General features: G+C 59.9%; 53 protein-coding genes and 3 tRNA genes (2 of these 56 cut by a window edge). 16 read left to right on the forward strand and 40 right to left on the reverse strand.

The genetic code is table 11. The annotated features are described in order from the left end of the window. From KF814_12875 to typA, 3 genes are all read right to left on the reverse strand, one after another. Window positions 1-139 carry the 5' end (the start) of a peroxiredoxin gene (locus KF814_12875; protein ID MBX3237038.1) on the reverse strand. It extends 332 nt beyond the left edge of the window, so 139 of the gene's 471 nt are visible here — the first part of the coding sequence; its start codon is at window positions 137-139; its stop codon lies off the left edge, out of view. Window positions 140-302: 163 nt separating this feature from the next. After that, window positions 303-1049, reverse strand: a complete 747-nt coding sequence (locus KF814_12880; GenBank protein MBX3237039.1) for a hypothetical protein — start codon at window positions 1047-1049, stop codon at window positions 303-305. Between the two features lie 38 nt (window positions 1050-1087). Next, window positions 1088-2974 carry a translational GTPase TypA gene (typA, locus tag KF814_12885; GenBank protein ID MBX3237040.1) on the reverse strand — a complete coding sequence of 629 codons (1887 nt, stop codon included), beginning with the start codon at window positions 2972-2974 and terminating at the stop codon, window positions 1088-1090. 228 nt (window positions 2975-3202) lie between these two features. Here typA and KF814_12890 point away from each other — a divergent pair, with 228 nt between their 5' ends. Next, complete coding sequence (locus tag KF814_12890) at window positions 3203-5590, forward strand: PBP1A family penicillin-binding protein (protein MBX3237041.1); 2388 nt, start codon at window positions 3203-3205, stop codon at window positions 5588-5590. A gap of 45 nt (window positions 5591-5635) precedes the next feature. Here the strand turns inward: KF814_12890 and iscX are convergent, their stop codons facing one another. The 7 genes from iscX to KF814_12925 form a co-directional block, all read right to left on the reverse strand. Continuing rightward, a complete protein-coding gene (gene iscX, locus KF814_12895) occupies window positions 5636-5848 on the reverse strand; it encodes a Fe-S cluster assembly protein IscX (GenBank protein MBX3237042.1) in 213 nt (70 codons plus the stop codon). 21 nt (window positions 5849-5869) lie between these two features. Next, window positions 5870-7690: a molecular chaperone DnaK gene (dnaK, locus tag KF814_12900; GenBank protein MBX3237043.1), complete on the reverse strand. Its 1821-nt coding sequence runs from the start codon at window positions 7688-7690 to the stop codon at window positions 5870-5872. 63 nt (window positions 7691-7753) lie between these two features. After that, a complete protein-coding gene (gene hscB, locus KF814_12905) occupies window positions 7754-8470 on the reverse strand; it encodes a Fe-S protein assembly co-chaperone HscB (GenBank protein MBX3237044.1) in 717 nt (238 codons plus the stop codon). Between the two features lie 92 nt (window positions 8471-8562). Beyond that, window positions 8563-8922: an iron-sulfur cluster assembly accessory protein gene (locus KF814_12910; protein MBX3237045.1), complete on the reverse strand. Its 360-nt coding sequence runs from the start codon at window positions 8920-8922 to the stop codon at window positions 8563-8565. A 29-nt stretch (window positions 8923-8951) separates the two neighbouring features. Continuing rightward, window positions 8952-9362 (reverse strand): Fe-S cluster assembly scaffold IscU, encoded by a 411-nt coding sequence (iscU, locus tag KF814_12915; GenBank protein MBX3237046.1) that lies wholly within the window; start codon window positions 9360-9362, stop codon window positions 8952-8954. A gap of 89 nt (window positions 9363-9451) precedes the next feature. Continuing rightward, complete coding sequence (locus tag KF814_12920; GenBank protein ID MBX3237047.1) at window positions 9452-10669, reverse strand: IscS subfamily cysteine desulfurase; 1218 nt, start codon at window positions 10667-10669, stop codon at window positions 9452-9454. Beyond that, window positions 10666-11145: an Rrf2 family transcriptional regulator gene (locus tag KF814_12925; GenBank protein ID MBX3237048.1), complete on the reverse strand. Its 480-nt coding sequence runs from the start codon at window positions 11143-11145 to the stop codon at window positions 10666-10668. Before KF814_12925 ends, KF814_12920 begins: the two co-directional genes overlap by 4 nt. A gap of 189 nt (window positions 11146-11334) precedes the next feature. Here KF814_12925 and KF814_12930 point away from each other — a divergent pair, with 189 nt between their 5' ends. After that, window positions 11335-11751 carry a 2Fe-2S iron-sulfur cluster binding domain-containing protein gene (locus tag KF814_12930; GenBank protein ID MBX3237049.1) on the forward strand — a complete coding sequence of 139 codons (417 nt, stop codon included), beginning with the start codon at window positions 11335-11337 and terminating at the stop codon, window positions 11749-11751. Between the two features lie 6 nt (window positions 11752-11757). Here KF814_12930 and KF814_12935 read toward each other — a convergent pair whose 3' ends face one another. Further along, window positions 11758-12456 carry a hypothetical protein gene (locus KF814_12935; GenBank protein MBX3237050.1) on the reverse strand — a complete coding sequence of 233 codons (699 nt, stop codon included), beginning with the start codon at window positions 12454-12456 and terminating at the stop codon, window positions 11758-11760. 137 nt (window positions 12457-12593) lie between these two features. Between KF814_12935 and gltX the strand changes: the two genes are divergently transcribed. The 3 genes from gltX (at window position 12594) to KF814_12950 (ending at window position 14282) form a co-directional block, all read left to right on the forward strand. Further along, window positions 12594-14009, forward strand: coding sequence for a glutamate--tRNA ligase (gene gltX, locus KF814_12940; GenBank protein ID MBX3237051.1), 1416 nt, complete (start codon window positions 12594-12596; stop codon window positions 14007-14009). A 68-nt stretch (window positions 14010-14077) separates the two neighbouring features. After that, window positions 14078-14151: transfer RNA gene (locus tag KF814_12945), tRNA-Gln, on the forward strand. A gap of 57 nt (window positions 14152-14208) precedes the next feature. Continuing rightward, window positions 14209-14282: transfer RNA gene (locus KF814_12950), tRNA-Gln, on the forward strand. Window positions 14283-14312: 30 nt separating this feature from the next. Here the strand turns inward: KF814_12950 and KF814_12955 are convergent. The 3 genes from KF814_12955 to KF814_12965 form a co-directional block, all read right to left on the reverse strand. Continuing rightward, window positions 14313-16148 (reverse strand): ABC-F family ATP-binding cassette domain-containing protein, encoded by a 1836-nt coding sequence (locus KF814_12955; protein ID MBX3237052.1) that lies wholly within the window; start codon window positions 16146-16148, stop codon window positions 14313-14315. Window positions 16149-16296: 148 nt separating this feature from the next. Beyond that, window positions 16297-16632 carry a hypothetical protein gene (locus tag KF814_12960; protein MBX3237053.1) on the reverse strand — a complete coding sequence of 112 codons (336 nt, stop codon included), beginning with the start codon at window positions 16630-16632 and terminating at the stop codon, window positions 16297-16299. Between the two features lie 145 nt (window positions 16633-16777). Further along, window positions 16778-18481, reverse strand: coding sequence for a glutamine--tRNA ligase/YqeY domain fusion protein (locus tag KF814_12965; protein MBX3237054.1), 1704 nt, complete (start codon window positions 18479-18481; stop codon window positions 16778-16780). 188 nt (window positions 18482-18669) lie between these two features. On the opposite strand from KF814_12965, the gene KF814_12970 reads away from it, so the two are divergent. After that, window positions 18670-19836, forward strand: coding sequence for a hypothetical protein (locus KF814_12970; protein ID MBX3237055.1), 1167 nt, complete (start codon window positions 18670-18672; stop codon window positions 19834-19836). A gap of 161 nt (window positions 19837-19997) precedes the next feature. Here the strand turns inward: KF814_12970 and KF814_12975 are convergent, their stop codons facing one another. Further along, window positions 19998-20522, reverse strand: a complete 525-nt coding sequence (locus tag KF814_12975; protein MBX3237056.1) for a hypothetical protein — start codon at window positions 20520-20522, stop codon at window positions 19998-20000. A gap of 107 nt (window positions 20523-20629) precedes the next feature. After that, a complete protein-coding gene (locus tag KF814_12980; protein MBX3237057.1) occupies window positions 20630-21070 on the reverse strand; it encodes a hypothetical protein in 441 nt (146 codons plus the stop codon). 131 nt (window positions 21071-21201) lie between these two features. Here KF814_12980 and KF814_12985 point away from each other — a divergent pair. Beyond that, window positions 21202-21279: transfer RNA gene (locus KF814_12985), tRNA-Glu, on the forward strand. Here the strand turns inward: KF814_12985 and KF814_12990 are convergent. Continuing rightward, entirely contained in the window at window positions 21239-22429 is a 1191-nt protein-coding gene (locus KF814_12990; protein ID MBX3237058.1) for a tyrosine-type recombinase/integrase, read from the reverse strand. The genes KF814_12985 and KF814_12990 overlap by 41 nt on opposite strands. Further along, window positions 22426-23514 (reverse strand): replication initiation factor domain-containing protein, encoded by a 1089-nt coding sequence (locus KF814_12995; protein MBX3237059.1) that lies wholly within the window; start codon window positions 23512-23514, stop codon window positions 22426-22428. The genes KF814_12990 and KF814_12995 overlap by 4 nt, the downstream gene beginning before the upstream one ends. Window positions 23515-24130: 616 nt before the next feature. Between KF814_12995 and KF814_13000 the strand changes: the two genes are divergently transcribed. From KF814_13000 to KF814_13020, 5 genes are all read left to right on the forward strand, one after another. Continuing rightward, window positions 24131-28246, forward strand: coding sequence for an RHS repeat protein (locus KF814_13000; protein ID MBX3237060.1), 4116 nt, complete (start codon window positions 24131-24133; stop codon window positions 28244-28246). A gap of 7 nt (window positions 28247-28253) precedes the next feature. Further along, entirely contained in the window at window positions 28254-28607 is a 354-nt protein-coding gene (locus tag KF814_13005; GenBank protein ID MBX3237061.1) for a hypothetical protein, read from the forward strand. A gap of 165 nt (window positions 28608-28772) precedes the next feature. Further along, the gene (locus KF814_13010; GenBank protein ID MBX3237062.1) at window positions 28773-29714 is read left to right on the forward strand and encodes an IPT/TIG domain-containing protein; all 942 of its coding nucleotides are present in this window, start codon (window positions 28773-28775) and stop codon (window positions 29712-29714) included. A 14-nt stretch (window positions 29715-29728) separates the two neighbouring features. Then, window positions 29729-30925 carry a hypothetical protein gene (locus tag KF814_13015; protein ID MBX3237063.1) on the forward strand — a complete coding sequence of 399 codons (1197 nt, stop codon included), beginning with the start codon at window positions 29729-29731 and terminating at the stop codon, window positions 30923-30925. A gap of 33 nt (window positions 30926-30958) precedes the next feature. Next, on the forward strand, window positions 30959-32203 hold the full coding sequence (locus KF814_13020; GenBank protein MBX3237064.1) for a hypothetical protein: 1245 nt from the start codon (window positions 30959-30961) through the stop codon (window positions 32201-32203). A 188-nt stretch (window positions 32204-32391) separates the two neighbouring features. Here the strand turns inward: KF814_13020 and KF814_13025 are convergent, their stop codons facing one another. The 5 genes from KF814_13025 to KF814_13045 all read right to left on the reverse strand — a co-directional run bounded on the left by KF814_13025 (window position 32392) and on the right by KF814_13045 (window position 35383). Further along, window positions 32392-32733, reverse strand: a complete 342-nt coding sequence (locus KF814_13025; GenBank protein MBX3237065.1) for a hypothetical protein — start codon at window positions 32731-32733, stop codon at window positions 32392-32394. Window positions 32734-32738: 5 nt separating this feature from the next. Further along, window positions 32739-33107: a hypothetical protein gene (locus KF814_13030; GenBank protein MBX3237066.1), complete on the reverse strand. Its 369-nt coding sequence runs from the start codon at window positions 33105-33107 to the stop codon at window positions 32739-32741. 13 nt (window positions 33108-33120) lie between these two features. Further along, on the reverse strand, window positions 33121-33426 hold the full coding sequence (locus tag KF814_13035) for a non-heme iron oxygenase ferredoxin subunit (GenBank protein ID MBX3237067.1): 306 nt from the start codon (window positions 33424-33426) through the stop codon (window positions 33121-33123). Between the two features lie 44 nt (window positions 33427-33470). Beyond that, complete coding sequence (locus KF814_13040) at window positions 33471-34358, reverse strand: Mrp/NBP35 family ATP-binding protein (protein MBX3237068.1); 888 nt, start codon at window positions 34356-34358, stop codon at window positions 33471-33473. 152 nt (window positions 34359-34510) lie between these two features. Further along, window positions 34511-35383 (reverse strand): fatty acid desaturase, encoded by an 873-nt coding sequence (locus KF814_13045; GenBank protein ID MBX3237069.1) that lies wholly within the window; start codon window positions 35381-35383, stop codon window positions 34511-34513. Between the two features lie 168 nt (window positions 35384-35551). Here KF814_13045 and KF814_13050 point away from each other — a divergent pair, with 168 nt between their 5' ends. Then, window positions 35552-38521: a proline dehydrogenase family protein gene (locus tag KF814_13050; GenBank protein ID MBX3237070.1), complete on the forward strand. Its 2970-nt coding sequence runs from the start codon at window positions 35552-35554 to the stop codon at window positions 38519-38521. On the opposite strand, the gene KF814_13055 is transcribed toward KF814_13050, so the two are convergent. Then, on the reverse strand, window positions 38411-39310 hold the full coding sequence (locus KF814_13055; GenBank protein MBX3237071.1) for a hypothetical protein: 900 nt from the start codon (window positions 39308-39310) through the stop codon (window positions 38411-38413). The genes KF814_13050 and KF814_13055 overlap by 111 nt on opposite strands. A 116-nt stretch (window positions 39311-39426) precedes the next feature. On the opposite strand from KF814_13055, the gene KF814_13060 reads away from it, so the two are divergent. Both KF814_13060 and bioD read left to right on the forward strand, forming a co-directional pair. Further along, window positions 39427-40179 (forward strand): SDR family oxidoreductase, encoded by a 753-nt coding sequence (locus KF814_13060; protein MBX3237072.1) that lies wholly within the window; start codon window positions 39427-39429, stop codon window positions 40177-40179. Continuing rightward, window positions 40180-40920 carry a dethiobiotin synthase gene (gene bioD / locus KF814_13065; GenBank protein MBX3237073.1) on the forward strand — a complete coding sequence of 247 codons (741 nt, stop codon included), beginning with the start codon at window positions 40180-40182 and terminating at the stop codon, window positions 40918-40920. Here bioD and thiE read toward each other — a convergent pair. The 14 genes from thiE to KF814_13135 form a co-directional block, all read right to left on the reverse strand. Beyond that, a complete protein-coding gene (thiE, locus tag KF814_13070) occupies window positions 40904-41497 on the reverse strand; it encodes a thiamine phosphate synthase (protein MBX3237074.1) in 594 nt (197 codons plus the stop codon). The genes bioD and thiE overlap by 17 nt on opposite strands. 71 nt (window positions 41498-41568) lie before the next feature. Further along, entirely contained in the window at window positions 41569-42918 is a 1350-nt protein-coding gene (accC, locus tag KF814_13075) for an acetyl-CoA carboxylase biotin carboxylase subunit (protein ID MBX3237075.1), read from the reverse strand. Between the two features lie 72 nt (window positions 42919-42990). Continuing rightward, complete coding sequence (gene accB / locus KF814_13080) at window positions 42991-43467, reverse strand: acetyl-CoA carboxylase biotin carboxyl carrier protein (GenBank protein ID MBX3237076.1); 477 nt, start codon at window positions 43465-43467, stop codon at window positions 42991-42993. 98 nt (window positions 43468-43565) lie between these two features. After that, entirely contained in the window at window positions 43566-44126 is a 561-nt protein-coding gene (gene efp, locus KF814_13085; GenBank protein MBX3237077.1) for an elongation factor P, read from the reverse strand. A gap of 33 nt (window positions 44127-44159) precedes the next feature. Then, window positions 44160-44651: a type II 3-dehydroquinate dehydratase gene (aroQ, locus tag KF814_13090; protein ID MBX3237078.1), complete on the reverse strand. Its 492-nt coding sequence runs from the start codon at window positions 44649-44651 to the stop codon at window positions 44160-44162. A 127-nt stretch (window positions 44652-44778) separates the two neighbouring features. After that, on the reverse strand, window positions 44779-45486 hold the full coding sequence (locus tag KF814_13095) for a tetratricopeptide repeat protein (protein ID MBX3237079.1): 708 nt from the start codon (window positions 45484-45486) through the stop codon (window positions 44779-44781). A gap of 3 nt (window positions 45487-45489) precedes the next feature. Next, the gene (coaBC, locus tag KF814_13100) at window positions 45490-46749 is read right to left on the reverse strand and encodes a bifunctional phosphopantothenoylcysteine decarboxylase/phosphopantothenate--cysteine ligase CoaBC (GenBank protein MBX3237080.1); all 1260 of its coding nucleotides are present in this window, start codon (window positions 46747-46749) and stop codon (window positions 45490-45492) included. A gap of 9 nt (window positions 46750-46758) precedes the next feature. Beyond that, window positions 46759-47121: a DNA-directed RNA polymerase subunit omega gene (locus KF814_13105; protein ID MBX3237081.1), complete on the reverse strand. Its 363-nt coding sequence runs from the start codon at window positions 47119-47121 to the stop codon at window positions 46759-46761. After that, window positions 47114-47821, reverse strand: a complete 708-nt coding sequence (gene gmk / locus KF814_13110) for a guanylate kinase (protein ID MBX3237082.1) — start codon at window positions 47819-47821, stop codon at window positions 47114-47116. Before gmk ends, KF814_13105 begins: the two co-directional genes overlap by 8 nt. A gap of 30 nt (window positions 47822-47851) precedes the next feature. Further along, a complete protein-coding gene (locus KF814_13115; GenBank protein MBX3237083.1) occupies window positions 47852-48718 on the reverse strand; it encodes a YicC family protein in 867 nt (288 codons plus the stop codon). An 8-nt stretch (window positions 48719-48726) separates the two neighbouring features. Beyond that, on the reverse strand, window positions 48727-49398 hold the full coding sequence (gene nth, locus KF814_13120) for an endonuclease III (GenBank protein MBX3237084.1): 672 nt from the start codon (window positions 49396-49398) through the stop codon (window positions 48727-48729). A 31-nt stretch (window positions 49399-49429) separates the two neighbouring features. Beyond that, window positions 49430-51055, reverse strand: coding sequence for a GTPase HflX (hflX, locus tag KF814_13125; protein MBX3237085.1), 1626 nt, complete (start codon window positions 51053-51055; stop codon window positions 49430-49432). Window positions 51056-51177: 122 nt separating this feature from the next. Next, window positions 51178-52221 carry a tRNA (adenosine(37)-N6)-threonylcarbamoyltransferase complex transferase subunit TsaD gene (tsaD, locus tag KF814_13130; GenBank protein ID MBX3237086.1) on the reverse strand — a complete coding sequence of 348 codons (1044 nt, stop codon included), beginning with the start codon at window positions 52219-52221 and terminating at the stop codon, window positions 51178-51180. Window positions 52222-52347: 126 nt separating this feature from the next. Then, window positions 52348-54777, reverse strand: coding sequence for an ATP-dependent Clp protease ATP-binding subunit (locus KF814_13135; protein ID MBX3237087.1), 2430 nt, complete (start codon window positions 54775-54777; stop codon window positions 52348-52350). Between the two features lie 267 nt (window positions 54778-55044). On the opposite strand from KF814_13135, the gene KF814_13140 reads away from it, so the two are divergent. After that, a complete protein-coding gene (locus KF814_13140) occupies window positions 55045-55905 on the forward strand; it encodes an NAD(+)/NADH kinase (protein ID MBX3237088.1) in 861 nt (286 codons plus the stop codon). A 14-nt stretch (window positions 55906-55919) separates the two neighbouring features. On the opposite strand, the gene KF814_13145 is transcribed toward KF814_13140, so the two are convergent. Both KF814_13145 and KF814_13150 read right to left on the reverse strand, forming a co-directional pair. Beyond that, entirely contained in the window at window positions 55920-57275 is a 1356-nt protein-coding gene (locus KF814_13145; GenBank protein ID MBX3237089.1) for an FAD-dependent oxidoreductase, read from the reverse strand. Between the two features lie 243 nt (window positions 57276-57518). Beyond that, window positions 57519-57671, reverse strand: partial view of a class II fumarate hydratase gene (locus KF814_13150; GenBank protein ID MBX3237090.1) — the 3' portion only. 1314 nt of this gene lie beyond the right edge of the window; only the last 153 of its 1467 coding nucleotides appear in the window; the start codon falls outside the window, past its right edge; the stop codon is at window positions 57519-57521.

Consider the following 57671-nt stretch of genomic DNA (forward strand, 5'->3'; position numbering starts at 1 on the left):
AGTCGAGCGGATAGAAGCAGAGCACGACGTTCTTCTTGCCCTTGAACTCGCTCAGCTTCACGTCTTTCTGATCCTGATCTTTTAACGTAAAATCCGGCGCGGCATCGCCGACTTTAATTTCTGCAGCCACATCACCCATCGGAATCCTCCCTGCTAGGTTAGGTCACTAAGAGGTACGCGGAGTACCAAGCGAGTCTCGTGGTATCACGCCCGGAAAAACCTTGTCAACGGGGCCAGAAGACCTAGCGCGATATCGAAAAATTCTGTAACTGGCTGGAAAGACGGGGAGAAACGGAGAGCGTTCAGGTCGCGATCTGACGGAAGCTGGTCATTCGGCCGGTCGGCGCAGCAGTGCGGTGTTTGACGAAACGAACCGTCTGGGCCAGGGTCGGCAAATCGAGGGCGTTGCCGACTTTTGGGTTCTGCCCCGACCGCAAGACCCCATTGCTGGTCTCCGTGAGTAACTCGATGGCATCCAAGGCAGGCAGCCCGCGTGGACGGAGCAGTTCAATCTCATCCAGGCCGAATTTGCTCATGCCCAAGGTGTAGAACCACTCAAACGCCGGGTCTTCCGCCTCGGTGTGGTGCACGGAGACGTGGTCCTGTCCTTGAAAGGCCGTCAGCGGCCGATCGCTCCAGTCAGAGGGATTGAGGTACTGTTGTGCAACGACGTCGAATGCCGTGCCCTGCGTCAGCAGCGTCATTCCGCGTGCGACTCGTGCGGCGAACAGCACGGTGTCGAGGACCATGCCGGGCGTCGTTCCGGCCGGTGAGACGACCGTGAGCGCCTCGTGATCCCAGGTCAGCACCTCCTGCCACCTCGCGGCCTCCGATTCGGGCATGCGCATGAGTAATCGGGCGTGCCAGGGCCCATGGCTGAGCGCGGAGCTGTTGCCCGGCTCGCCGGGGGCCGCGTTCAGCGGGCCCCCGTATTCCAAGTCGTACCAGATTTTCAGCTCATCGAGCGACGGGGCGGAGTAGCGGTAGCCGATCAGGTAAAGCGGTGGTTTCGATGGGGAAGGTTTCGGCGCTTTCTTCCGAATCTTCATGTCGGCCGCCCACAGGCGGGTGCACTGCAATCCTGCGGCTACTTGCCGCTCTTTTTGGCTTTCCGGCGATCTTCCGGGTTCAACATCCGCTTCCGCAAACGGAGGTTCTTCGGCGTGACTTCGACGAGTTCGTCTTGACCGATGTATTCCATGGCAAATTCGAGCGTCATTTCGCGCGGGGGTGTGAGCACCAGCGCTTCGTCGGAGCCGGCCGCGCGCATGTTGGTGAGCTGCTTCTGTTTGCAGACGTTGACGTCCAGGTCTTCGTCGCGGCTGTTTTGCCCCACGACCATGCCCTGATAGACCTCCACGCCCGGGCCGATAAATAACTCGCCACGCTCCTGCGTCATGAACAGCGCATAGGCGGTGCTGGTTCCGGCTTCGAAGGCCACCAACGACCCGTGCGGAGCGACGAGCAAGGCTTTTTCGTCCGCTGCCGCATAACCTGAAAACACGTGGTGCAGAATCACGGTGCCGCGAGTCTTGGCCAACAGGATGTTCTTCAAGCCGATGATGCCGCGGGTGGGGATATGGTACTCGATGTGCATTTCGCTGGCGCTGCCTTCCGAATGCGCCAGCTTCATGTGTCGCAGTTCGCCCCGGCGCTTGCCGATTTCTTCGATGACCGGTCCCTGGTATTCCGACGGGACTTGGACGGTGAGTTCCTCATACGGCTCGGTGACGGTGTCGCCGTCCCGATGGAGAATAACTTCCGGTTGCGAAATTTGCAGTTCGTAGCCCTCGCGACGCATCTGTTCGATGAGGACTCCGAGATGGAGTTCGCCCCGGCCCGCCACGAGGAAGCGATCCGCACTGTCGGTCTCCTGCACGCGAAGCGAGACGTTGGTCTCGAGTTCCTTGAAGAGCCGCTCGCGAAGGTGGCGCGACGTGAGATATTTCCCTTCGCGTCCGGCAAAGGGGCTGTTATTCACCGAAAACGTCATCTGAACGGTCGGTTCGTCGATGGTCACGCGCGGGAGTCCTGATGGGCTGGCTGCGTCCGCGATCGTATCGCCGATATTGACCTCGTCGAGCCCGGCGACGGCCACGATCTCGCCGGCCTCCGCCTCTTCCACGTCCGTGCGATCAAGCCCGGAGAAAACCGACAGGTCGGAAACGCGCCCCTGGACGAGTCCGCCGTCCTTCACGATGGTGACGACCTGCTGGCGACGAGAGAGTGAGCCAGACTGGATCTTGCCGATGCCCATTTTCCCCTTATAAGAGTCGTAGGCCAAGGCCAGCACGAGCATTTGCAGGGGGGCCTCCCGGCTGATGGCGGGAGCGGGAATCTTGTCGAGAATCGTATCGAGCAGCGGCGTGATTTCGGTGCCGGGTTTGTTGATGTCGAGCGTGGCGATGCCCTTGATGGCTGCCGCGTAGACGATGGGAAAATCCAATTGCTCGTCGGTCGCGCCGAGGTGGACGAACAGATCGAACGTCCGGTTCACCACGTCGTCGATGACGGCATCGGGGCGGTCGATCTTGTTGATGACCACGATGGCCTTATGGCCCAGCGCCAGGGCCTTTCTCAGCACGAAGGTCGTTTGGGGCATGGGCCCCTCTTTGGCGTCCACGAGCAGCAGCACGCCGTCGACCATGCGGAGCGTTCGCTCGACTTCGCCGCCGAAGTCGGCGTGACCCGGCGTGTCGACGATGTTGATCTTCACATCCTTATAGGTGACGCTCGCGTTCTTGGCGCGGATGGTGATGCCGCGTTCCCGCTCCTGGTCCATGGAGTCCATGATACGCTCGCCCATGTCTTCGATCTTGCGATGGACGCGGGTCTGGCGCAGCAGGGCATCGACGAGGGTGGTTTTCCCATGGTCGACGTGCGCGATGATGGCGATGTTGCGAATGTCGGTCCGACGCCCTTGCGGAGCGCGCAGACCATGAGCGGTTGTCGACGTACTGTTCTCCTGTCCCATGGTATTCCAGTGCTGTGAACGTGGCAAAAAAAAGACGCCTTCGTAGGAAGGCGTCATGGCACTGCAGTATACCTGAATGTCCGCATGTCCCACAAGTCGACGCGCAATTTCGCGACGGCCTGTAACTCATTGATGAAATGGAAGCTTGCTTGAGTTTATCGCACATGCATTGTATGGTGTACGAGACGCTGTTCGATATCTTCCCCCCGAGTATCATTATCCGACTGCATGCCCGAACTGGATCACCTACTCGATAAGCCGGAGAAGCCGCGCCGGCGATGGCGCTGGTGGAAAATCACCCTGATCGTCGCGGTGTTGGGCCTCCTTCTGGGGGGCGGCGGCACGGCCGGCGTGCTCTACTACTTCTCCCAAGACTTGCCCTCGCTCGAGCCTTTGCAGAACTATCAGCCGAGCCTCGTGACCCGGGTCTATTCCGATGACCGGCAGATCATCGGCCAGTTTTTCATCGAACGCCGGTTTCTGAAACCTCTTCCCGAAATTCCCAAGAGCCTCACACAGGCGGTCATTGCGACCGAGGACACCCGGTTCTTTGAACATCCCGGTTTGGATATCGTGGGTATCCTGCGTGCGGCTGTGACGAATCTTCGGCATGGAGGGAAAAAGGTCGAGGGCGCCAGCACGATTACCCAACAGCTTGCGCGCTCATTGTTTCTGTCTGCCGATCGGACGTTCGACCGAAAGCTACGGGAATTGATCCTGGCCTATAAGATGGAGTTGGTGCTCTCGAAGGAGCAGATTCTCGAGATGTACCTCAACCAGATTTATTTCGGTCAGGGCGCCTATGGAGTGGCGGCGGCTGCGCAATCCTACTTCGGCAAAGACTTGGGCAATCTCACGCTGGCCGAATCCGCGTTTCTCGCCGGGCTTCCGAAGTCGCCGAGCCACTATTCTCCGTTCAAGGCCTATGACCGAGCGAAGAAGCGGCAGGAGCACGTGCTGGCCCGTATGGAGGACGCCGGTTTCATCAGCCCCGCTGACCGTGAACAGGCTGTTGCGGAGAAGTTGAACTTCCGTCGTCCCGGCAGCGAACACCTCGGCCCCTATTTCGTCGAATATATCCGCCAGCTCCTGGTCGCCAAGTTCGGCGAGACGATGGTGTACAAGGGTGGGCTGGAAGTGTTCACGACGCTCAACGTCGAGATGCAGAAGGCCGCCGAGGCCTCGGTGTTACAGGGGTTGCGGGAGTTGGACAAGCGGCAAGGTTGGCGCGGTCCGGTCCGCACGGTCGATCTCACCACGCTGGAAACGCCGTCGCCCGATCCCACGCTCAAGTTGAAAGAAGGCGACATGATGGAAGGCGTCGTCCTCAAACTCGCCAAGGACCACGTACTGGTGCAGATCGGCGCAATGACGGGTCGGCTGGCGTACGAGGATTTTGCCTGGGTGACGAAGCGCCTTAAAGGGAAGGATCCAACCAAGGACGCCGTCCCGGTCAAGAACGTCAAACAGTTGCTGACCCCGGGCGACGTGATCGAAGTCGCGATCAAGAAGCTCGACAAGGATACCATCCATTTGCGGCTCGAACAGACGCCGGTGGTCGAAGGTGCGATGGTTGCGATCGACCCCAAGACCGGTGCGATCCGTGCAATGGTCGGTGGGTATGATTTTGCGAGAAGCGAATACAACCGTGCGGTCTTGGCCCATCGGCAGCCGGGGTCGTCGTTCAAGCCGATTATCTACGCGACGGCGATGAACCAAGGGATGAGCCCTGCCACGGTGGTGCTCGATGCGCCGGTGGTCTACGAACAGGAAGAAGAGGACAAGACCTGGAAGCCCGAAAACTATGGCCGGCGGTTTCACGGGATGGTGAGTCTGCGAGAGGCCTTGATCCACTCGCACAACCTGGCCACGGTGCGGCTCCTGGACAAGGTAGGTATTCGCAACGTCATCGACTTCGCCCGTACAGTCGGAATCACGAGTCCGTTGGCAGCCGACCTGTCGCTGGCCTTGGGCTCATCCAGTGTCGGGATGCTGGAGTTGGTGTCGGTCTACGGAGTTTTCGCCAATCAAGGGATGCGGGTGGAGCCCTATGCGATCGCCAGCGTTCAAGACAACAGCGCGCGCACGCTCGATCAGGCGGTGATTCAACCGAGGCAGGTTGTTTCCAAGGAAACGGCCTATTTGATCACGAATATGATGGAAGACGTAATTCAGCGTGGAACGGGGATTGCCGCGAAGGCCGTAATCGATCGGCCGGTCGCGGGAAAAACGGGTACCACGAACGATTACACGGATGCTTGGTTCATTGGGTCGACGCCGAACCTTGCAGCGGGCACCTGGGTGGGATTCGACGATCGTCGCCCCCTGGGCGAAACCGAGTCGGGCGCGCATGCGGCTCTGCCGATTTGGATCGGTTTCATGCGCGAGGCCTTGAAGCAGCTTCCCGTCGTGCCGTTCGAGATTCCCGATGGCGTGATGTTCGTGAAGGTCGATCCTTCCACTGCGCTGCTGAGCGATCAGGACGAACAGCAGGGCACGGTCGAACTGTTCACCAAAGGCACCGAACCCACCAAGAGCGTCGGCCCCAAACTGGACCCCACCGATTTTTATAAGCTGGACCAGATCCCAGACAGCAGTGCGTCGTCAAACCCGTAGGTGATTTCAAGATTACGTAAACGATGAGTGGTGGGGCGTGCGGCCTTAGGAGCGCGAGTCCTGATACTCTTCGTGCCAAGCCATCTGGATCGACTCGAGGATCTTTTCGTTCGACTTCTTCGGGTCGTCCTTGAAATCGGGGAGTGCGATGATCCAGGCGTGCAGATCGGTGAACCGGACCGTGAGTGGGTCCGTCTCGGGGTGGGCTTCTACGAGCTGAATCGCGATATCCTCGGCATCATTCCATTTCAAATTCATGGTGGTACCCGTCTCCTGTTCCTAGGTCACTTCCGTGACTCTCTTGCCCTGTAGCCCCCGCTTTAAGGACTCATCCAACATTTTCACCGACAGGGGCTTGGCCGTGTCTTCCAATGCCGCCATGCAGGCGCGAATCGCCTTGGGGTCCGAGCCGTCCTTTGCTGCCGTGAGAGCCGACAGTGCCTCACGAATAGCGGCGAGTTCACTGGCGGCAACCAGGTGGCTCGCCTCAGCCAGGGATTTTTCCGTGGTGGTGATCAGTGCTCCCGCGTCGAGTCTGGTCTCGATCAACTTCCTGGCGCTCACGTCTTCACTCGCGAACTTGAATGAATCTTCGATCATCCGTTCTACTTCTTGATCGGACAATCCATAGGACGGCTTCACATCGACGGACTGGCTCTGGCCCGTGCGCATATCCTTTGCCGTCACGTTCAAGATGCCATTGGCATCGATGAGGAACGTCACCTCGATGCGGGGCACTCCCGCTGGGAGCGGCGGAACCTTCAGCCGGAACTTTGCCAGGCTTCGGTTGTCCTGCGCCAATTCGCGCTCGCCTTGGAGAATATGGATGTCGACGCCGGTCTGGCCGTCCACATAGGTTGTGAACAACTCCTTCGCGCTGGCCGGGATGGTAGTGTTGCGTCGAATCAGGCTGCTCATGACCCCGCCCATGGTTTCAATGCCCAGTGACAATGGGGTCACGTCGAGCAGCAGCATATCCGTCGTGCCGCCGCTCAAAATATCGGCCTGTACCGCGGCGCCGAGCGCGACCACTTCGTCGGGATTCAATTCGCAGTGCGGGGGTTTGCCGAAGAGTTCTTCTACGCGGCGTCGGACAAGGGGCATGCGAGTGGATCCGCCGACCAAGACCACCTCGTCGATGTCGGTCGGCTTGAGGCCCGCGTCCTTCAACGCTAAGCGGCAGGGAGCCAATGTCCGCTCGATGATATCGAGAGTCAGCGACTCGAGTTGCTCCCGCGTGAGTTCTCGCGTGAAGCGTCCTTTGCCGTCCGGAAGGTCGACGACGATGTCAGTCTTGAACTCGTCGGAAAGGAGGATCTTTGCCCGTTCTGCCTCGAGGCGCACAGCCTGCATGTGGTCAGGGTGCGCATTGAGATCGATGGAGCGGGACCGGCGGATTTCATCCACGATCAGGTTACCGAGCCGGTGGTCTAAATCGTCGCCGCCTAGGTGGGTATCCCCGTTGGTGGCGAGTACCTCGAAAATTCCGTTCTTTAACTTCAGGATGGAGATATCGAATGTGCCCCCGCCGAAGTCGTAGACCGCGATGGTCCCCTGCGTTTTTTCCTGGAGGCCATACGCCAACGACGCGGCGGTCGGCTCGTTGATGATACGCAGGACTTCCAGCCCGGCGATCATGCCGGCATCTTTCGTGGCTTGCCGCTGGCTGTCGTTGAAATAGGCCGGGACGGTAATGACGGCTTTCGTGATGCTTTCACCCAGATGTGCTTCCGCGCGCAGTTTCAGTTCCTTGAGGATCATCGCCGAAATCTGCGGGGGCGAATACGTCTTCTCGGCCAGCTTGATCCGGATGACCCCGTTCTGTTCCGTCAGCGCATATGGGAAGTATGCCAGTTCTCCCTGCACATCCTGCAGTCCCTTTCCCATGAACCGTTTCACGGAATACACGGTGCGTTCGGGGTTTCGCGTCAGGTGATCTTTGGCTGGATCTCCGACGATGAGTCCGTTGTCCGTCATTGCCACGACGGAAGGTACCATCGTCCGGCCGTTTCGGCCGGCGATAACGCATGGCCTGCCGTCCTTCATGTAGGCGACGAGGGAATTGGTGGTGCCAAGATCGATGCCGACGATTCTAGCCATGTTGTGACGCTGAAAGAGCCCTCCTGTTTCGTTCGTGGTCGGGTCCCGTGACCAGTCGATTGGTCAGCTGATCGTCGCGACGAGATCGTTGACGATGTTTTTGACGTACGTGCGATTGGAGAGAATTTCCCGCATTTGCTTCAAGAGCCGGTCGCGTGTTTCTCGAGCCTGGCTTGTGGCCTCGCCACGGTCTTGAAGTGTGTCCCAATCGCCGAAGAGCCGTAGCAGCTGCGTTTCCATGTCCTGTTTGCGTTGTTCGAGCGCCTGCTGTTCGGTCTGGAGTTTTGCCTGGAGCTGGCGGCCTGACTCAGACCCTCGGTCGGATGCTCGGTATTCCTCGAGCGTGTCCTGCAGCTCGAGGATCTCTTCGAACAGGTCGGCGGGCGGGGTATTGCGAATCTCTTTCACCGCACCGGCTTCGAGATCCAAGAGATATTCGGCGCGTTGAATCGGATCGCGAAGCGTCCGGTAGGCGGTATTGAGCATCGCTGCGTTGCCCAGGCTAATATCCTGTTCGGTTGCGCTCTTGTTTTGATAGAAATCCGGATGGAAGGCGCGGCTGAGCTCGTAAAACTTGGCCTCCAGTTTGCTCGGATCGATCGTGAGTCGCCTGGGAATACCGAAGCAGCTGAAATAATCGGTGTCTTTCGAAACCGGCTGCACTTTGACGCAGCGGTCGCAAAAATACTCCCCCGTCATTTCCGACTGACAATGCCAGCACATGCTGCGTGCCATCTGCAGTTCTGTGCGGCCGCTTGGGCTGCTATGGGTATGTTCCACGGGATCTCCTAAACACGAGGGGCATGGCCGCGATAGCACCATGCCCACGTTGCTGTCACCAAGAATCCGACGTTACCGAGGAATCCGGCCATCTAGGCCGAAAATGATTCACCGCACCCACAGGTCTTGGAGGCATTAGGATTCACAAACTTGAACTGTCCCCCCATAAGGCCTTCCTTCTGAAAATCGAGCTGTGTCCCCTGCAGGTAGATGGCGCTTTTGGCATCGACGATGACCTTGATGCCCTCGAATTCGTACACTGCGTCGTACTGGCCGATCTTTTCGTCGAAGTTGATGGTGTAGCTCAAACCGGAACATCCGCCGCCCTTCACTCCGAGGCGCAGCCCTCCTTCCGTCATGCCCTGCAGATCGATCAGGCGTTTGACTTCCTTGATGGCTGCAGGTGTCAAGGTGACGGAGGGAGTTGAGGTCGAGGTCTCGGGAGTATCCATGCTTGCGACTCCTTTGTTGCGGATCCTGGTTACTTGTTCTGGCCTTCGGTCGCAGGGACCTGGTCTTCGCTCTTTTTCTTGTAGTCGGCCAAAGCCGCCTTGATGGCATCTTCCGCCAGCACGGAGCAGTGGATCTTGACCGGAGGCAGATTCAACTCCTGCACGATGTCCGTGTTCTTGATCTTGCCCGCCTCCTCGATCGTTTTGCCCTTCAGCCATTCCGTAGCGAGGCTCGAACTCGCGATCGCCGAGCCACACCCGAAGGTCTTGAACTTGGCATCCACGATCGTGTCGTTCTGCACCTTGATCTGCAGCTTCATGACGTCGCCGCATTCCGGCGCGCCCACCATCCCGGTGCCGACGCCTTCTTCATCTTTCTTGAAGCTGCCCATGTTTCTGGGATTGTTGAAGTGATCGACAACTTTATCGCTGTAGGCCATACAAACCTCCTTGATATTCCATCATGCGCGACGCGCCGTTCGCCGGGTGTGAACGCGCATTCGCGAGAAAGTGATCATCCTTCACGCTGTCAGTGTGCCGCCCATTGCACCGTCTTGAGATCGATGCCTTCCTTTGCCATTTCGTACAACGGAGACATCTCACGAAGCTTGGTGACGGTTTCGATAATCCTCTTGGCCGCGTAGTCAACCTCTTCATCCGTTGTGAAGCGGCCCAGCCCGAACCGAATCGAGGAGTGCGCCAGTTCCGTTCCGACACCGAGTGCACGCAAAACGTAAGAAGGTTCGAGGGTGGCGGAGGTGCAGGCCGATCCGGACGAGAGCGCAATTTCTTTGCAACCCATCAACAACGATTCCCCCTCCACATAGGCGAAGGACAGATTCAGGTTGTTTGGGAGTCGCTCGGTCGGGTGACCGTTGAGATAGACGTCCTCCAGCGCGGTCGTGATGGTTTTGTGAAGTCGGTCACGCATGGTCGTGAGCCGAGCCGCCTCGGCTGCCATTTCCTGTTCGCAGAGTTCGCAGGCCTTACCGAAGCCGACGATCAACGGCACCGCCAACGTACCCGAGCGCATCCCCCGCTCGTGGCCTCCGCCGTCCATCTGGGCGGCGATACGCACGCGCGGATTCTTCTTGCGCACATATAAGGCGCCGACGCCCTTCGGGCCATAGATTTTGTGGGCCGTGAATGACATCAGGTCGATGCCCATCTCCTGAACATTGACCGGCACCTTGCCGACGCCTTGAGTCGCGTCACAATGGAACAGAATGCCCTTCTCCTTGGCGATCTTCCCGATCTCCTTCACCGGATTCAGGGTGCCGATCTCGTTGTTGGCGAACATGATCGAGATGAGGATGGTCTTGTCGGTGATGGCGTTCCGGACGTCCTCTGGGTTCACCATGCCGAACTTGTCGACCGGGAGATAGGTCACCTTGAGGCCGCGTTTGGCTTCCAGCCCCTTCGCGGTATCGAGGACGGCCCGATGTTCGGTGGACGACGTGATGATGTGATCGCCTTTCTCGTGGTACATCTCCACGACGCCCTTGATCGCAAGGTTATCGGATTCCGTCGCTCCGCTGGTGAACACAATTTCCTTTGGGTCGGCGTGGATCAACTTGGCGATCTGTTTCCGAGCATTCTCGACGCCCTCTTCCGCCTGCCATCCGAACGCATGGTTGCGGCTTGCCGCGTTTCCAAATTTTTCGGTGAAGTAGGGGAGCATGGCTTCCAGCACCCGAGGGTCCATCGGCGTCGTGGAATGGTTGTCCAAGTAGATCGGGAACTTCATCGCTCGACTCCTTCTTGTTCCGTAGTCATAGATTGAATGGTAATGAGAGGGGTTCCTCCCATCATATCCTGCAAGGTCATGCTATTGAGCAATTGGTAGATACTGCTTTGAATCTTCAGCAACGGTGTGCGGATGTTACAGTGCTCCCGCTGCATGCAGGGATCACCGTCCTTTTCATGCGAACAGTCCATCATGCCGAGGGGACCCTCAAGGCTCTCAAGCACCTGGGCGATCGTAATCTCCCGCGGGCTCTTACCCAAAAGGTAACCACCCTTTGGTCCGTTGTGGCTTTCAATGATGCCGCTTTTCGCCAACGTTTGGAGTACCTTTGCCAAGAGCTCGGCCGGAATATGATATTCTTCTGCGATCTCCTTGGTGTTCACCACACGTGCGCGGCTCACATCATCAAACTGGTGTAAGGCGATGTGCTGGAGTGCCATGAGGCCGTAATCTGCTTTTTTGGAAAGTTTAAGCATATGGCTATTGCCGATTTGTTAGATCGGAGACTATAATGATCTCCGATCAAATGAGTCGTATAAAAGTTAGCACGTGATCTTCGAGGCTGTCAATAGGAGCTCCTTCTAAATGGTAGTCTGGAAGTGACAAGCATGTGAAGCAACATTCATTAGAATTTTTGAACACTTAAACGTTGTTTGAGGTGTGTGATGGGCGGCACGAATCCATATATTCAGAAGGCTGAAGCAGAGTTACCGAGCAAGGCCTACACGATCACATTCATTCATCCAGACAAGTCCGAGGAGAAGGTGGTCGTGCAGCCGGACAAGATTCCCTATGGCCCCACCGGCTTGCCGGGCAGCATTCTGGATATCGCAATGGGCAACGGCATCGATTTAGAGCATGTCTGTGGCGGCGTCTGCGCCTGTTCCACCTGTCATGTGATCGTGCGCAAGGGGCTGGAAACCTGCAATGAAGGGACGGACGACGAGTTCGATCAGTTGGAAGAAGCGCCGGTAACGACGTTGCAGTCGAGGTTGGGGTGCCAGTGTGTGCCCAACGGTACGGTAGATGTGGTGGTAGAGATTCCGGCCCTCAACAAGAATCTCGTGAAGGAATCTCACTAGCCTGCGTTAGTCGTAGGTTTCGAGCTTCACTTCCTTCCTGTCGAATCCCAGCTCCAAGAATAACTCCCGCAACGGGTGGGCAAAGGCTCTGATACCGGCGATCATGGGCACGCAAGCCCGGTCGCCGTTCACCAGCTGCCGGACTTTCGCCAGCGTGCCGTCGAGAGTACCAGCGGGTTCGTTCACGACGGCCTCATAGGTGAAATTTGGATTCGTCTTGGCCAACGCCGTGAACTCTTCATGGTAGAGATGCTCGTCTGGGCTTGGTGCGTGGGCGATCAGGGTCGTTCGTGGCAGGTTCTGTCGATCGGCCATTGCCCGGATCATGCAGCGTAGCGGGACCAGTCCCGAGTAGCGTCCCAGGAGCAGCAGCCGCTTCCCCTGTAATTCCGGCAGCACGAATCGACCGTAGGGGCCTGAAAAGGGGAATCGAGCACCCGGTTGCAGGCCACACAAATAGGTTGAGGCCAGTCCATCCGGTACATGGTCGAACACGAGGCAGAGATCACCATTGTCGGACGGTGGAGCCGCCAGCGAATAGGCGCGATTGAGTGGCGGCCGGTCCCCGATGGGCAGCTGCAGGGAGATCCACTGTCCCGGCTGAAAACTCAGGGGGCGCTCAATCGGACGAAGGATCAATTGCCTCGTATGCGTAGTCAGGGTGGTGACGGAGCGGATTTCGGCCAGTTGAGCTTGTTCAGACATGCCTCGTTCATAGCAAAAACCGATGGAGAATGGAAAGCGCCGATTCTGTACATCACCAGGGGGCCATGTTATAGATACCGCCCCCGTCCTCGCACCGCGAGAGACATCCTTATGATCCGGAAAGGTAGACGACGAACATGAGTCAGGTTCGGGTTCGATTCGCTCCGAGTCCGACAGGGTTTCTGCACATCGGCGGGGTCCGTACTGCGCTGTTCAATTGGCTTTATGCAAAACAGCAGAACGGTGTGTTTGTGCTTCGGATTGAGGATACCGATCAAAGTCGCTCCACCGACGAGTCGATTCAAGCAATCATTCAGGGGATGCAGTGGGTCGGGCTTGACTGGGATGAAGGGCCTTTCCGCCAGACGGAGCGCATGGAGCTCTATCGCGCTCACGCGTTGCGCCTGCTGGAGCAGGGGAGGGCTTATTGGTGCGTATGCAAAGCCGAGGAGTTGGAAGCGCGCCGGAAGGAAGCAGAAGCTAAGGGGCTGTCGCCGCGCTATGACGGCCGTTGCCGCAACCTCGGCCTGACCTCGCCTCCCGGGGATGCTGCGCTGCGCTTCAAGGCGCCTCAGGAAGGCCAGATCGTCATCGAGGATCTGATTAAAGGGCGGGTCGTCTTCGACAACCAGGTGCTCGATGATCTCATCATTCTACGGTCCAACGGCTATCCGACGTACAATTTCTCGGTTGTCGTGGACGATGCTTTAATGGGAATCACCCACGTCGTGCGCGGAGATGATCACCTCACGAACACGCCGCGGCAGGTCCCCATATTTGAAGCCCTCGGGTTTCCGTTGCCTCGGTTCGGTCACCTGCCGATGATTCTCGGATCCGACAAGACCCGCCTCTCCAAACGACATGGGGCGACCTCGATCATGGCCTACAAGGATATGGGCTATCTCCCGGATGCCATGGTGAATTATCTGGTTCGTTTGGGCTGGTCCCACGGCGACCAAGAAGTATTTTCGCGCCAGGAGCTGATCGAGAAATTTTCCTGGAAGAGTGTGCAGACCTCACCGGCCGTTTTCAATCCAGACAAACTGCTCTGGCTCAACGCCGAATATATCAAGACCAGTCATCCCGGCCAGATTGCCGAAGCCTTGCGGCCGCTGCTGGAGGCGGCCGGACTGGGTGATCACCTGAAAGGCGTTTCCACGGAGTGGCTCGGGCAGCTCGTAGTGTTGGTCCGCGAACGGACGAAGACATTGGTGGAAATGGTGCAGTGGGTGACACCCTACTTCGGCGAAGCCGTCGTCTTTGAAGAAGAGGCTGCCAAGAAGTTCCTCTCTGCGGCTATCGCGCCGGTTTTAACCAAGCTGACGGACCGGTTCGAATCACTGCCGACCTTTGATAAGCCGACGTGGGAGGCCACCTTTAAGCAATTCGTCGAGGCGGAAGGCCTGAAAATGGGCCAAATTGCCCAGCCGGTCCGCGTGGCCCTGACCGGCCGCACGGCGAGTCCAGGACTCTTCGAGGTAATGGAGGTGCTGGGGCGGGAACGTACCCTTGGACGGCTTCGCCGGGGCATCGAGCGGGCAGCCGGAACCTAACGATGTTGTGCGAGAATCGGCGTCGATCTTGACTGAACGGAAGCCCTTATATTACTGTGAGGGCCGGTTGGGGGATCGTCTAGCGGTAGGACGTCAGTCTCTGGATCTGACTACCTAGGTTCGATTCCTAGTCCCCCAGCCAAAATTTCCCCAACACCCTGCGATCCGAAACTGCGTCTGGATTGGTTCCGTACCGCGCTGGGGGATCGTCTAGCGGTAGGACGCCGGCCTTTGGAGCCGGCTACCTAGGTTCGATTCCTAGTCCCCCAGCCAATTTTCCTCACAGCCGTTCTTTCATCACGATTATTGCTCGAACTGCGCGCGCTTTTGGTCGAGTTCGGCCCAGCGGTGGTACAGCCGTTCGACTTCATGGTGGGCTGCGGTCAAGGCCTCGGTTCGCGCCACGAGTTCCGCGGCGTTGGATATGACGGCGGGATCACTCACGGCCGTTTGACATCGTTCAACGAGCGCCTCGGCCTCGAGGATGGCACCTTCGATCGATTCCCATTCCTGTTGTTCTCGATAAGAAAATTTCTTCGCGCGGCGCGCTGGAGCGGCGGCGCTGTCCGTTCCTCCCCCGAGAGAGTTCCCGTCCGGCTTCATCGCTGATGATCCAGCTTGCCGTTCTTGGGCCGCTTCCCACTGCGCGTAGTCCGCAAACCAGCCGGTCCCACCCCTGCCGTCCAAGGCCAGCAGCATCGTTGAGACACGGTCCAGCAAGTATCGGTCGTGCGTCACGAGGATCAGAGCGCCGGGAAACTCCAGGAGACTGTCTTCCAGCACCTCGAGGGTGGGAATGTCGAGGTCGTTCGTGGGCTCGTCCAGGATGAGCAGGTCGGCCGGTTGCAGCATCAGCCGGGCGATCAACAGGCGAGCCTGCTCGCCGCCCGAGAGGCGTGAAACCGGCAGGTCGAGTTGCTCGGGGCGAAACAGAAACCGTTTGGCCCAGGAAGCCAGGTGAATGGATCGGTCTTGGTATACCACCGCGTCCCCCGACGGCGCCAACGCGCGCCGAAGCGTGGCCTGCTGATCGAGCGAATCGCGATGCTGTTCGAACAACACCACGCGCAATGCCTCGGCGCGGCGAATCGTTCCGGAATCTGGCTCCATCGTTCCGGCCAGCAGCCGAAGCACGGTGGTTTTTCCGCTTCCATTCGACCCCAGGAGTCCCAACCGCTGGCCTGGCCCTAAGGTCAGCTCGAGGTCCGACACGATCGGCTTCCCGCCGAAGGCCTTGGAGACATGCTCCGCCACCAAGAGTTGTTTGGACCTTCGGCCTGAGGAGGAGAAGTCGATGCCGACCGTGCCGTGAACGGCTCGCGCTTCGGCTTGTCCCAATTCATCGATGAGCTGCTCGGCAGACTGGATTCGGCCCTTGGCCTTGGTCGTCCGCGCCTTCGGTCCCCGGCGCAGCCATTCCACCTCACGCCTCACACGATTGGCGAGCGAGGCCTGCGCATCAGCTTGCGATTGCAGCAGGGCGACGCGTTGCTCCAAGAAGTCGCTGTAATGCCCCTTCGCTTCGAACACGCCGCCGGCGTAACAGCGGTTGATCTCGATCATCCGCGACGCGACAGATTCCAAAAAACGCCGGTCGTGGCTGATGACGAGAAAGGCCTTGGCGTCGGCCTTAAGCAACTGTTCGAGCCACAGGATGCCCTCCAGGTCCAGGTGGTTGGTCGGCTCGTCCATGAGCAACACATCCGGTTCCATGAGCATGGCCTGCGCGATGGCCAGTCGTTTGCGCCAGCCGCCGGACAGCGTGCCGACCCGTTGTTCGGAATCGGGGAATCCCCCGATGCTCATGGCCTGGGCGATGCGGCCGGCTTCTTCGTGCGGATCCAATCCTTCGGCCAACAGGGTGTCGGTCAGTACCTGTTCAATCGAATGGTCCGATGGAAATTGTGGCTCTTGGGGGACATAACCGACTCGAATCTGGCGGCGCGCGGTTTTGGTACCCGTGTCGGGAGTCTCCAGACCGGCGAGGATCTTGAGCAGTGTGGATTTGCCCGATCCGTTCGGACCGACCAGCCCCACGTGGTCGCCTTCGAAAATGGCCAGGGAGAGATCGGAGAAGAGGGCCTTGATGCCGAAGCTTTTACTGATCGATTCGCAGCTCAATAAGATGGCAGGGGGCACGCGTATATTCCTCGAATTAGAGGTGAAATGGTGACTATACGGGAAGGAGGTGGTCGGTCGCTATGGGCCTGTATGTGTCGGGGGTTCGTGTGCCGGCGTGTTATGGGGATGTGAGCCGCGACGGCACAGCCGTCGCGGGAGGGAACCTTCAAGTTGCCGTCCTGGCCCGTCCGGCGTGGACTCGATGAGTGAAACAGGCCGGGCAGAGGTGATAGCCGCCCTCCTTCGACGTATGGAAGCTCTCCATCCTGCCCGTTCCGCAATCGAAGCAGCGAATGCCGCTGGTGATGGAGCGAGGCAAGGGTGGGGTAACGTCGATGCGCTGCAGTGCCTCATGGGTTCGCCGTGCGGCTCGGTGGATTGCGGTCAGGATCGGCTGAGCCTGTAAATCGGCGCCGGGGATGGCGGTTTCCAACGTGTCGAGGCAGTCGTGGAAGGTTGGGTGGTCCGCAAGAGCATGGTCTAAACCAGAGAGACTGTTCATTGTCAGGACTCCATGTGTATCGGGTGTGACTGTCGCAGGAGCCGTGATCTTGCACGATGTGCCTCTCGCCGCTCAAGGCAGCCGAAGGTCTGCAGGCCCGTACTTTTGTGGGATCCAGGACGGTGCTAAACGGAAGGCCCGGCGATCAGCGCGGAGCTTGGGCCTTCTCCAACTTGGCCCAGGCGTCCTTCAGCGTCACGGTGCGGTTGAAGACCGGTTTGTCCGGCTTCGAGTCCGGGTCGACGCAGAAGTAGCCGATGCGCTCGAATTGCACACTGGTTCCGGCCGGGAGCGTTGCCGACCCCGGCTCGACTTTGCAGGAAAGGAGCCGCTCCAGCGAATTTGGATTCAAGTACAAGGTCCAATCGTGGTCGGACGGAATCTTGGCCAGATCCGCCTTCAAGAGACTCTCGTACAGTCGCACTTCCGCGTCTACCGCATGGGATGCCGATACCCAATGGATGGTCGCCTTGACCTTCCGCTGCTCCTGCGCGGCGCCGCTTTTCGTCTCGGGATCGTAGGTGCAATGGAGCTCGACGACCTCGCCGGTCGCAGGATCCTTTACCGCGCCCACACACTTAATGATGTAGGCATAACGCAGACGCACTTCACGGCCAGGGGCCAGACGAAAGAACTGCTTCGGCGGATCTTCCTTGAAATCATCCCGTTCGATATACAGGACGCGGGAGAAGGGCAACCGCCGTGTCCCGGCCGCGGGATCTTCAGGATTATTGACCGCGTCCAACTGCTCGACCTGAGCTTCCGGGTAATTGTCGATCACGACCCGCAGCGGCCGCAGCACCGCCATGACGCGGTTGGCGCGTTTGTTCAAATCCTCCCGGACAAAATGCTCGAGCATCTGCATCTCAACCACGGCGTCGCGCTTGGCAATCCCGATCGCTTCGCAGAAGGCCCGCAATGATTCGGGCGTGTAGCCGCGACGGCGCAGGCCCTTGAGGGTCGGCAGGCGCGGATCGCTCCAGCCGCTGACGAGCTTGCGCTCCACGAGATCCAGAAGCTTACGCTTGCTCATGACTGTGAAGCTGAGGTTCAGCCTGGCGAACTCGATCTGCTGCGGTCGGTGCGGCGCCCCGCTCTGCTCCACGACCCAGTCGTAGAGCGGCCGGTGGTCTTCGAACTCCAGCGTGCAGATGGAATGCGTGATTCCTTCGATCGCGTCCGACAGGGGATGCGCAAAGTCATACGCGGGGTAGATGCACCAGGCGGAGCCGGTTCGGTAATGGGCCTCGTGGCGGATGCGATAGAGCACCGGGTCGCGCAGGTTGATGTTGGGCGAGGCCATATCGATCTTGGCTCGGAGCACCTGGGTCCCGTCCGGGAATTCTCCAGCCCGCATGCGACGGAAGAGATCGAGGTTTTCTTCGACGGATCTGGTGCGATAGGGGCTGTGTTTTCCCGGCTCCGTCAGCGTGCCGCGGTATTGTCGCATCTCGTCCGCGCTGAGGCTGTCCACGTAGGCCAGGCCCTTCTTGATCAGGACGACGGCGAACTCGTAGAACCGCTCGAAATAGTCCGAGGCATAGAAGAGCTTGTCGTGCCAGTCGAAACCGAGCCAGCGGACGTCCTCTTGGATCGCCTGCACGTATTCGGGATCTTCCGTAGTGGGATTGGTGTCGTCCATCCGGAGGTGGGTAATCCCTCCAGGGTTCTCGGCCGCGATGCCGAAGTTGAGGCAAATGGATTTCGCATGGCCGATATGGAGATAGCCGTTCGGTTCCGGGGGAAATCGCGTGACGATGCGCCCGCCGTGCTTTCCCGCAGCGCGGTCAGCCGCCACGATGTCGCGGATGAAATCCGAGCGGGTAGAAGATTCCGGTTCGTTCGCCATGACCAGTCGGCTCCGTCGGGATTGGACGATGCGCGCCTTCTTCTATCACAGATGGGCGGGGAGGGAGAAGGGCCGCTGGTGATCGGCGTCGGCGACGCTGTCCGGAAGGGATTTTTGCTGGATCGATTCGGGTGAGTCACTTAGAATTACTGTATGTCACACCAGGGGGCCGGGACCGGAGGAAACACATGAGCAAGGTCGGGATCGTCACGCGTCAGGGGCTGGGGTGGTGCTGTGCGCTGGTGTTGCTGCTCGTCGGCGCGGGCGGGGTGTGGGCCGACGACGCTACAGGACCGGAGGCCTGTCGAGGTAAAGAGTTCGTGCAGAAGATGCAATGTTACAAGGCCTATCTCGAAACGGTGCTGCAGGCGCAAGGTTCCGAACAGGCCCTTACCGCTCTCGAACAGATCACCGCCCAGGACGGCGAAGCCCTCCGCGAGGCGCATCCGTTGGTCCACCACATCGGACAGCAATCCTACACCAAGTATGGCACTGCTACCGAAGCGATGGCTCACTGCCGAGACGTGTTCTGGTCCGGTTGTTACCACGGGGTGTTGCAGGCGTACCTCAGCAGCCTCTCAACGGTCGAGCCTCAGCATATTCTTCCTCTGTGTCCCACGAGCGAGAAGGTTTCGGCCTACTCGTTCCAGCGGTACAACTGTCTGCACGGGTTGGGACACGGCCTGACGATTCAGTTCCGATACGACGTGCTGAAGAGCTTGGCGTTTTGCGATGCGCTGCCGGGAAGCTGGGATCGCGAGTCCTGCTATGGCGGGGTCTTCATGGAGAACATCGTGACGTTCCAGAATGCGCGGCACGCCCAGCTGAGCGCGGAACATCAACACCATCATGAAGCCACGAGTTTCTTGAACGCGCAGGATCTGCTCTATCCCTGCTCGGTACTGACCGAGAAATACCTCCGCGCCTGCTACCTGATGCAGACCTCCGCCATTCTCACGTTCCTAAACTATGATTTTGCCCAAGCCTTCACGTATTGCGCGCGGGTGCAGGGCGAACACCAAACGACCTGCTATCGCAGCCTCGGCCGTGACATCAGCGGGTACACGCTCCGTGACGCTGTCCGGGTGAATGAACTCTGTCGGTTGGGCGTGGGAGATCAAGTTCGGCAATGTTTCATCGGAGCCGTGAAGGATTTCATCCTCACCGACGCCAGTCCCGATCCGGGCGTGAAGCTCTGCCGCAGTCTCGACGTTCCGTTCAAGAAGGATTGTTACGCCACCGTTGGGGAGATGTCCGTTCCGCTCTTCGACGATAAGGCGTTGCGCGTTCAGGCCTGCCGCAAAGGCGAAGAAGAGTTCGTCGACGCGTGCCTCGCCTCCGCCACCGCGTTCTAAGCAGGGGCCGTCCGACCGGCGCGGAACCAGATCAACATCTTGTCGTTCGAAAGCGTGTCCTGCGGCTCCGATTCAGAAAGGAGTGACGGGAGACGAGCAGCGTGGCTCGTCCTTACGGGTATCGATGCCGAAAGAAGGGCTTTGATGAGAGGCTGGGCCGATCAGCCGAGCGTGGCGGTGCCTCCGCGGGCTTCGAACACATCGCCGAAGAGGGTTTGTGTCGAGCCGACGCGACAGAAGTGCGAAGTGATTTCGATGAGCTGCCCCCGGTGGGAGTAGAACTTTCCGGTCGCCACATGAATTTTGTCCCCCGGCGAGACGGCCGCCTCCAGGATGGTGTCTCCTGATTCTTGATCGCTGAGTTTCAGCCAGGCGAGATTTGGGAAAAGCGTCGGCGGAGATTCGCTGGTGCTGATGACAAACCGCCCGCCGTCGTTGAAAGCCCAGCGGTTTCTGCGAAGGTGCGCGACGTGGTTGCCGCTCCCATCGTACAGATCCATCGTCAGCAGGATGCGATCATGCTCAGGAGCCAGCTCCAAGACCAGCTGTTCCTTGCCTTGGATTTTTAGAACGCCGTTCGTGTTGCGGAAAATGTTCGAGCCGAGGCGAATTTCCAGCCCGGGTTTGCGTCGGTCCGGTTCGACCGAGGATGGCGAGTTCAGGGGATCCGCTCCTCGAAAGTCCACGTTGCCGGTTCGTCCGATGGCGCCAAATTCTGTGGGTCCAGAGCGTGAATGTGTCGGTGTTCTAGGCTGTTAGGCTGCGACTGTCAAGAGCGTTCTGGCCCTGGTGGCTAGGGCGAAGCGGGACCTTCCCGGTCGTCCGTATCCGTAGCCGACACGCAAACCAAGACGTCCTGTTCTTGCGGCTTCGTCAGACGGATCACGATCGGTTGCGAGACCGTTCCGCCGCCGGTCTTGGCCGAAGCCGGCACGACCTTGGCGATCACCGGCCCGTCTCCGGCGTTGTAGTAGATCGTCGTCCGCTCGAGATTCTTCAGCGGCTTGCCGTCCGTGCCCGTCGTCGGTTCGGTGTACGACACCGTGACGGTCGTCTGCGGCGGCTTCACGTGGACCTTGGTGGCGTTCCCGCACTTCATCCAGGCGCTGGAATAGGGGGGAGCCATGGTTCCTTCCATCATGCTGGCACCGCACCCGGCTAGGCTGAGGAATCCAAGCGTGAGAAGCGAGGAGACCAGCAAGGACGAACGTGCTTGATCGGTGGCTGTATCCATGGAGCGTACTCTAGGCGAAATGGGGCCCTCGCGCAAGTAGAAGCAGGGCGTAGGCGGAAGCTGTTCTTCGCGTTGAAACGTTGGAAACCCCTGTGTTACAGTTCGCCTTCCGCTTAGTCAGTGAACCTCTCGGTCCCATCGTCTAGCCTGGCCTAGGACGGAGCCCTCTCAAGGCTCAGACACGGGTTCGAATCCCGTTGGGACCACCACCTTGAAATTGTTGAAGATTTTCCTTCCCGGTTTAGGGAACTTCCGAATGTTCCTTAAACCAGTTTTCGCTCCGTGATCGTCGTGCTCAGCAATCGGTTCGCGCGTTCCTCGTAAAATCCCACCGTGTGTTTCAACTGCGGCGGACGAATCCGCGCGTAGATTTGCGTCGTATCGATGCGCGCGTGACCCAAGCGCGCGCACCTCTTCGAGATCATGATGCTGTGCGTAAACTTCCATCGCCACACCATGACGCAGGTCATGGGGCTTCAGCATGGGCGCGCCGATCATGCGGCCATAGACTTTCGCCAGCCGCCAGATGTTTTTTCCCGTCATCGGTTGCCGGGTTTTCCCCGTGCCGCGACGCTCCCAGCTCGACCAGAACAACGGCGTCTCCGCTTCTACGGGAATCCCGAGCCGACTGACGACCTGTTCGACGTAGCCCCACAGGAACTGCATGACTGCCAAGGGTAACGGAATGTCGCGGGTGCGGCCGCCTTTGACCGTCACCCCGCGCAAGCCCCAGTTTTCGTCTAAATGCCGCAGGCGCAACGTCGCGACCGATTCTCGGCGCATCCCTGAATACCGCAGGATCAGGAAGATCGCCATGTCGCGTGGCCGTTGCCGCCGCCTGGCTGCATCAATCAGGGCATCCATGAGGGATGCACTGGGCACTTGCCTCGGCGGCTCTGACCGATGCGGTGGGCGGTCCAGCTTGGCCACGGGATTGCTCACCAGCAGGTCCCGTTTCACCAGCCACCCGCAGAGGCTGGAGAGTGTCGCCTGTCGGGTGCGCATCGTACTTAAGGCCAGATCATTGGCGGCCATGTCGTCCATCCATCCTTGAATGGTCTCCGTCGTGAGATCCGTCACGCGGGCCTTGCGCCCCATCTGTCGCCGCACGAACCGAAGAAATTGTTCCAACACCCAGCGAGAGGCTCCCACCCCTCCTTTCGTCCGACCCCGCTGTTTGAATTGATACAGACAAAACTGCTCCACCAGTTCGACTAAGGGCTGTGTCATGCCATGGCCTTTCTGGCCCCGCCCACAGCCATGGTTTCGCCGGGCAGCAGTATGGGGAGGGATGATCCAGGCGTCAAGCGGGGCTGGCACAGAAAAGGCGGTGAAGGGCAGATCGGGTTCTGGAGTCATGACGGCAGCGAATCGGGGGAGTCTGGCGACATCCCCGCACCCCCGCCCTTGCGCCCGCGTGGGACGCCGGCGTCTTCAGCCGGATGCGATGGCTCATTCCGAGCTCGCGGCGGTTTCTTCATGGTCCCTCGCTTCACGAGCTTGCGATGCCGGTCTCTCCACCGGTCGGCCCCGGTGACGATGGCCTCCTTCATCCATTGCTCCCCTTTCGGGATCGCACAGAGGGCGGCCAGCATCGGCGCCACCGATCGCGTGACCCAGGCTTTGACTTTGTCCACGTCCGGTTCCGGTTGGGAGACCGTAAGGCGAGCCGATTTGAATCCTTCGGTCAGCATCTCGTACCAAGCAACCCTTGGGGCTCGCGCTCGCGCTTCTTCCTCAGCCTCGCGGGTCGTCTCTCGAAAATCGACATATGACCGCAGCAGGCCGACAACGGATTCCTTCCAATCGGTTTCGTCCAGATTCAGCAGCAATCGCGCACAGAGATCGGCTCGGTCCTGCTTGAACTCCAATTCCCAGCGGACCCCATACTGTTCCGCGTCCGCATGTTTCTTAGCCAGCAATTCGAGCCGTTTGTCATAGACCCGCAAGAGTGTTTGGCTCTGGGGACTGCCGACGTACATTGTGGCTCCATAGGTCGTGCCCTTGTGCAAGGAAAAGGACCGGATGACTTGCGCGCGATCCGCCCGGGTAATGCATTGCCCGGCCTCTGCCGCGGTTTGGATCACGTCGAGCGCGACCAGAGGCCGACGATCATCCAGCGCACAGTCCACTCGCGTGATGTGGCCTCGCTGTTGAATAATCCAACGCAGCATGTCGCGCACCCGGCCTCGTTCCCAGGCGGAGACGATCCCCGCGGAAAGATCGACATGGACCTCTCGCGGTTGTCGAGGCGCGCCTGTTCCGAGGAGCCCTATCCCGGCACCGGCGTTCCAGAGCCATGACAGGGGATAGCCCCGAAACCCTGCCTTGCCTCGTGTCCAGTCTCCGCCGAGTGCCGCCATGACGATGTGCGCGGTGCTGTCCGGGACGGTGAATGCCAACCAATCGATGGTGAGTGTGAAGGGTTCTGGTTGTACGGTCATGGCGCTATGCGTCACGATGTCAGCCGAGCCCCCGTGTTACCAGGACGGGGGCCTCTCTGCGCGCCCCCGGCTGTCGCCGTGCGGCGCGCACAGGTGTGCCCCCCACCTGATGCTAACGAGACGCTCTCCTAACGACTTCCCTCGCAATTCACCCTCTTTGAGCCGCAGTGCCTGAACACGTGTTCACCCTATGTGAACGCGTCGGCTCAGTAAATACACCGCGAGAGGTCACGACAGGACACTAGGGGACAACAGCGGACAATATTTCATCATCGACCAGTTCAGTGAGAAGAAGCTGGAGATTTGAAGGCGTGCCAATCGCCGCGTCGATGGCTGCGTTCCGAAGCTTCGCCGTCGCGTGATCGATGATTACCCGTGCAAGAAAGACCGTGCAGTGTGTGATCCTTCAAAAATCTTTTGGATCTATCCCGCCTGACGAATGGCCCTAGTCGCGTGGAACATGCCGGGAGACAGTGGCTATGGAGAGTCACTAAGCCTATGTACACTACGATAGGGCCATAATCCGTCTTGTGGTTTCCTCGCACAACGTGTAGAAGCCTGCGCGGTCACACCCGAAGGGAGGTGCTGGTTGCGAGACACGCATCCGCAGCGACTCATGACACGGCTTCCACGTCCCCTGTCTCTCGTCGCCAGCCTTCTCCTCGCTCTCACGGTTTCCCCTCCCGGTCTCTTTCAACTCACCACTCTATCTCTATACGCACAGCAACTGGACCCTCCGAAACCCGCTCGCGTCGTCACTGGTCAGGTCCTGTCCGCGCGCGACAAGAAACCGCTCAAGGATGTGCCGGTTCGTTTAGGCAGCAAGACGGCGAAGACCGACGACCGCGGGCTCTATCGATTCGTGAATCCGGCGGCAGGCGATCAGTTAGTGGCGGTCGATCCGACCTGGCTCGCCGGCAAGCGACAGAAGCTCTCTGACGGCACGCTCACCGGCGCCTTTCATGCCGATCCAGTCATGGTGGACGTCGCCGCCGAAGGCGTCACACAGGCCAAGGCGCCGATTTTCGTGATCGAGCCGGCGAAGAAGAGTCATCAGTTAAGCTCCGGCAAAGCCGTCACCATTCAGCCGGCTCACATCCCGGATCTCATCGTGACGATTCCCGATGGCACGACGATTGTCGGTCCCGATGGCACACCGCAGACGGAGTTGACCGTCACCCAACTGTCACCGGACCGAGTGCCACCGTTACCGGAGGATACGGCTCCGAGGAGCGTGTACCTCTTCAGTTTCGAGAAGCCCGGTGGCGGCACCCCGTCCAAACCCGTGCCAATCATCTACCCCAACGATCTTGGGGCCCCGCCGGGCGAACGGATCGACCTCTGGTACTACGACAAGACCGACCGGCCCGACAGCCAGTCCCATCAGTGGAAGAAGTATGGGCAGGGGACAGTGAGTCCCGATGGCAAGACGATCGTGCCGGACCCCGGTGTGGGGCAACCGAAGTTTTGTGTGAGTTATCCCACCTGGCCCAATTTCACCTATCCGAACCTGGGATTCATGACTGCTGGCGATCCCGTCGATCCGTCTTCCGGCGTGTTGAGCATCGAAAAGACCGATCTCGTCTTGTCCGGGGTGCTTCCTATTGCCATCGTGCGGGCCTACCGCACGCAAGCCCAAGGGGTCGGCGCATTCGGGATGGGAGGAGAGTTTAATTACAATCTCTACCTCTCAGGCATCGGCACGGCCGCGCTCTCCCTCCTGATGCCCAACGGCAACCGCTATACGTTTTCGCAAGAAGCAGACGGGTACTTCCGGAACCAGAACTATCCCTTCCTCAAAGGCGCCCGCGCCCAGGTCTTCCCCGACAGTCATGTCGAGATCCGGTGGAAAGACGGGATGGTCTATGTGTTCAGTCAGGCCTCGGCCGGCGCCGCCTGGCTCATGCAGCAGAAGGACCGCTACAACAACTCAATCACCATCACGCGAAGTCCGCTGAACCAACGAGTCGACAGCATTGCGGATCAATACGGCCGCACGCTCAAGTTCGGTTACACCACCACGGCCAACCAGGCTGGCTCGGCGCTCATCACGTCCATCACCGACCCAATGGGACGGACGGTCGGCTACCAGTACGATGCCCTCCACCGCTTGAGCACGATCACTGCTCCCGACGGCGGCGTCACCATCTACACCTACGAGGTGAACAACCGCCTAACCACGATCACGGACGCCCGAGGCATTACCTATCTGACGACACTCTATTATCCGAGTGGCCTGGTGGCCAAGCAGATCCTGGCGGACGGCGGGACCTATCGATTCGAATACACGCTGGCGGGATCGACCATCACCCAAGCCAAGGTCACCGATCCCCGCGGCAACCCCACGACCTATACCTTCAACAACTATCAGTTCGTGAGCCAGATCGATGCCCCGGGGCAAACGACGCAATTCCAGTTGCAGTCGGGTACGAACTATCTCACGCAGGTCACCGACGCGCTCGGCCGGACCACCGCCTATACCTACGATAGCAACGGGAATGTGGCCTCGATCACCGATCCGGAGAACAACACCACGAGCTTCCAGTACGAGCCGACCTACAGTCGGCTCACGCAGATCACCGATGCGATGATGCCGGCCAACATCACGACCTTTGCCTATAACGACGTGGCCAGGACCACGACGATCACCAACCCACTCAACAAACAGACCGTGATTCAATACAACACGGCCGGCCGGCCGACCAGCATCACCGATCCCCTGTCCCATGCGACGACCTTTGAATACGACTCGTTCGGCAACCTCAAGGCCACCGTTGATGCCCTGAACAACCGTACGGAGCGAACCTACGATGCGATCTCCCGGTTGGTCGGGATCAAAGATCCACGCGGCTTTGTCACCACCTTTCGCTACAACAGCGCCAACCGGGTTCGCTTGATCACAGATGCCAAGAATGGGACGACGCAGTTTGCGTATGACCTGAACGGCAATCTCCTCACCGTGACCGATGCCAAGAGCCAGACCACAGCGTATACGTATGACCCAATGGATCGGCTGGCCACCCGCAAGGACGCGCTGAATCGGCAGGAAAGCTATCAATACGATCTGGCCGGCAATCTCACGCAGTTCATCGACCGCAAGAATCAAACGACCACGTTTGCCTATGACGCATTGAACCGCCGGACTGGTGCCACCTATTCCGATGCGACCGTGACCTTTGGTTACGACGCGATCAATCGGCTGACGAGCGTCAACGATTCAGTCAGCGGCACGGTCTCCTGGACCTACGATACGGTGAGCGGCGGGCACCATCCCCGCGTGCTGGAGACCACCACGCCGGGAACCGTGACGGTCGAATACGATGAAATCGGGCGACGGGCGAAACTCTCGGCCACCGGCCTGACCGATGCCACGTATGCCTACGACAACAATTCGCGCCTGACCGGTGTGACGCAAGGAACGCAGGCTGTCACCCTGGCCTACGATGATGCCGGACGCCGAACCTCACTCACCTATCCGAATGGCGTGGTCACGAGTTATGGCTACGACAATGCCGACCGCCTGTTGACGATCAATCACGTCAAAACGCCAACCACCATTGAGGCCTTAACCTATCAATACGATCCGGCGAGCAATCGAGTCTCATTGAATCGCGCGAATGCCGCCGCTTCGCTCATTCCTACGGCTGTCTCTTCGAATAGCTACGATGCCGCCAATGAACAGACGCAGTTCAATGGCGTGACACAGACGTTCGACGCGAACGGCAACCTCACGAACGATGGAACGAACACCTATACATGGGACGCTAGGAATCGACTGACAGGAATCTCCGGAGGCGTGACGGCAAGCTTCGTCTATGATGGACTGGGCCGACGGAAGAGTAAGACAATCGGTGGCACGACGACGGGATTTTGGTATGACGGCAACGACATCCTAACAGAGCTGAGCGGTGGGACGCCCTCGGCCACCTACATTCGTGGCCTCAGCATCGATGAACCGTATATCCGAAAAGGGGGCAGTGATGAATTTTACGAAACGGATGCACTGGGGACATCCGTAGTGCTGACTAATGCCGCAGGTGCCGGCCAAACGACGTACACGTATGAACCGTTTGGCAAGACTACTCAGGCCGGAACGGCGAGTACCAATTCATTCCAATACACTGGGCGTGAGAATGATGGGACAGGGCTTTACCAATACCGCGCCAGATACTATGGGCCAATTCCTCTACGCTTCAACTCTGAAGATCCATTTTTGTTTGGTAGTGGCGACGCAAACTCATACCTTTACGCTCTAAATAATCCCCTCAAATATACCGATCGCCGAGGATTATTCGTCGATACGCTACTGGACGTGGCATTTATCGGCTACGACATCTATAGCCTCGTGACAGGTGGTCGGAAAGACTTCAAGAACAATCTTACTGCACTGGGGCTTGATATTGTCGGAGCTGTTCTTCCTGGCGTGACCGGCTTGGGGATGGTGGTCAGGGCAGAGAGAGAAGTTGCCATTGTATCGAAAGGGCTTGGGAATGTTGCTGGGGGCGCAACGACAGTAGAAAGCGCATTAGTGCATGGAGAAAAATGGCTTGGGCCAGGTTACAGAGAAATAGCGCCGGGTGTATTTCGATCCGCTGATGATACAAGACAATTTAGAATGACTACTCGTGACTTAACTGATCCGATACAAGGGCCGCACGTTCATTTTGAATCCATTGGGGCGAATGGTCGAACCATACTGGAAAGCTCCCATGTCACAATAATCAATCCTTAAGACCTCTATGCGTCTAATTGCGCGCGTAATCGGAAATTTGGAGCACCTTAAAGTCAAACATTATGAGGGCCTCCCTCCAGATTTGACTGCAGGCAAAGATCTTCGAAAGGAAATGAAAGCGCCCGCAGTTGTGGTGATCGAAGATCATCGGGATGGAGTATTTCTGTATCGGTACGATGCTGAAGCCAATTGTGTTGGTGACACCTGGCACCAAGATCTTGATGAAGCTAAAGACCAGGCGTGGTTCGAATTCGAGAGTATCCTTTCCGAATGGGTCGAAATTCCGCTTAGCATACAAGGCGTTCATCAAGTCGTTCAATTTGGACTTAGCCTCTTTCTAGACAAAACCTCAGGGCAGTGAACGGCTTCATGAAGACCAAGATAGAAAATAGTTCTCGGCGCGAAGTGTATTATGAGAATCAATCAAGTAATTGACCGGCAAATCAGCAAATTTGTGTAGAGTCTGGAGCGGAAGAACCGAAAAAGATAAAAGTGACCCATGACAGCTGCACGGAGTCATGAATCCATGGGGTGTCCACCTTCTTTACATCTACTGGCTACTTATTGCCTCGCTCTCTTCCTTCCTATCGCGGCACTAGCCGATACAGCTGAGTATTTCTACGATGAACTCAGCCGTCTGATCGGCGTCGCCGACGGCAACGGTGTGACGGCTGTGTACAATTACGATGCCGTCGGCAACCTCACGAGTATCGATCGCTTTACGCCGCCTGGGAGCGGCATCGGCATCTATCTGGCCGCACCGGGCAGCGGTCCAGCCACGACCCAGGTCACGATTGAAGGCTACGGATTCGATCCAACCCCGGCCAACAATACGGTGCAATTCAACGGGACCGCCGCGACGGTCAACTCTGCGTCTGCCAACACGTTGGTCGTGTCCGTGCCCACAGCCGCCACGACCGGCTCCATCACGGTGACCAATGCAAACGGCACGGCGACCAGTCCACAATCGTTTACGGTGCCCGCCTTGCCGACCGTGACGAGCGTCGACCCGGTGACCGTTCCACCGGGCGCCGCCAGCGGCGTGCAGATCACCGGGACCAATCTCCTGAACGCGACGGCCGTGACCTTTACGCAGGGAGGGCTCAGTGCTTCCATTCGTGACGGCGGCACCGCGACGACGCTCCCGATCAGTTTCACGGTGGCCTCCTCGGTTCCAGCCGGCAATTATGCTTTCACGGTGACGAGTCCGGCCGGGTCAGCGTCCAGCGGCTCGGTCACGATCGGCGTGAGCAGTGCCAACAAACTGATTTACAGCACCGGCCCGCTGGTGAGCGTGGCGATGCCGCTCAATGCCACCGTGCTGCCGTTCCTGTCTCCGTCCGGCTGGAGCGTGACCGTGGCCCCGCCGACCAGCGTCCAGGCCCCCTATCCAGATGTCCCGGCGACCAAAGCGCCGTCGGGTTGGAGCATCACGGTGGCACCGCCAACGAGTACCTCCATGCCATGAGGAGGCTCAAGACGATGAAGAAAACTCGCATAGGCTGGCGGCACCTCTTTCTCCTCCCGACCTTGTGTCTGGTATCTCCGTTTGCCGCCCATGCCTTCGACACCGGGAGCACCGGTGCGCTCGGTGCCCTGGCGCCGGTTTCGAACACCGTCATCACCCTGCCGCCAGACGGCATCCTGAACTACACCACGGTGAATATCCCGGGCGGAGTGACCGTCAGCTTTACCCGCAACGCCGTGAATACCTCGGTGATCCTGCTCGCGCAGGGCGACGTGCTCATCAACGGGACCATCCACGTCAACGGCAGCAACGGCCTGGCGGCCAATCCGTCGAGCCTGAATGCCGGCGGCCTGGGCGGCCCCGGCGGCTCTCAAGGCGGCAATGGCGGCATGAAGGGACTCGGCAACACGATTGGCTCACCAGGTCAGGGGCCGGGCGGCGGGAACGCCACGCCGCACGGAACCTACGGCACGCTCTATGGTGGGCTCAATGACTTTCGCACTCTGATTCCCTTCTTCGGCGGCTCCGGCGGAAACGGCGGGACTGGCACCACGACCAATTTCGGACCGTCGGGTGGCGGTGGAGCCGGCGCGCTGATTATTGCCTCCAACACGAAGATTACGGTCAGCGGCATCGTGCGGGCGAACGGCGGTGATTCCGGCGATTGCTCTGCGGCGGGTGCGGGAAGCGGCGGCGCGCTTCGGTTCGTGGCACCGGAGTTCAACAACACGGGCACCATCGAGTCGCGTGGCGGCTGCGCGAGCCAAGGCTTTGGCCGGGTGCGATTGGAGTACCAAACCTCTCCCAGCGGCATCGGCACCCCTTATCCCTCGCCCTACACCTCCAATACTCTTGGGCCGCTCACCGCGACGAGCACGCCGACACTCACGAATGTGCCCACGGTCTCGATTACGGCCGTGGGTGGCACCAGTGCGCCCGGCACGCCCGGCGGCTCGTTCACGACCCCGGATGTGTCGCTTTCTGCCCTGACCACAAATCCGGTGCCGGTCACAGTGACGGCGACCAACACACCGGTCGGGAGCGTGTTTCAGATCCGCGTGATCCCGCAATTCGGGCCACTCCTCACGGTCTACACGACCATGTCCACCGGGACCTTTGCCAGTTCCACTGCGACGGCCAACGTGATGTTGCCGGTGGGAGTAACCAGTCTCCTCGATGTCTATGGCAGTTACTTGCTGGTCGGCCCGTGAGGGCCACAGGACTCATAACCAAAGGGCACAACCATGATGCGAACCATCTGGGCGCTCGCGATGCTTCTGGGCACCATCCTCGTGGGTCAGCCTGCTGTCTGGGCTCAAGCGTTCAGCAGCGGCAGCACCGGGGCGTTGGGGGCGCTCAACGCCACGACGAATCAGACGATCACGCTGCCCGCCGACGGAATCCTGAACTACACGACCATCACCGTCGCCGCCGGCGTGACCGTCCAGTTCACCGCCAACACCTTAAATACGCCAGTGACGATGCTGGCGACCGGAGATGTGACCATCAATGGCACCATTGCGTTGAATGGCCAGGCTGGGGCTGGAGGTTCCAGCACGGGCGCGGCAGTATTAGCCGGAGGGAACGGGGGACCCGGCGGCTACCGCGGGGGCAACGGCGGCTCTCGCGGGGCCACCAATAATACGGGAGCTGGAGGACAAGGCCCGGGTGGCGGCAACGTCGCCGTGACGGCCTTCGGGGTCTGGGGGGTGCCGGGCTATTCCGCCGTTGTCAATCTCTTGCCACTCTTTGGCGGCTCGGGTGGCGGGGGCGCAGTGGGGAATGGCACCTATTCCGGGAGTTCTGGAGGTGGGGGAGGCGGTGCCATCGTGATTGGCTCGACCACGCAGATCACGATCAGCTCCACCGGCGCCATTACGGCACTTGGCGGGGATGGAGGCGTGGGCCAGCAAGGCTGCGGGACCAGTTACGGTGGCGGTGGCAGCGGAGGTGGGATTCGTCTGGTCGCGCCCAAGATCACGAACCTAGGGAATCTTCAAGCGACCGGCGGGAGCACGGCCTGCAGTCCAGCCACCGTGAATGCTGCCGGCCGCATTCGTATCGAATCGCACGTGACCGGGACCATTTTGAATACGAACCCGACGGCATCCATCGTCACCTCGCCCGGTCCGATCACGGCCGCAAGTCGTCCGGCCCTGATCAATCTGCCCACCCTTGCGATCAGCACCGTCGCGGGCGTCAGTGCCCCGGCCAACCCGGGCGGGTCCTACACGACCCCCGACGTGACGCTGCCGCCCGGCACGGTCAATCCGGTCAGTGCCGTTACCGCGGAAACCAATACGCCGGTGCCCGGCAGCCCGGCCACGACCGTGTGGATGAAGGTGTTGCCGCAATTCGCCGCACCGACCACGACGAGCACGACCACGCTCACCGGCACGTTCGCGAACTCGACCGCGACGAATTCGGTGACCCTCCCGAACGGTGTCACCAGCGTCTTGCAAGGCTACAGTGCGATGTTCCTGCCGTAATTCTTTCCTTGCCCACAAACAAAAAATTCAGGGTGAGCCGGCTGCGATGCCGACTCACCCCTCTGATTTCATCCGCCTTCACGACCTTCTTGTTTAAGTCCTGCCTGTGGATTCAGGGCACTGCATGACGCAATGCATTGGAATGGTTGGCGAAACCATCGCTGCGGTTAAAACGCGGGTTTTGAACGTCACCCGAACCAGCGTTTGATCGCCGCGAGGAGCCCGTCTGGTTGCAGCTCAGGCGGGTCCGGGTATTCGATCCAGGGTTCCTGCGAGCCGAGATAGGTACCGTTGCGAAAACTCTGCTGGCTGCGGAGTTGCCGGTACCCTTCGGTCTGCAGCGACGCGATCAAGAGACCGAGGGCTTCCGTCGCGGTTGCGGCAGCCGACGACACCACCCGCCGTTGCTCGTATCGCAGCACGGCCTGGAAGCCCGAAGGCGACGCGAGAAACTCGACCGGCCGGTTGAACCCGCGGGCCTGTTCATCCAAGCCCGCGAGTTGATGTTTGTCCCCGGCAGGGTCCGGCATGGGAATCAGAGCGCGCGATAGACGGCCAAGAGGTCACTGAGGGCGATGGTCTTATTCTTGAGCACGACCCGTTCCGCGCCCAGCACGTCGAGTGCCGCAACCTTTTCCGTTCCGCCCTTCAACGACTTCGCACCGATGGTCAGGACGCGCTCGCACTCCTTCTCGACCTTGCCCTTGACCACCGGATTTACCTTCAAGATGTCCAGCAGCTTAGTCCGTGTCTCGCTGAGGTGCTTTTGGAGTTCTTCTTCCGGATACTCCTTGCGGCTGGCCTCGTCCTCGCACCGGTCGATGTACTGCGTCAGGAACACGTAGAGCCGGACGAAGGTCTCGGCGATTTCGATGTGCTGCGGGGTCAAGCCGGCGACGGTCATGGGAACCTCCCTCTTAGAGTCGGACCTTGATGTCGGTGCCTTCCACTTTCGTTTCGTAGACGGTGACTTTTGCCGATGGGTTTGTCGGACAGGCGCCCGTCTTAATGTTGAATTGCCATCCGTGCCAGGGGCAGGACACCACTTCTCCCTCGACGTCCCCTTCTCCCAGCGGTCCGCCTCGGTGCGTGCAGGTGTTGTCGATGGCATAGAACGTATCGCCGAGATTGAACACTGCGATGGCCTTGCCGTTCACTTCGGCCACAATGCCGCTTCCCGGCTTCACATCGGCCGTACCGGCCACTCTGACGAACTCACCCATAACTCCTCCTGTCTAACCTGGTCACTGCCTTGATTCGGCGCGGCTCAGTTGCCCGGCGCCGGACGTTTGATCTTCTGCAACAAACTCTCGATACGGCTCTTCTTCTCGGTGCCCTCCCCACCCTGCAGCCGGGCCGCAATTTTCCCGGCGATCTCACGAAACGCCTTCGCCTGCGGCGAATCGGGATTGGCAATCACGATCGGGTTGCCGGTGTCGCCGCCGTCGCGGATTGCCGGGTCGATGGGAATGCGCCCAAGAAACGGGATGCCGAGTTTTTCCGCCGCGCGCTCGCCGCCGCCATGAGAAAAGATTTCGGTCCGCTCGCCGCAGTGACCGCAGACGAAAAAGCTCATGTTTTCGACGATGCCGAGCAGGGGCACATTTACTTTCTGGAACATCATCATGCCCTTGCGCACGTCGTGCAGCGCGACCTCCTGCGGGGTCGTCACGGTCACGGCGCCGGCCAACGGCACCAGTTGCGACAGCGTCAGCTGCGCGTCGCCGGTACCGGGCGGGAGATCGATTACGAGGTAATCCAATTCGCCCCACAGCACATCCCGGAAGAGCTGCTGGATGGCCGTGTGCACCATCGGTCCGCGCCACACGACGGCGGTGTCTTCCGGGACGAAGAATCCCATCGAGATCAACTTGACGCCGTGGCTTTCCGCCGGCGCGATCTTGCCGTCTTTCTGTTCTGGGGTCTTTTCGACCCCCATCATCATGGGGATGTTAGGACCGTAGATATCGGCATCCAGCAAGCCCACCTTGGCGCCCGTCAGGCCCAAGGCGACGGCCAGATTGACCGAGACGGTGGATTTGCCGACGCCGCCCTTGCCGCTGCTGACGGCGATGACGTGTTTGACTCCGGGAATGATATTGGGTCTGGCGGCCGCCTCATCGTGATGGTGGCCACCTTCTGCCTGCTCTGCCATGTCGTCGCCTCCTCGAATGGCCCCGTTCGGCCAACGAATTCAATGGTATCTCGTCATCTTATGCCATCGCGGCGGGGAAAAGAAATGGGCCAGGAGACGCAGGAGGGGCTAGGCACAAGAGACCGCGGAACCGAACGGCCCGCGGTCCGGCATTAGAACTTTTCGCGATACAGATTGTAGGTCAGTCCGACGAGGGACAGAGAATAAATCAACCACTTGGACGGATCGAAGTTGTACCACTTCGGGCCGTTGCGATAGTCGTGCGAATAGGTATGGTGATAGTTGTGGTAGCCCTCGCCGAAACTGATGAAGGAGATGAGCCAGCTGTCCCGGCTGCTGTCCTGCTTTCCGTGCGGCTGGGTCCCGACCATGTGGCACAGGGAGTTAATCGTAAACGTGGAATTGAGCACCAACGCCGTGCGGAGCACGCCCGCCAAGAGTAGACAGCTCACACCCCCGGCCAGTCCACCGTTGACGAAGTACCCAAGAATGAACGGCACGACCATGCCGGATGCCACGATGGGCCAGTAGTATCGGTGTTGCCACATGATCATCGGGTCTTTGCGAAACTTTTCCCCGTAGCGGTCTTCCCGGTATGGAGTGTCCATGAACAGCCAGCCGATGTGGCTATACCAGAATCCCCTCGTGGCATTGTAGGGATCAGACTCCTCGTCCGTATGCGCATGGTGGCGAATGTGGTCGGCGCACCAAATCAACGCCGAATTCTGCAGAGCCCATCCGCCCATGATGAGGAGGATGAACTTCACCGCCGGATGGCTTTCAAAGCTCTTATGGGAAATCATGCGATGGTAGCCCACCGTGATACCCATTCCGGTGACGATGTAGAGGATGCCCATCAGAACCCAATCAAACGTGCTGTAGCCATGGAAGTACCAAAACAGCGGGATACCCAGGAACGTGGCCAACGTCGTGAGGGCAAACGCGATTGTCGTACTCCAGCAGATGGTTTGAGGGGAACCGTCTGCCGAGGCAGAGGCGTCGGTCGAGGCAGTCGAAGCGATCATCACTCTCCTTTAGTCGTACTCGTACAGGGCGTGAACAGCGCATGGTGCTCCTGTCCTCGCATCGATGACAAACGGGGCGCATGCTAACGGAATTGGATGCAAATTTTCAAGTAGGAACTACAGGTGTATACTGAAGAAAACGCTTTCCCACCGTGATCGAGGTGACGGATGGATACCCCCCTCCTCGAAGCCAGAATCCGAGCCATCGGCGAAGAACTTGCGCGCCGTTCCGCCGGCCGTTCCCCCGGTCTGTTCGACAGCCGATGGTGGTCGCAGGCGGCGATCAACTTGGCGATGAAGGATCCGGCGTTTAAGGCGCAACTCTTCCGCTTCATCGACGTCCTCCCGGCCCTGTCGGATGACACGCGGGTCGTGCGACTGGCCGAGGAGTACTTCGGCGATGTGAGTCCGCATATCTTCGGCCTGCAGTGGGGTATGAAGGCCCTCTCCGCCACGAACCTCGGGGCCAGCCTGACCGGCAAGACGATCCGCCACCAGGTTGAGCAGATGGCCCGCACCTTCATCGCCGGAGACAAGGTGACGACGGCACTTCCGGCTCTGCGGACCCTTTGGGACGGTGGTCGTGCCTTCTCGGTCGATCTCCTCGGCGAAGCCACGGTCAGTGAGCGGGAGGCCGAGCGCTATGCGGCACATTGTCTCGGCGCGCTGCAGGAACTGGCGGATGCGTGCCGTCGTTGGCCGGAATCCCCGTTACTCGAGCGCGATCATTTAGGCCCGCTTCCACGGGTACAGCTCTCGATCAAAATTTCCGCGCTCTATTCGCAACTCGACCCGATCGATCCCGACGGCAGCTATCGCGCGGTGGCGGCTCGCTTGCGGCCGCTCATCGACCTGGCGATGAAGCTTCCCGCCTCGTTGATTTTCGATATGGAGCAAGCTGAAACAAAGGACCTGATTCTGGGGATCTTCCGCCGACTCTTCGAAGAGCAGGCCTATCGCGGGTTTCCCTATGCCGGGATCGCTCTCCAGGCCTACCGCATCGACACGGAGCGAGACGTCAAGGATGTGATCGCGTGGTGCGAGCGGCGCGGGACGCCGATCACGGTTCGATTGGTCAAAGGGGCCTATTGGGATTCCGATACGGTGCGCTATCGGCAACGCGGTTGGCCTCCCCCGCTGTTCGAACGGAAGGCCGACACGGATCTCAACTACGAATCGCTCGTCCAGGTCTTGCTGAACCATACCGGAATCCTGCGTCCGGCATTCGGGACCCATAATCTGCGCAGCTTGGCCGTGATCGAAACGGCCGCCGAACGATTGAAGCTCCCGCCGGATGCCTGGGAATACCAGATGATTTTCGGCATGGCCGAGCCGTTTCAACATGCCATCACGAGTTGGGGGCGGCGCCTGCGGCTTTATGCGCCGGTGGGAGAGCTCCTGCCGGGGATGGCCTATCTCGTTCGCCGGTTGCTGGAGAACACTTCCAACGAGTCGTTTCTGCGGAAAGAGTATGTCGAATCGCAACCGCTGGCGGCGCTCTTGGCCAAACCGGTCGGCTCGCCGACCGAAGCGGGCCTTTCGTCTAAGCACACCATAGAAGATGAGGACACGGTCCACGCTATGATGCGCAATGAGCCGGCTGCGGATTTTTCGCGGGAGGAGGCTCGCGCAGCCATGCGCCAGGCATTGGCACTGGTGCGAAGCAAGCTCGGCGGGAGCATTCACCAGCCGGAGGGTGCTGTCCGCCCGAGCGGACCGGAAGCCGGCCAGGCGAATCCGAGCGATCCCACTCACCGCATTGCGACCTATCACGACTACAACCCGAACGACGTGCCCCGGTTGGTTGAACGTGCCGCAGCTCAGGCCCGTGATTGGGCCGATCGCCCGGCTGAGGAACGGATTGCGATCGTCAAGCGCGCCGCAACTTTGCTCTGTGAACGGCGATGGGAAACGGCAGCCTGGGAGGTGTTCGAGGAAGGCAAACCCTGGCGCGAAGCCGATGCAGACCTGGCCGAAGCGATCGATTTTCTCGAGTACTATGCAAGCCAGATGGAGCGGTTGGCCCGCCCTCAGCGGTTAGGTCGTTATCCCGGCGAGCAGAACGATCTCGTGTGGAGTCCTCGAGGGCTGACTGCCGTCATCGCCCCATGGAACTTTCCGCTCGCGATCCCGACCGGCATGGTGGCGGCAGCCCTGGTCACCGGGAATCCGGTGCTCTTCAAGCCCTCTGAACGATCCACCGCGGTCGGGTACCGATTGGCGGAGCTGTTTCACGATGCCGGGGTGCCCTCAGGCGTGCTGCAGTGCGTGCCGGGAGGGCCGGAGCTGGGCCGAGCGTTGGTGACTGCGCCGGAGGTGGCGACGATCGCCTTCACCGGATCGAAGGATGCGGGACGCTGGATTCTCCAGGCCGCAGCGACACCCCACCCTGACGATCGATGCGTGAAACGCGTGATCGCCGAGATGGGCGGCAAAAACGCCATCATCGTGGACGACACGGCCGACTTGGACGAGGCGGTGCTGGGCGTCGTCGCTTCCTTCACCGGCTATGCGGGGCAGAAGTGTTCGGCCTGTTCGCGTGCCGTCGTGCTGGATTCCATCTATGACGCGTTCACGGAGCGTCTGGTCGAGGCTGTGCACAGTCTCCGGATCGGTGCGGCCGAGGAGCCCGGCACGCAGGTCGGGCCGCTCATCGATGCCAAGGCGGCGGCGCGGGTGCGGCAGTATATCGATCTGGGCAGACAGGAAGGACGAGTGCTGGTCGACCGCTCCGGCGAGGGGCCTGGTTATTGCGTGGGGCCGGTAGTGTTCGGCGAGATCGAGAGCAGGCACAGGTTGGCACAGGAAGAAATTTTCGGTCCGGTCCTGTCGGTGATGCGCGCCAAATCGATCGAGGCGGCCATTGTGATCGCCAACGGCACCGCCTATGCCCTGACAGGGGGAGTCTATTCTCGCAGTCCCCGTACGCTGGAGCTGGTACGGCGGACCTTCGACGTGGGGAATCTGTACCTAAACCGATCGATCACCGGCGCCTTGGTCGCGCGCCAGCCGTTCGGCGGGCACCGGCTATCTGGCGTGGGCGCGAAGGCCGGAGGTGAAGACTACCTGAAGCAGTTCATGGTCGCCCGCGTGATCAGCGAAAATACCCTCAGGCGAGGATTCACCCCGACCCTGTGATGCGGGCGCGGACTTCACGTCGACTTCCTCCAACTCTTCAGAAATCTCGGTGACGCTCGTCCGATCTTCTTTCATGGCGGCCAGTTCCTGCCGCTCCACGTACTTGACGAGCCCCACACCCCGCGCGAACCAGGCCGTCATCACGTCCGTGCCCACCGCGGTCTTGCGGCTGGAAGACAGGTGAATCCGCAGCGTCATACGGGCTTCCACCTTGACGGCGTCGGGATAGGTCCCGGCCGGCACCGTGACGGCTTCCTGTCCGAGAACGGTGCTGTTGCCCCGGACATCCGCATGCTCGTTGGTACCGTCGCCGTCCATGTCGGCGCCGAAATCGATGTCGGTTCGGCTGAACTGCTGGAATGACTGCGAGACCCGCATCGGAAATCGGATGATCTGATACGGCACGAGTTGCTTCTCGAGCGGAGTACCGGGTTCGGAGCCGTAGTACACGATGCCGGCGGCGTCACGGCGGTAAAACGAATCCGACGGGCCGTGATTGCCGGGGTTCGTGTCGTGAAACACGGTGACGGTCGGACCCCCCTTCAAGGTGCGCGTCCCGCTGACCGTCGACACGTTGGTGAAGAACTTGTTTTCGATGGTTTGGAGCGGACCCTCGGAAATCTGTCCCCGATATTGCCACCTGGTACCGATGGTGTCCGGGAAGTAATCGGCGGATTGCGCGATGGCATCCGTCCCTTCCGCCTCAGCCTGCTTCAGGCCGATCGGCGCGACGGACAATGCCAAGACAAGACCGCATAAGGCCCAAGTTGAACGTGTGTGAGTCGCCACTGGTCGCCTCCTCAATCCTCTGGCACCGTAGCACACTCCCGTCGGACCGGCAAGCCACAGAGACTCGGCTTGCCTTCTGATCCGCCGCCACCCATAATTCGCCCCGTCTCATGTCGATGACCGAACGATCCACGACGAGCGCGATGCAGAGCCGCCCGACGGCGCTGGTGACCGGGGCATCCGGCGGCATAGGCCGCGCGGTCTGTGTGGCGTTCGCGAGAGAGGGCTGGTGGGTCGGCAGTCACTATGGGGAGCGGCATGACGAGGCCCTGCTGACGCTGGAGGCGTTGCGGCGGGCAGGTGGCGAAGGCGCCCTCTATCAAGCCGATATTCGCCGGCGCGATCACGTCGACGCCATGGTTCAGGCCCTGTTGCGTGAGCGCCCCACCCTCTCCGCGGCAGTCTGCAATGCCGGCACGACGGGGAGCCACTTGGTCCTTCGCCATCCGGAGCAGGAATGGACGCGGATCATCGAGACGAACCTCACCGGAACCTTTCACTGTCTTCAAGCGATTGCCGGCGCCATGGGTCCGCAGGGAGGCGGAAGCATCCTCGTGGTCGGTTCCTTCGCAGCCTCGCAGGGGGCGGCAGGGCAAGCGGCGTATGCAGCCTCGAAAGCCGGTCTCATCGGCCTCGTCCGAAGCGCGGCGCGAGAATGGGCGGATCAAAAGATTCGCATCAACCTGGTCTACCCCGGCTGGAAGGCGACGAGGCTCGCCGGAAAAGCGATGCCGCACGAGGGGGCATTCAGCGATCACCTGCTGGGCCGCCCCTCAGACCTCGACGAGGTCGCGCAGGCTATCTGCTCGCTGGCGCAGTTGACGGGCACGTCGGGACAGATTTGGAACCTCGATAGCCGGATCGTGTGAATGAGAGAGCGTCCCGTGACACAGGGCTTCTTCATAACCGGAACAGACACAGCGGTGGGCAAGACCGTCGTCACGACGGCGCTACTCAGGCGCTTTCGTCTCAACGGGCTGACGGTCGGGGCGATGAAACCTGTGGAAACCGGCGTCGTCCCAGGTATGGAATCTATCAGCGATGCTGCGCGGCTTCGAGCCGCGGCTGAGATGCCTGAAGGAGCGGACGAGGTGAATCCCTATCGGTTCCCTACCCCGCTCGCCCCCTATGACGCCGCGAGGCTGGCCGGCGTGAGTATCGATCCCGAGCGCATGCTCCGGGCGTTCCATCGCCTCACGGCTCGATACCGGCCGCTTCTCGTGGAAGGAGCCGGCGGCCTGCTCGTCCCGATCCTGCCCGATTGGTCGATGCGGGATCTCCTGCTGGCGCTCGATCTTCCCGTGATTCTCGTCGGAAGAGCCATGCTGGGCGGAGTCAACCATGCGTTGCTCACGCTGGAAAGCTTGTCGTGCGCAGGCTGTCGCGTGGAGGCGTTGGTCCTCACTCAGCCATCTCCCGACAATGGGCCGGATGCGCGTTTGCAGCGGGAGTCGACGGTGGAATTGCTCAAGACTCAGGCGGGAGTGCCGGTATTCGGTCCGGTTCCCTATCGGCCGAGTCTTAGGACCCAGTGGAACGAGACGATCGAGGAGTTGGCGGAGACGACGATCTTCCGTTCCTTGGCTGACTCCCTCAGCGCAGAGAAGTAAGAAACCCACGCAGCGCGTCCTGCAGGTCCGGCGCAGCCAGAATTGCAGAGACCACCGCGACGCCGTCGGCGCCGGCGGCGAGAAGATCCGGAACCGTCTTCAGCGTAATCCCCCCGATCGCAAAGATCGGCAGCGTGGTCAATTCGCGCGCCTGCCTGAGTCCGTTGATCCCTACCAGCGGGTCGTGATCCGCTTTGGTCGATGTGGAAAAGATCGGCCCAAAGCCGATGTAGTCCGGCGCGGCGCTTGTCGCCGCCATGACTTGCTCCGCGTTATGGGTGGACAAACCGACCAGCTTGCCTGGACCGACGAGCTTACGGGCCTGCTCCACCGGGAGATCGTCCTGACCCACGTGCACCCCATCGGCATCGACCGCGATCGCGAGGTCGCACCGGTCGTTAATGATTAAGAGACTCCCTGTTTCCTCCGCCGCACGCCGCAGCGCCTGCGCCTGTCGATAGGCATCCCTCATCGTCGCCCGTTTGTCCCGATACTGGAACAGCCGGACACCCTGATCGGCGGCGGCTTTCAAAACATCCGTGAGTGGACGATCGGGGCGGACGGACGGATCGAGCAGGAGATAGAGCCCTTTCAGCGCATCGGTTCTGGAAGCTGGTCGCGTGGCATCCATCCGGGGCGGATGACCGGTTAGGAGGATTGGTTGGCGAGGAACCGTTCGAGAAAGGTCGTCGATACGTACCCTTTCTGGAAATCCGGGTCGCTGAAGATGCGCTTGTGCAGGGGAATCGTGGTCTTGATGCCTTCGATCACGAACTCATTCAAGGCGCGGCGCATGCGCGCCATCGCTTCCTGGCGGTCGCGGCCGTGAGTGATCAATTTGGCGATCATGGAATCATAGTGGGGCACGACGAGCGCGTTCGGCTCCATGGCGGAATCGACGCGTACGCCGAATCCGCCCGGCGCGGAATATTTGGTGATCTGACCGGGACAGGGCGTGAACTTTTCCGGATCTTCGGCATTAATGCGGCACTCGAAACTGTGACCGTTCAGCTTGATGTCTGGCTGCTTGAAGGTCAGGGCCATTCCGGCGGCGATACGGATCTGTTCCTTGATCAGATCGATGCCGGTCACCATTTCTGTAATCGGATGTTCGACCTGGATGCGGGTGTTTACTTCCATGAAGAAGAAATTGCGGTCCTTGTCGAGCAGAAATTCCACCGTGCCCACGTTGCGATAGTGGATGGCCTTTACCGCCTCCACCGCAACCCGCCCGATTTCCCGGCGCAATCGCTCATCGACCGCCGGGGACGGAGTTTCCTCGACAAGCTTTTGATGGCGCCGTTGGATGGAGCAATCGCGTTCCCCGAGGTGCACGACATGCCCCCGGTTGTCCGCAATGATTTGGACCTCGATATGACGCGGCTCGAGAAAGTACCGTTCGAGATAGACGCCGTCGTGGCCGAAGGTCGATTTGGCCTCCGCCTGCGCGGCTTGAAACGCACGGGCCAATTCTTCGGCCTTGTTGACCACCCGCATGCCGCGCCCGCCGCCGCCGGCCGAGGCCTTGATGATGACGGGAAAGCCGATGGACTTCGCCGCCTCGAGCGCATCCTGTTCGCTCCGCAACTCGCCCGGACTGCCCGGCGTGACCGGAAGCCCGCGCTTGGCGACGACTTCCCGCGCTTTGGACTTGTCGCCCATGAGGGCGATGTTTTCGGACGTCGGCCCGATGAATTTTACGCCGATCGACTCGCACACCTCGGCGAAGTGGGCGTTTTCTGATAGAAAGCCGTACCCGGGGTGGATCGCATCCGCGCCCGTCACCTCGGCGGCGCTCAGCACATTCGGAATGTTGCGGTAGCTGAGGGCGGCTTCCGGCGGACCGACGCAGATGTGCTCGTCGGCGGCGCGCACGTGCATTCCTGCGGCGTCGGCCTCGGAATGGATGGCGACCGTCTTGATGCCGAGTTCCTTGCAAGCCCGGATGACCCGCAGGGCGATTTCTCCGCGATTGGCAACCAAGACTTTCTTGAACACAAATAGCTCCGGGATGGGTAATGAGGCTAGGAGGTGGTCGCTGGCGAACTGCCGGGTTGTGTGCGCATCCTGCTAGGCTGTGGCGTTCGGATCGATGAGGAACAGTGGCTGGCCATACTCGACGGGCTTGGTGCTTTCCGCCAGAATCCTCGTGATGCGCCCATCCACTTCCGACTCGATCTCGTTCATGAGCTTCATCGCTTCGACGATACAGAGGACTTGGCCCTTCTTCACATAATCCCCTTCTTCGACATAGGGATCGGCGTCCGGCGACGGGGAGCGGTAGAACGTGCCGACGATCGGCGAGGTGATGGTGACCTGTCCGGCCGTGTCCGCGGGTGCCTGCGCCTGCGGAGCCGTGGTATGTGGGAGCGGAGCCGCCGTCGGATGCGCCGGTTCGGCGGCATGGGCAGGCGCCGAGCGGACGAACGGTTCGTGGCGCACACGGACCCTGATTCCTCCGCGCTCGATTTCGAGCTCAGTCAGGTGGTTCCGCTTGAGCAGATCCACCAACTGCTGGATCTGCGTCGCATGGTCGGGATGGAGCAGCGCGTGATCGGCCTCGGTACCTCGCGGCGCATACGCGCTCGGGAGCACGATCGGTTTGCCTGCCGCCCTGCCTTTCTCGGATTTTTTTCGCGCCTTACTCAACGCACGCGCTCCACGAAGGCTCTGGTTCGGGTGTCGATACGAATCATTTCGCCGACCTCCAGATAAAGGGGAACCTTGATGATCGCGCCGGTCTCGACAGTCGCCGGCTTGCTGCCGCCGGAGGCCGTATCTCCACGCACGCCCGGCTCGGCGTCCACGACCTTGAGTTCGATGAACGTGGGCAGGACCACGGTGATGGGGCGATGCTCGTACACGAGAATCTTAGCCACCATGTTCTCCTTCAGAAGATCCGCGTTGTCGCCCAATTGCCCCTTCTCATACGTGAATTGTTCGTAGCTCTCCGTATCCATAAACGTATACGAGTCACCGGTGGCATACAAGAACTGCATATCCCGCTCTTCCAGATCCGGCTCGTCGAACCGCTCGCCTGAACGAAACGTCCGATCCAGCACGCTGCCGTTCAAATAGCTCTTCAACTTGGTGCGTACGAACGCCCCGCCCTTACCGGGCTTCACGTGCTGGAATTCCACGATGTAAAACGGTTGACCTTCCACCATCAGGCGGCTGCCGTTACGAAAATCTGCGGTCGAGATCACAACAGTACTCCTTGATACAACGATGAATCGATCTTATGCGCGAGGCGTTTTTTTGCGGACGGCGGTACCGGTTCGGCGCGGCGCATCCGTGGGCGCCAAATGAGCCGCCAAACCCTGGATCGCCAACAAGTACCCGCTGGGGCCGAACCCTGAAATCTGTCCCAACGCCACCCCGGCAATGAATGACTTGTGCCTGAACTCTTCCCGTTGATGAATGTTGCTCAGATGCACCTCTACCGTGGGCAGCGAGACTGCGGCAATCGCATCGCGAATGGCCACGCTCGTATGGGTGTACCCAGCCGGGTTGATGACGATACCGTCGAACCGCCCCCTGGCCTGCTGAATCCAGGTCACCAATTCCCCTTCTACGTTCGACTGCCGCGTTTCAATCGTGAGGCCCAGTTCACGGGCCAGGCGGCCGATCATCTCGTTGATCGCCGCAAGGGACGTCGTCCCATAAATCGATTGTTCGCGTGTCCCCAGAAGATTCAGGTTGGGGCCATGGAGCACCAGGAGCCGCAGCATGTTTCGGTTGCACGTTCCGGTTGTCGATTGGCTGCAGCTGATCCGGATGCTGGCAGCGGCGGCATTGTAACAGGGTGCCCAAGGAGGGTCAAACGCGATGGTGTGGGATCGGAGGCAGACGAACTCTTCAGAATGATACGGACCGGCCGACGCGTTTGGCTTGAATGGCGCGGAGCCATGCTTCGAGACGCGCGATGGTGGCGGCCTTGGTGTCGATGGACGATTCCTGCGGTGTGAGGGATTCAGATACGGGAGACTCCGCCGTCGGGACGCTTGCGGCGGCCATCGCGGATTCGTCGGCCGTCGCCTCCTTCTCGGCGTCGATCTTCGGCTCGACCGTCACTTCCGGCTTGCTCTCAAGGGCCGCCCGTTTCTTGGCCCGCTTGGCACGGGGGGTGTCGTCCTCGTCGGCGCCGGTGATCATTCGCTTGATCGAACGCGCTTCTTCGTCGTAGGCGTTGACGGCGAGGATGGCGCCGCAGGAGCGCAACGCGAGGTCGGCTTTCCCTTCGGCGGCGTACAACTTGGCCAGCACACGGTGAGCGCGAAGATTGTCGGGACTTTGCTTGACGACTTCTTCGAGGATGGCCTTGGCTTTGACCGGTTGATTCAGTTGGTCGTAGACGCGGCCTAATGCGGCCATGGCTGTCACGAACCCGGGGTAAACCTTGAGGCCGTCTTCCAGCACGACGGAGGCTTCCGCCCACATTCCCGCCTTGATATAGGCTTCGGCGAGCGGCATGAAGGACTTGGACTTGGGATCCTTCGCCAAGGCCGTGGCAAGACGGTCGATCTCTGCGGCGGTTTCGGCGTTGTTGCGCGGTGAAGCAGCCACGAGTTAATCCTTTCGCCGACCTCCTCCTCGCGGAGGATCGGCGCGTCGAGAAGGCCCGGCGCCTAACTCCAGTATGCGGGTCAGGATTCGGTCCGCCACCTCGCGCTTGGTGAGCAGCGGTACCTCGACCATGCCACCCGTTCGATCGAGCAGGCAGACCCGGTTGGTATCGGACCCAAATCCGGAGCCTGTAGCCGATACATCGTTGGCCACGATCAGGTCGACACGTTTAGCATGCAGCTTTTCCCGCGTATGGGCAAGGAGATCTTCTGTTTCTGCAGCGAACCCGACCAGGGTCTGGCCGGTTCGTCTACCGGCCAGCTCCTGCAGGATGTCCTCGGTCGGTTCCAGGGAGAGGCTGGTCATAGCGTCGCGCCGCTTCTTGAGCTTTTGCGCAGCCGGACGGCTGGGGCGAAAATCGGCGACCGCCGCCGCCATGATTGCCGTGTCACACCAGTCGAACCGGCTGAGAAGGGCTTTTCTCATCTCTTCGGCCGTGACCACCGACACGCGCTCGACACCGGGCGGCGCATCGAGGGCCGTGGGCCCGGAGACCAACACGACTGAGGCCCCCCGTTTCACGGCTGCTTCGGCCACGGCGTACCCCATCTTTCCTGAGGAGCGGTTCGAAACGAATCTGACCGGGTCGATGGCTTCTTGAGTGGGACCGGCACTGATCAGGACACGGCGCCCGGCCCAGTCCCGTAAGGGCCTGAGGGCAACTTGGATCGCCGCCAATATCCGCCCGTCCTCGGCGAGCCGCCCGGTTCCAACCTTGCCGGAGGCAAGGGGCCCTTCCTCGGGATCGACGATCACGACTCCACGCTTCCGAAGTGTCGCGACATGTTCCCTGACCGACGGATGGTGCCACATATCGCCGTCCATCGCCGGCGCGATCAGCAGCGGACACGTCGCCGTGAGCAGCATGGTCGACAGGAGGTCATCCGCCAACCCGAGCGCGGCCTTGGCGAGCGTATTGGCCGTCGCCGGTGCGATCACAATCGCATCGGCCTGCTGCGGCAGACTCAGATGCAACATTTCCTGGTGCGCTTCAAATAGATCGGTGGCGACGTGGGCGTTGGAGAGGACTTCAAACGTCAGCGGAGTCACGAAACGACGAGCCCCCGCCGTCATCACGACGGACACGGCGGCGGCCTCTCGACGGAGGAGACGGAGCAATCCCACGGCCTTATAGGCCGCGATACTCCCGGTGACGCCCAGCACGAGGCGCACACCGGTGAGTGATGGGACGGGAGGCTCCACGGCTTAGTGTTATTCCTCGGCTTCCGGCGCGGCGGCAGGCTTGGCGGTGTCGTCGACGTAGACGCTCAATTCCTTCTTGATCTCCTTGGCATCCTCGCCGGTCATCATCGCCATCCGTTCGGTTTCGCCTTCCTTCACGCGCTTGGACTCCTTCAAGGCATCCCGCGCTTCTTTCCCGCGTAGGTACTTCACTTCCTGGCGCAACACTTCGTCCAAGGCGACGGTCGTCTCCTTATTGAAGCGGGACGCGCCATGCGCCTTGGCCCCTTGAATCAAATGCTTGGCTCGCTGGGCCGCGACGATCACCAACCGGTGCCGCGAATCGAATTGGTTGATGGTGTATTCGGGTAACAGTGACAGCATGTCAACCATGTTGCGTGGACTCCTTTGCTACGGAGGGGGTCGGCGTGGTGGCTTGCTTCCCCTCTTTGTCGAGAATGAACTTTTCTTCCAGCCACGTCATATTCAGACGTTTGGTCTTGATCCGCTCGGCCAGGAAGATGCTTTCCAATTCCTTGAGCGACTGTTTCAAATCGTCGTTACGGACGATGTAGTAATACTCGCGATAGCTCCAGACTTCTTCCTTGGCCTTTTGCAGCCGCCGCTGAATCTCCTCCGGCGCGTCGCCGGCGCGGGTCTGAAGCCTGGTGCGAAGGACGTCGAACGACGGCGGGAGGATGAAGATATAGACGGCATCCTCGAATTTCTTTTTCACGGTCCTGGCACCTTGCACATCGATCTCGAGCAGGACGTCGATCCCCTGCTCCATCTTGTCGGTGAGCGCTTTGCGGGGCGTGCCGTAGAGATTACCGTACACATGGGCCCATTCGACGAACTCGTTGCGGTCGATCATTTGCCGGAACGTCGTTTCATCGGTGAAGAAATACTCCTGGCCGTTGACCTCACCCGGTCTGGGCTTGCGGGTCGTGTAGGACACGGAATGCCAGAGCCCCGGGACGGTGGCGGAAATTTGCTTACACAACGTGGTCTTTCCCGTTCCCGAAGGAGCCGAGATGATAAAGAGAATCCCCCGTCGGACCTGTGACGGTTTCTCGTTGGAGTTTGTACTCATCGTGTCACGTCGCGCGGAACAACCCGCCGATTATTCGACATTTTGAACCTGTTCCCGCAGTTTTTCCAGTTCCGCCTTCATCTGCACGACCAAGGCTGCGATGGCGGCATCGTTGGCCTTCGATCCAATGGTGTTCACTTCCCGCCCCATTTCCTGGAGCAAAAACTCCAGCGTCTTGCCGATCGACTCCTTGCTTTTGAGACTGTGGTCGAACTGTAGCATATGTGACTCAAGTCTGACCAATTCTTCTGAAATGTCCGAGCGATCGGCAAACACGGCCAGTTCCTGGTGCAGGCGAGGCAGATCCGGGAGCTCGCTCCCCAACAGGGCCTGCACGCGTTCCTTCATCCGGTCGAAGGCCTCCTGCGCCAGCTTCGGAGCCCGTTGCGCTACGGTTTCCTTAGCTGCGCCTATGGTTTTGAGGCGCCCCTCAAGGTCCTTCGACAGGGCCAAGCCCTCTCTGGTCCGCATTTTTTCCAGATCGCCCAGGGCTTGCCCCAGAGTCTTCAGCATGGTGGGCCCACAGTCGTCGGCGACCAACGGCTGGTCGGTCAAGGACAAAATGTCCCGGAAGCCAGCCATGACGGAAAGGTCGATTCCACCTTTGAGTCCCAGCGTCTTTTGCAGCTTTTTTAAGGCCTGGTGATACTGCTTGGCTAGACCGGCATCCAATTCAATGGATTTGGCGCCGCCGCGCCCGTTCTGGATTGACACGGTCACGTCGACTCGTCCACGCAGGCAACGCTGTTGAACGGCCTTTCGCACTTGATCTTCGAAGGCGGCCAGTGCGCGAGGCAATTTGACGGCCACCTCCAAAAATCGATGGTTGACGGATCGCAACTCCACGATAATGGTCGTGTCCTTGACGGCCGTCTCTCGCTTGCCATATCCGGTCATGCTTCGAATCATCGCGGCAGTTTCCCCTTCCATTCACAGTCGTCGTAGATCGAGCAGGCTCCGCACTTCGGCTTGCGCGCCAGACAGACATAGCGCCCGTGCAACAACAGACGCTGGGACCCTTCGGTCCAATCCTTCTGCGGAAACTGGGCTTGGAGATCGAGTTCGATTTTCGTCGGGTCGGTGTGGGTGGTGAGGCCAAGACGCGACGCAACTCGTTTCACATGCGTATCGACGACGATTGCCGGTTTCCCAAATGCGTTGCCCAGGATGACGTTGGCGGTCTTACGACCAACTCCCGGCAATGAAGTCAGGGCCTCCATCTCCTGGGGCACAGTGCCATCGAAGCGCTCAACCACCGCCTGCGCGCAACGGATGAGATTTCTGGCTTTGGCTTTATAAAAGCCCGTGGGTCGGATCAGTGCTTCCAGTTCGTTCGGTACAGCCGAGGCCAATTGGGATGGGGTACGATAGCGGCGGAACAGCGCCGGCGTCACCTGGTTGACCCGTTGATCCGTGCATTGGGCGGACAGGATCGTGGCCACCAATAACTCCCAGGCGTTCGCGTGATCCAGTTCGACCTTGACCCGGGGAGCTGTCGAACAGAGCGTCGTGAAAATACGGCCGGCCCGGGCATTTCGGGGCGCGCGAGCGGACCGCTGGCGTACAACTGGTGTCATCATCGGGGTGCGGCCCGCCATTGTGCAGGGGTTACGGACGAGATGCAAGTGCCGACGGCACCGTCACGGCATGGGATGGCTCATCCGTCCCGGCCGCGCGAGCTGCCAAGAATGCTTCAAGATGGGCCGTGAGCGGACGCAGGCTGTCCTTGCGAAGGGCGGAAATGCTGATCGCGTGATATCGGGCGCAGAGCACCAAAGATTCATGCGCTGATAACCGGTCGCACTTGTTCAGCACGAGGACGCGCGGAATCCCGTCGACCTGGAGGGTAGAAAGAATCTCCTCGACGGACTTGATCTGCAGATCAATGTCCTTCGCGGTTACGTCCACGACGTGCAGCAGCATGTCCGCATCTCGGAGTTCCTCCAACGTCGTCCGGAAGGCGCCGACCAGATCCTTCGGCAGATCACGAATGAACCCGACCGTGTCGGTCACAATGATTTCGCGGTCTTCAGGAAAGCGTAACCGGCGGCTTGTGGTATCGAGCGTCTCGAAGAGGCGATCCTCGGCCGACACTTGGCTGTCGGTCAGTGCGTTCAGCAACGTCGACTTGCCTGCGTTCGTGTAGCCGACGATAGACACGATCGGGAGCGAGTGACGGATGCGCCTCGATCGCCGCTGGTCCAGACTCCTGGCGATATGCGCCAACTCCCGCTCCAGATGAGCAATGCGATCGCGGATTCGCCGGCGATCGGTTTCGAGTTTGGTTTCTCCTGGTCCCCTGCTGCCGATCCCGCCGCCCAACCGGGACAACGATGTGCCGCGGCCCAGCAGCCGTGGCAAGAGGTAGCGCAGTTGCGCCAGCTCAACCTGGACCTTGCCCTCTCTCGTGTGGGCGCGGCGGGCGAAGATGTCCAGGATCAGTTGGGTGCGATCGATGACCTTGATATCCGTCACCTCCGCGATGGCGCGGGCTTGGGCGGGAGCCAAGTCTTGGTCGAAGATCAGGAGGTCCGCCCCTCGCTGCAAGGCTCTGATGACGACTTCCTTCAATTTGCCTCGTCCCAACAGGAAGCGCTGGTAGTCCTCGTGCGTCCGTTGGTGGATACGGTCCAGCACCGCGACGCCGGCCGAGGCCGCCAGCTCGCTCAATTCCTCCAAATGCTCTTCCTGTTCGGCTCGGCTTTTTGTGCTCGCGCTCACCAGAATCGCCGATTCCTCGCCGTCCACGACGGTGAAGTGCGTATCCTTTTGAAGGAGGTCAGCGTCGAGCGCCTTCAGGAAGCTGTCGAGTTGCAGCGTGAGGTGATGCGCGGGCATGGGCTTCAGCAACTGACAAATCTGTCCCTGACTATTCGGTGGCAGGAGATGCGCGAGGTGCAGGATCGTTGGATTCCCCTCCTCGTCGACGTTGAGCGCCCCGATAAGATCGAGCCGGAGCAGTGCGAGACTGGTCAGATCTTCCTGCGTCAACGGTTCATCGGACAAGTTCGTCCGAATCAAGCGTAGACCGCGCAAGGAACGGATACCGGCGCGAAATTTTCCGAGTGAATCGACCGTCGGCACGCAACCGGCACCGACCAGCACCTGCTCGATCACTCCCCGGCGGGTCAGGAGGAGGCCGATCGGGCGGCGAATTTCGCGGCTCAACTGCGTGGTGGCGCGCGCTAACTCAGGGGTCAGGACTGCGGCGGCGGGAACGCGACGGCGATACAGCCGTTCAAGGGCGGCAATATGACTGGCCTTGAGGCCGGTGGTTTGTCCGAAGATCGTCGGAATGGCTGCCCTCCTTCCGGTCGTTTGAGCGAACAGATCAGGGAACCGGCTGCGTACCGGTCTCAGCGGGTCGGCAACGCAAAATCCGGGATGACCTCGCAGTCCAGACCGGTGGTCTTGCCTTGGAGCAGAGCCATGCGACCGGCTGCGGCAATCATCGCGGCATTGTCCGTACAGTAGGCCATCTTGGGCAATCCCAGGTCAATGCCCTCATCCGACGCCCGTTCGGTCAACTTGCTGCGAAGTCTTGAGTTCGCGGACACACCGCCGACCACGGCCAGGGCCCTGGCGCCGGATCGCCGCACGGCTTCGAACGATTGGCGAACCAACACATCGACGATCGCTTCTTGGTATCCGGCGGCGAGATCGGCCTGTTGCCGGGCAATCTCTTCGGGCGACATTTTTTGTAGATGGTAGAGCAAGGCCGTTTTCAAGCCGCTGAAACTGAAATCCAGGCCCGTGGATTTTACCCTGGATCGGGGAAAGCGCACTGCAGCAGGGTCCCCGTTTCGAGCGGCCTTGTCGATCAACGGTCCGCCGGGGTAGCCGAGCCCCAACATCTGGGCTCCCTTGTCGAATGCCTCCCCCGCCGCATCGTCGATCGTTCGCCCTAGTAACCGGTAGGCCCCTGCTTCCAGAGTACGGAATAGGTGCGTGTGGCCTCCGGAGGCAACCAGCACCACACAATCTTGAGAAAAATCAGAACGGTCGATCCAGGCCGACGCGATGTGCCCTGCAAGATGACTCACTCCGACCAGAGGAATCTCCAACGCATAAGCCAGCGCTTTCGCGTAACTCAAGCCCACGAGCAATGCGCCGGCCAGCCCAGGTCCTTGCGTTACGACTATCGCTCCGAGATGCTCGTGCGTGACGCCGGCTTCCGACAAAGCCGCTTTCACGACCGCTTCCACATTTTGAATATGCGCACGGGCGGCCAGTTCAGGCACGACACCGCCGAATCGCTCATGCACGATTTGCTGAGAAGAAATGATGTTCGAGAGCACCCGCCCGTCCGGAGTCAGGACGGCAGCAGCCGTCTCGTCGCAGGAGGTTTCGATTCCCAGGATGGGACCGGGCGGTAGGCGCGCTTCGGCAGAATTATTCATGGGATGCGGCTGGCGGCAAAAACGAGGCAACCCACGGAGGCCGTATGCTCCTCCGTGGGTTGCCTGGGAATCGACGGGATCTCAAGTAAAACTCGATCCTCTCAATTAGAGAGCCGAGCCGACGCGTTAGACGCCGGCCATGGCTTCTTGTTCGATGAAGGCCGGCGCACCATCGCGCAAGACGACCTTGATCTTGCGATGGTCCTTGAACCGTCCCTTGATGAGTTCCTCTGAAAGCGGATCCCCGATGGCGCGTTGAATAGTCCGTCGCATCGGGCGAGCGCCGTAGAGCGGCTCGTACCCTTCCTTGATCAGCCACTGTTTGACTTCGTCGTCCACTTCGATCGTCACACTCTTCTCCAGCAGCCGCAGGTTCAATTCGCGGAGCAGGATGTCCAGGATGCTGATCAGGTGAATCTTGTCGAGCGGGTGGAAGACCACCATTTCGTCGATCCGGTTCAAGAATTCCGGGCTAAACGAACGGCGCAACTCCGCCAACACCTCGTCCCGCCGACGGGAGTTCTGGCCCGAGGGTTCCTCGTTCTGGAATCCCAAGGACACACCCTTTTGGATCAACTTGGTGCCGATGTTGGATGTCATGATCACGACCGTGTTCTTGAAGTCCACCTTCCGCCCGAGACTGTCCGTCAAAACACCGTCATCCAAGACCTGTAACAGGACGTTGAAGACGTCCGGATGAGCCTTTTCGATTTCGTCGAACAGGACGACTGAGTAGGGCCGACGCCGAACCTTCTCGGTCAACTGGCCACCTTCCTCGTAGCCCACGTAACCGGGAGGTGCTCCGAACAATCGTGAACTCGTGAATTTTTCCTGGTATTCGGACATATCGATTCGAATCAGCGCATCCTCGCTGTTGAAGAGGAATTCCGCCAATGTCCGCGCCAACTCGGTCTTGCCGACGCCGGTCGGTCCCAGGAAAATGAACGACCCGATTGGCTTCCGCGCTTCCTTGAGGCCGGCACGGGAACGCCGGATTGCACGGGCCACCGCCGAGATGGCTTCGTCCTGGCCGATGACACGCTTGTGCAGGAACTCTTCCATGCGCAGAAGCTTGTTCGACTCTTCTTCTTCCAGCTTGAAGAGCGGGATGCCGGTCATCTTGGAGACGACGTAGGCGACGTCTTCCTTGCCGATGGTCGGCTTGTGCTTTTCCTGGTTTTTCTTCCACTCCCGCTTCGATTCGTCGAGCAACTTTCGGAGCCGCTCTTCTTCTTCGCGATGGCGGACGGCTTCCTCGAAGTTCTGCATCGAGATCGCCAATTCCTTTTCGCGGGAAATCTTCTTCAACTCCTGCTCCAAGGCTTTCAATTCCGAGGGCAGCGCGTAGGTCTGAAGTTTGGCGCGAGAACCGGTTTCGTCGATCAAGTCGATCGCCTTGTCCGGCAAGAAACGGTCGGTGATATAGCGATCCGATAATTTCACCGCCTCGACGATCGCCTCCTCGGTGATTTCAACGCCGTGATGTTCTTCGTACCGGTCACGCAGGCCCTGGATAATCCGAATGGTTTCTTCGGTGTTGGGCGGCTGCACATGGATCGGTTGGAAGCGCCGCTTGAGCGCGCCATCCTTCTCGATGTGCTTGCGGTATTCATCGAGCGTCGTCGCACCGATGCACTGGATTTCTCCACGGGACAACGCCGGCTTCAGCATGTTCGACGCATCGATCGAACCTTCCGCGGCACCGGCCCCCACCAACGTATGCAGCTCGTCGATGAAGATAATAATGTTACCGGCCTGGACGATCTCCTTCATGACCACCTTCAGCCGTTCCTCGAACTGGCCGCGATACTTGGTGCCGGCCACGAGGGAGCCGAGGTCCAGCGCGATGACGCGCCGAGAGAGGAGATTGTCCGGAACTTCTGAAGCGACGATGCGTTGCGCGAGACCTTCGACGATGGCGGTCTTTCCTACACCCGACTCGCCGATCAGCACCGGATTGTTCTTGGAGCGGCGGCTGAGAATCTGAAGCACGCGTTCGATTTCGTCGGCGCGACCGATCACGGGATCCAACTGACCCTCTTGGGCCAATTGGGTCAGGTCACGACCAAATTCGTCGAGGGCCGGGGTATTGCTCTTGCGATCGCGCTCGCGTGGAGCGGACTTGCGCAGGAACGTCACCGTCAGCTGCCGGGCCGTCAGGAGATTCGCCCCGAGGCTGCGAAGAATCTTTCCGCCGATCCCCTCCTCCTCGCGCAGCAGACCCAAGAGCAGGTGTTCGCTTCCGATATGGTTGTGCCCGAGAAGCCGGGCTTCCTCCACGCCGTACTCGATCACCTTCTTGACCCGCGGGCTGAAGGGAATTTCGCCGAAGGTCATCGTGGTGCCGCCGCCCGGAAGGTTTCGCTCGATCTCGAGGCGAATCTGTTCGGTGGAGAGCCCCATCTTTTTCAGGATCATCAGCGCAATCCCATCCGTCTCGCGAAGGATGGCCAACACCAGGTGCTCGGTGCCCAGGTAATCGTTCTGATGGCGCTCGGCTTCTTCACGTGCCAGGATGATGATCTTGCGACCCTTGTCCGTGAACCGTTCGAACATCCCGCCTCCTTATGGTGATGGGGTCTGTAAGAGAAGCCCAGACTGAGTGTTTCGTGCGCGTCAAACAGCAGGGGAAAACTGATGATGTGATTCTAACTAGAGAGCTGTGGGGTGTCAAGGTATTGAGGGAAACGTCGAAGCCCCGCAACCCCTCTCGCCATGCGGCGATCCGCGCCTCTCCCTAAGTGTCTCGTTTGACTCTTTCGGAACTCTCCCTATACAATCCCGCACCGTTTTCACGCGCTGCTCACCGAGCTAGAGCCCTTCATGAAAAGCAAACACATCGGGATTCTGACCAAACCGAAATTTCCGGAAGTGAAATCCACGCTGCAGGCGGTCGTGTCATGGCTGCGAGAGCGTCACATCGAGGTCGTGCTTGACGTCACGTCGGCGGGGTTGCTCGGCGAATCAGGCGGAATACAAAAAACGCAGCTCGCCAATAAGTCCGATGTGTTGCTCGTGCTGGGCGGCGACGGGACCATGTTGAACGCGGCACGCCTCGCCGGAGAACGGAGCATTCCGATTCTCGGGGTCAACATGGGAGGGTTGGGATTTCTGACCGAAGTGCGGCTGGAACATTTATATCCGTCATTGGAACGAGTCTTCGCAAACGATTTCGTGCTCGACGAGCGGATCATGTTGAAGACGCACATTCACCGGCACGGCGAGACGGTCGCGCAGGGAGTTGTCCTGAACGATGTCGTCATCAGCAAGGGAACCCTTGCCCGTATGATTGAGTTGAAGATCGCCATTCAGGGACAGTTCGTCACGAACCTGCGCGGCGACGGTTTGATCCTGAGTACTCCTACCGGCTCAACGGCCTATTCACTCTCAGCCGGAGGACCGATCATCAACCCTGCGGTTCGATCCGTGACCTTGGCGCCGATCTGCCCGCACACACTGACGCACCGTCCGCTGCTGGTTCCGGCCGACGCGCAGATTGAAGTGACGTTGACAAGTAAGGATGATGGAGCGATGGCCACGCTGGATGGCCAGGTCGGTGTCGGAATCACGCAGGGTGACACGGTAGAAATCAGCGTGTCCGACTACCTGACCAAGCTTATCCGCTTTCCGGAAAGCAGTTACTACGAGGTGTTGAGGGAAAAGCTGAAATGGGGCGACGGCTGAAGCCGAGGGGTTGGTTACCCCCTGCCCCGCTCAATCGCCGAGAGCATTTCGGCATTACTGGCGAATTTGAATTCACCGATGGCTTCCGGAGACGAAGCCAGCTTCTTTTCCGCAGCATCCAGCACCTTCAGCCCGGCCAAATCGACCGGCCGGCTTTTGTGGTCCTTCAGCAGCGCTTCAAGTTTTCCGATCACAGAGCCCATATTGGCGCCGGTTTGCTTGGTGTCCAGGTAGCGGGCGATCACTTCCGCGCACCACTCCCCGTCACGCTTGGCAATACCGACCAAGCCTTCGCTGGCCTTGCGCGACCACCCCGCGAGGAACAGCCCATCCACCACCTTGCCGGTCTTTTCGTCATAGGCCTGGAAAAAGGCATCATCGGGATCGTTGCCGGTCTTGTTCGGGTTGGTCACGAACACGCCGTCCTTATACGGTAGGCCCACAGTCTCGTCGACCTTGTCTCCGACGGCGAAGACCACGCTATCCACCGGGAACTCATAGTACTGCTTCAGGCCGGACGCGGCGGTGTCCTCACCTTTGGGCACGAGCTTATTGTCCTCCATCTCGAGGGCGCGCACCCGGTTGTTGGCATCCACGAGGACGCGCTTCGGCGACGCAAGAAACCGGAAGCCCATCTTGGCGTCGCTGACCTTCGGCTCGCACTTCGTGAATTCGTCGGTCATGCTTTTCAACACGTCATCGGCATTCTGCCCGACGGCAGCCAACCGTTCCTTGATCCGGTCGAACTCCTTCGTGATACCTTCCAAATCCATGTTCGCGCAGACCGCACGAATTTCCTTTGGATTGTACTTCCGTTCCACCGGCCCCCGACGGGCAATCGCCGTGACGCGTTCCACCTTCTTATAGCGGATCAACCAATGGGCGATGTCGACCATCACGTCGCCGACACCGATCACGGCCACATGTTTTCCCATATCAAAGGGACGATCACCGAACCCGGGTAGCCGATTAAAGTGGTAGACAACATCCTTGGCGTGGAAGACGCCTTTCGCACTGTCGCCCTCGACTCCGATCGCTTTGGTCCCTTGGGCGCCCACCGAGAAGGCGATGGCACTCGCCCCTAAGCTTCGGAGGTCTTCGACCGTCAGATCCTTACCCTGGCCCACCGACACGTTACCGAAGTAGCGCACGTTCGGCCGCTCCAGCATGTCCCAGTATTGTTTCTTCAGGCCCCCGCGCAGCTTCAGTTTGCTGGGGAAAATGCCGTATTCGGCCAAACCGCCGAATTTGATGTCACGATTCAGAATGATGACTTCATGGCCGGCATCGGCCAACTTATTCGATAGTGCCATTCCTGCGGGACCGGCACCAACCACGATCACAACATGACGACCCGACTGTGTTCCCATTGCGCTCATCGTCTACCCTTCAATGTGTATGGTGTATAGGAGTTGGTCGGCTAAAAAGACAAAACTCTCAAAGGATTCGCGAACATTAGCATGGGTGTGAAGAGGCTGTCAAAGCTGGACTATCGCGCGGGGCACGTCCAACACTCGATGAGAGAGGCGGACGGCAGCGGAGGCTTTTCGGATCAGTGGAGGACGTACCGGGAACGTGCCTGGTTCGGCCACGTTCCCGGCATCTACTCTGACCTAGCCCCCGGCGCTCCCAACCGGACCGCCTGGTTCGGTCATCCGCCAAGGATCCAGCAACTGGGTCAGGCGCTTCTCGGGCAGGACTTGCTGTTCCCGCGCAACTTGCCTCACCGTCTTGCCTGACTTATAGGCTTCCTTCGCCAACTTAGC

The sequence above is a fragment of the Nitrospiraceae bacterium genome, assembly GCA_019637075.1.
Taxonomy (GTDB): Bacteria; Nitrospirota; Nitrospiria; order Nitrospirales; family Nitrospiraceae; genus JAHBWI01.

Bases quoted from the DNA above. Each gene is read 5' to 3' on its own strand.
- KF814_12880 (MBX3237039.1), bottom strand. From the start codon at position 1,049: ATGAAGATTCGGAAGAAAGCGCCGAAACCTTCCCCATCGAAACCACCG.
- typA (MBX3237040.1), bottom strand. From the start codon at position 2,974: ATGGGACAGGAGAACAGTACGTCGACAACCGCTCATGGTCTGCGCGCT.
- KF814_12890 (MBX3237041.1), top strand. From the start codon at position 3,203: ATGCCCGAACTGGATCACCTACTCGATAAGCCGGAGAAGCCGCGCCGG.
- iscX (MBX3237042.1), bottom strand. From the start codon at position 5,848: ATGAATTTGAAATGGAATGATGCCGAGGATATCGCGATTCAGCTCGTA.
- dnaK (MBX3237043.1), bottom strand. From the start codon at position 7,690: ATGGCTAGAATCGTCGGCATCGATCTTGGCACCACCAATTCCCTCGTC.
- KF814_12910 (MBX3237045.1), bottom strand. From the start codon at position 8,922: ATGGATACTCCCGAGACCTCGACCTCAACTCCCTCCGTCACCTTGACA.
- iscU (MBX3237046.1), bottom strand. From the start codon at position 9,362: ATGGCCTACAGCGATAAAGTTGTCGATCACTTCAACAATCCCAGAAAC.
- KF814_12920 (MBX3237047.1), bottom strand. From the start codon at position 10,669: ATGAAGTTCCCGATCTACTTGGACAACCATTCCACGACGCCGATGGAC.
- KF814_12925 (MBX3237048.1), bottom strand. From the start codon at position 11,145: ATGCTTAAACTTTCCAAAAAAGCAGATTACGGCCTCATGGCACTCCAG.
- KF814_12930 (MBX3237049.1), top strand. From the start codon at position 11,335: ATGGGCGGCACGAATCCATATATTCAGAAGGCTGAAGCAGAGTTACCG.
- KF814_12935 (MBX3237050.1), bottom strand. From the start codon at position 12,456: ATGTCTGAACAAGCTCAACTGGCCGAAATCCGCTCCGTCACCACCCTG.
- gltX (MBX3237051.1), top strand. From the start codon at position 12,594: ATGAGTCAGGTTCGGGTTCGATTCGCTCCGAGTCCGACAGGGTTTCTG.
- KF814_12960 (MBX3237053.1), bottom strand. From the start codon at position 16,632: ATGAACAGTCTCTCTGGTTTAGACCATGCTCTTGCGGACCACCCAACC.
- KF814_12965 (MBX3237054.1), bottom strand. From the start codon at position 18,481: ATGGCGAACGAACCGGAATCTTCTACCCGCTCGGATTTCATCCGCGAC.
- KF814_12970 (MBX3237055.1), top strand. From the start codon at position 18,670: ATGAGCAAGGTCGGGATCGTCACGCGTCAGGGGCTGGGGTGGTGCTGT.
- KF814_12980 (MBX3237057.1), bottom strand. From the start codon at position 21,070: ATGGATACAGCCACCGATCAAGCACGTTCGTCCTTGCTGGTCTCCTCG.
- KF814_12990 (MBX3237058.1), bottom strand. From the start codon at position 22,429: ATGACTCCAGAACCCGATCTGCCCTTCACCGCCTTTTCTGTGCCAGCC.
- KF814_12995 (MBX3237059.1), bottom strand. From the start codon at position 23,514: ATGACCGTACAACCAGAACCCTTCACACTCACCATCGATTGGTTGGCA.
- KF814_13000 (MBX3237060.1), top strand. From the start codon at position 24,131: ATGACACGGCTTCCACGTCCCCTGTCTCTCGTCGCCAGCCTTCTCCTC.
- KF814_13005 (MBX3237061.1), top strand. From the start codon at position 28,254: ATGCGTCTAATTGCGCGCGTAATCGGAAATTTGGAGCACCTTAAAGTC.
- KF814_13010 (MBX3237062.1), top strand. From the start codon at position 28,773: ATGGGGTGTCCACCTTCTTTACATCTACTGGCTACTTATTGCCTCGCT.
- KF814_13015 (MBX3237063.1), top strand. From the start codon at position 29,729: ATGAAGAAAACTCGCATAGGCTGGCGGCACCTCTTTCTCCTCCCGACC.
- KF814_13020 (MBX3237064.1), top strand. From the start codon at position 30,959: ATGATGCGAACCATCTGGGCGCTCGCGATGCTTCTGGGCACCATCCTC.
- KF814_13025 (MBX3237065.1), bottom strand. From the start codon at position 32,733: ATGCCGGACCCTGCCGGGGACAAACATCAACTCGCGGGCTTGGATGAA.
- KF814_13030 (MBX3237066.1), bottom strand. From the start codon at position 33,107: ATGACCGTCGCCGGCTTGACCCCGCAGCACATCGAAATCGCCGAGACC.
- KF814_13035 (MBX3237067.1), bottom strand. From the start codon at position 33,426: ATGGGTGAGTTCGTCAGAGTGGCCGGTACGGCCGATGTGAAGCCGGGA.
- KF814_13040 (MBX3237068.1), bottom strand. From the start codon at position 34,358: ATGGCAGAGCAGGCAGAAGGTGGCCACCATCACGATGAGGCGGCCGCC.
- KF814_13045 (MBX3237069.1), bottom strand. From the start codon at position 35,383: ATGATCGCTTCGACTGCCTCGACCGACGCCTCTGCCTCGGCAGACGGT.
- KF814_13050 (MBX3237070.1), top strand. From the start codon at position 35,552: ATGGATACCCCCCTCCTCGAAGCCAGAATCCGAGCCATCGGCGAAGAA.
- KF814_13060 (MBX3237072.1), top strand. From the start codon at position 39,427: ATGACCGAACGATCCACGACGAGCGCGATGCAGAGCCGCCCGACGGCG.
- bioD (MBX3237073.1), top strand. From the start codon at position 40,180: ATGAGAGAGCGTCCCGTGACACAGGGCTTCTTCATAACCGGAACAGAC.
- aroQ (MBX3237078.1), bottom strand. From the start codon at position 44,651: ATGCTGCGGCTCCTGGTGCTCCATGGCCCCAACCTGAATCTTCTGGGG.
- KF814_13105 (MBX3237081.1), bottom strand. From the start codon at position 47,121: ATGGTTGACATGCTGTCACTGTTACCCGAATACACCATCAACCAATTC.
- gmk (MBX3237082.1), bottom strand. From the start codon at position 47,821: ATGAGTACAAACTCCAACGAGAAACCGTCACAGGTCCGACGGGGGATT.
- KF814_13115 (MBX3237083.1), bottom strand. From the start codon at position 48,718: ATGACCGGATATGGCAAGCGAGAGACGGCCGTCAAGGACACGACCATT.
- nth (MBX3237084.1), bottom strand. From the start codon at position 49,398: ATGACACCAGTTGTACGCCAGCGGTCCGCTCGCGCGCCCCGAAATGCC.
- tsaD (MBX3237086.1), bottom strand. From the start codon at position 52,221: ATGAATAATTCTGCCGAAGCGCGCCTACCGCCCGGTCCCATCCTGGGA.
- KF814_13135 (MBX3237087.1), bottom strand. From the start codon at position 54,777: ATGTTCGAACGGTTCACGGACAAGGGTCGCAAGATCATCATCCTGGCA.
- KF814_13140 (MBX3237088.1), top strand. From the start codon at position 55,045: ATGAAAAGCAAACACATCGGGATTCTGACCAAACCGAAATTTCCGGAA.
- KF814_13145 (MBX3237089.1), bottom strand. From the start codon at position 57,275: ATGGGAACACAGTCGGGTCGTCATGTTGTGATCGTGGTTGGTGCCGGT.